The following is a 53,856-nucleotide window of genomic DNA, read 5'->3' on the forward strand; positions in this document are numbered from 1 at the left end:
ACCCGGTCACAGCCCGGTCACGGCCGCCTCCGGATACTCCAGGTCGGAGGCCGCGGCCAGGTATCCGGCCAGCAGCGCGTCCGCGACCTGGCCGACCGCGGCGTCCTCGGGCAGGAACGTTTCGCCGTGCAGGCTGGGAGCGCCCGCGGTCTCGCCGAGGCCGACGAAAAGCATCAGGCCGCGGACGCCGTTGCCGCAGTAATGCGCGAAATCGTCCGCGCCGAAGGACCGGAAATCGACGTCGACATCGGCACCGCCGCGTTCGAGCCAGATTCGCGCGGCGGCGGCCAGCGCCGGGTCGTTGACCAGGACGGGTTCGCAGGGGCTGATCCGGAGGTCGGCGGTGCAGCCGTAGGCGCGGGCGGTGCCGTGCACGATCTCGTCGAGAACCTCCAGCGCGCGTTCGCGGTCGCTCGCGCGCATCAGCCGCAACGAACCGAACGCCGACGCCGAGTTCGGCACGACGTTCGCCGCCGTGCCCGCGCTGAGCCGGCCGATCGAGCAGACCGCGCCGTGCATCGGGTCGATCCGGCGGCTCGCGACCTGCTGCAGGCTCACCACCAATTGGCTGAGCGCCAGCACTGGGTCGCGCAGGAGGTGCGGGTATCCGGCGTGGCCGCCGAGCCCGTGCAGCACGACCTCGAACTCGTCGGTGGACGCGTTCACCGGGCCGGGCGCGGCCGAGACGACGCCGTACGGAAGCCTCGGCTGGACGTGCGCGCCGATTACCGTGTCGATGCCGCGATCTTCCAGAACGCCCGATTCGACCAGGTCGAGCGCTCCGGACGGCGACGTTTCCTCTCGCGGCTGCAGGATCGCGTACAGCGGGCGCGGGAGCTCGATGCGCCGTGCCGCCCGGCAGACCGCGGTCAAGGCGGCGAGGTGGACGTCGTGGCCGCAGGCGTGCATCAGACCGGTCTTCGCGGCCCATTCGACGCCGGTGCGCTCGACTACCGGAAGGGCGTCCAGTTCGGCGCGCAGGGCTACGGCCGGACCAGGGTGCGGTGCGGAGATTTCGATGAGCCGCCCGGTTTTCGCGACCCGTTCGCCCTCCCCTAGCGCGGCCGCCACGATGCGGGCAGTGTCCTCCTCGTCGCCGGACGCGCGCGGATCGGCGTGAATCCGGCGGCGCAGTTCCATCGCGGCGGGCAGTTCCTCGGCCAACGCGGCACGCCAGGCCTCGACCAGGTCGTTCATTTCCGCTCCAGCCGGTAGATCCGGGCCGCGTTCTCGTGTCCGGCCAACCGGGCCAGCCGGATGGCGTCCACTTCGGACAGTGCGTCGGCGGCGAGAGCGCTGCGGAGGAAATCGGACAGCCCTTGCCGGAACAGCGCGGTGCCCAGGTGATACAGCTCGGCCAGGCCGAACGCGTCCGTCGAGAAGAGCAGTTTTCCGAACGGGACCAGTTCCAGCGTCTCGGCCAGGATCGCGGGCGCGCGGAAGCCCGCGTTGTGCGTGATGAGGCCGACGTCGGCGAAGACGTGCTCGAAGACCTGCGCGAGGTAGGCGGCGTTGCGGTGGAACGGATAGTTGTGCAGCAGCAGGATCGGGACGCCGGTGTCGCGGGTCGCGCGCAGCAAACCGGTGAGCCGCAAGGGATCACAGCGGTGGAGGTCGACGTCGGAATCGCCGTAGCCGACGTGGAACTGCACCGGCAGCCGCCGGTCGATCCCGGCCCAGATCAGATGGCGGTGCAGCACCTCGTCAGCGAGCCGGACCGGTTCGCCCCCTTCGATCCGGGCCAGCCATCGCCCAGCGGCGGCCTCGACCTCGGCTCCGGCCGGACGTTCCCCGGAAAGCTCCAGCCCGACCCGGTAGGCCGCGATGGACTTCACGCCCACCGCGTTGACGGTGCGGCGGTCGAGTTCGTGGGCGAAGTCCTCGGCGAAACTGGCGGCGCTGGCGCCTTTGATGACGTCTTCAGCGACCTGTTCCAGCCGGACGATGTCGTGCGCGCGGGAGTCGGCCAGGTGGGCGAATTCTTCGGTGGTGGTGAGGGATTCGGGCAGGAAACCGCCGTCCAGCAAGTAATCCGTGGTGCCGGTGCCGCGAAGGAATCGCCGGTTGACCTCCTTTGCGCCCAGTTCGGCACGACGCGCGAGATAGTCCTCGGCCGGAGCGTGCTTCGGCAGGTCGAGAACCGGCGCGCAACGTTCGCGCACGGCCAGGCCGATCAGCGAATCGAACAACGACGTCCCCAACGGCGACACGGTGTCCGCCTCGGTGAGCATCCGCTCGAACCCCCCGCGGTCGACGTCGCCGGTGCGCACGCCGTGGCAGTGATGGTCGACCAACGGCAGGTCCGAGACGAAATCGAGCAGTCCGGTCATGCCTCTCCTTCAGCGAGCCTCTCCCCCACCCTACGGGCGAACCCGCGCGCCGAGACCACACTGGCAGCGGGCTAGCTGTCCCGGGCCGCCGCGACCATGTCGGTGTAAGACTGCTCCACCGCGTCGCCCTCGGTGACTCCGATGCCGTCGAGCACGACGCGCAACGCGCCCAGCGCCTCAGCGAGGTCGTCCTGCTCGGCGATCGTTTCCAGCTCGATGAACGTCTGCCCGGCCAGCTCCGGGATCGTGACGATCGTGGCGAGCATTTCCCGCCCATTGGCGGTGAAACCGTAGTTTTCGCAGTGCTTTTCGAGCGAGATCAGCTCGACCAGCCCAAGAGCGGTGAAGATCGTCGCCATGACCGCCGGGGCATCGACAGCCGTTTCGTGCTCGGGCTTGGATCGCGAGGCGGCGTCGACCGGCGGCTCCTTGTACGTCACGACGGTCTGCCGCTGGCCGTCAGTCGTGATGGTGCGCACGCGCAGCTCGTAGCCGTCGCGGTCCATCGAGTGATCCGGCCGGTCGTAGTACGTGTCCGCGTACACCGACCGCTCCGGCTCTGCCCGCTCGGCAAGCGCGGCCCGCACCCGGCCAGGGTCCCGGACGACGGCGGTCAGCTCGGCTTCCACAGGCACGCGGCACCTCCCTAGACGACGCGGCGTGCGGTCCGCCGCAGCTCGTCCATGAACCTACGGAACCCCCGGTGCAGCGCGCCATGCGGCGACCCGGTGATCTTGTACATCGGCGACGTATGGCCTTCGTGGCTGTTGCCGAACGCCGACACGAAAAGGGTCGAGTCCAAGCCGATCACCCGCCACGTCGGCAGCACGTCGTAGGTATACGCCTCGACTTCCGCTCCCTCGTCGGCAAGGTCGTGCAGCAGCTCGATCGACAGCCTGATCCCGGCGGAGAAGCTGCCCGGTTTTTCGTCGATCTCAGCGGCGCGGCGCTCGGCTGCTTCCCCGTCGGGGTCGAGCAGCAGCACCCGCACCGACGCCGCGCGCCGCCGGACATGAGTGCGCAACAACGAGTCGTTCATGCCGAGGAGGCCAAGCCCGCGCACGGCCAGCACGTCGATTTCGGTCGCTTCGCCAGCTCGTTGCTCGATCTCCGGACGGGCCCTGGACTGCGACGGGAACACGGCGAGGATCTCAGCCCGCCCGCTCGCGCCGAGGTGGTCAAGCCCGGCCGGGTGGACGGGTGCCAGGCCGAGCAGCATCCGCGCATCGTCAGGCATCTCGAGCCCGTCGGCGATCCGCTCGAACAGCTCCAGGGCGGTCACGGTCCGGCTGCCGCGAACGATCTCCGACACGCGCCCTTGCAACAGTCCGACGGCGACGGCGATCCGGCTTTGGCTCGCGCCGGTGTACCGCTGCACGGCTTGCAGCAATCCGCCAATGTCGCGCCCTTCAAGGGCGTCCCGCACATCGGTGCGTCGCCACGCCCAGTCCGGCAGCGCCAGCGGTCCGCCCCTGGGTTTCGGCTCGGCCATCTCACCATGGTACTTCTCAAGGTGAGATACCCGCTGGGGGATGGGTTCGGCACTTTCCGTAGTCGAACGTAAGGATCCATGACGGAGCCGACGTGGTACGAGCAAGCGGAAGGATCGCGGGCTCATGCGGCGCGCACCTCAGATCTGGCGTTGCGAGTGCACTCCGACCCGACTGCTTTGCTCCGGCGGACAGTTCATCGCTATGGGAAACGAGAGCTGGCAAACCCGTCTGCACAGTGGCTGATTCCCTGGTGCTCGGTCGACGATGACTACCCGGAGCGCCATGATCGCGACGAAGTCGCCGCAACCGGGTTCGCCGACGCCGGCTGGTGCGGCGGCTGCACCGGGCTGGACGTGCGATGACCAGGACGGCACCCCGACTCCGAAGCCGCGGTTACCAGCGCCGTCACTACTCCGATGACGAAACCGGCATCAACCCCTTGCACCTGTTCACCAGCTGGTTACGCCAAGAACCGGGCTTCGCTCGCCCAGCTCCTCCTCGGCCGTCGAAGCGAGTACGGCTGGCCTGCAAAGTCTGCCGCGCTACCGCATCGCCGACAGACAGCAAGTGCCGCGAGTGCGGCGAACGCTTCTAGCACACGGACAACGTTTGAGAAGGTGATCACCTGGTGCATCGAATACGGAGCCGCGACTGCGAAGTCCAAAGAGGACGCTTTTAACACATTGGCACTCACCAAAGAACCGCATCTGCTTCATGCCTCTCCTTCAGCGAGCCTCTCCCCCACCCTACGGGCGAACCCGCGCGCCGAGACCACCACGACGACGGCCAGCACGAGCACCCCGCCCGCCACGACTGGGAACCAGCTCGCGGGGCCTTCGGTCGGATACGGCACGACGTTGACGTAGACCGTGTAGCCGAGCAGGACCAGTGCGGCGAGCGGGAACGCCAGATGCCACCACGGCACCCGCATCCGCCGCCGTACGAACAGCAGCAGGATCGCGCCGAGCGTGGTGACCAGGTAGATCACCAAGAGGATCAGGGTGCCGATGGAACCGGCCCAGGCGAAGGTGTCGTCTGCGGTGGCGCCGAAGAACACCGCGCATACCAAGATGATCAGCGCTGCCGCGAGCGCGACCGCGGTTACGGCGACGGCTGGGGTGCCTTTGGCGGAGACCCGGCCGATGCCGCGTCCGTCGAAGGCGTCGCGGCCGAGGGCGAACAGCAGCCGTGAGCCGCCGACGACGCAGGCTAGGCAGCAGCCGAACGCGCTGATCGCGGCGCCGGCGCTGATGACGTCGCCGGCCCACGGGCCGACGAAGCGGCCGCCGAGGTCGCCCAGCAGCGACGGGGAATTGTGGAACGCGGTGGCGTCGCCGCCGAAGGCCGTCATCTCGACGGCAGTCACGAGGACGAAGTAGGCCCCGCCGAAGATGGCCGTGCCCAGGATCGCGCGCGGGATGTTGCGGCGCGGGTCGCGGGTTTCCTCGCCGAGCGTCGCGGCGGCCTCGAAACCCGCGAACGACAAGAATCCGAACACCGCGCCGAGGAAGATGCCGGAGACCCCGGTGTCCGGCACGAAAACCTGCAGCGTGAACCGGCCGCTGGGGGCGCCGCCCGCGACGAGCCGGACCAGGATGACCACGGTGACCAGCAAGATGAGGGCAATGGTCGCGCCCTCGACCGCGAGCAGCGTGCTGGTGCCGCGCCGGGCCGGGGCGACCGCGAGCAGCCAGCTGCCGATCAGCGCGACGGCGGTCAGCACGAACGGACCCCACGACGGCGGATGCGGCCAGATCCCGACCTGCGTCAGGAACGCCGTGCCCAGCACGCCCGCGGCGGAACTGGTGACCACGGCGCAGAAGGTGTACGTGCCGAGAAGGCCGATCCCGGACACCACGCCCGCTCGCGGCCCGAGGGTCGCGCCGACGAACGCGTAGACCGATCCGGCGTGCTGGTAGTGCCGGCAGAGCTGGACGAAGCCGTACGCGACCAGCAGCACGCCCGCCGCCGAGAGCAGGAACGCCAGCGGCACCGCCCGCCCGGCCGCCGCGGCTGTTTGCTGTGGGTTGATGTTCGCGGCCATGCTGGGTGCCATGAGCGCGACGGACAGCCCGACGGCCTGCCAGACTGACAGGGTGCGCCGTAATTCGGGACGATCTCCGGACACGGATGCCCTCCTTTCCCCGCGGAGTACACAGTGAACATCCGAGGCGGCGCGGACAGACAGCGCCGACCGGCTGAACCTCCCGTTCCCAGCGCGTAAGGAGCAAACCGTGTCCTCTCCCGTCGGACTCGACCGCGACCGGCTCGCGGAACTCGGCGCTGCCGCCGCCGGACGGATGGAGCAGGCGGGCGTCGAGCTCGTCGCGCTGAGTTTCGTCGACAACTCCGGGATTTCGCGGGTCAAGGCGGTGCCGGTGGCGAAGCTGGCGACGGTCGCGGCGTGGGGCGTCGGCGCGTCCAACTCGTTCGACTTCTTCCTCGGCACCGACAGCATCGCGAACGGCGAGTATTCCCTCGGCCCGGTCGGCGACCTGCGGCTGCACCCCGACCTCGACGCACTCACTGTCCTCGCCGCGCAACCCGGCTGGGCATGGGCCCCGGCGTGGCGCTACGACCAGGACGGACAGCCGCATCCACAAGACACGCGCGCTCTCGCCGCGACCGCCGCGGCCCAGCTCGCCGACCGCGGGCTGACCGCGCGGATGGCGTTCGAACTGGAGTGGATCGCGACCGACGCGGACGGGGTCCCGCTGCCCGGCCCGGCCTACGGATACGCCCGATTGAGCGCGAACCACGAGTATCTCCGCGCGATTGTGTCCGCTTTGGACAGTCAGGGCGTCGACGTGGAGCAGATCCACCCGGAATACGCGGCGGGTCAGTTCGAACTGTCGATCGCCGCGACGGATTCGGTACGCGCGGCCGATTTGGCAGTACTGACAAGGGAAACCGTGCGGACGGTGACCGCCGCGTATGGGCTGCGCGCGTCGTTCACGCCGAAGTTCGAACCCGGCGGCGTCGGCAATGGCGGGCACGTGCACCTGAGCCTTTGGGACGGCCAGCGGAACCTGTGCGCGGGCGGGACCGGAGCGTTCGGGCTGACCTCGACCGCGGAATCCTTCGGTGCGGGCATTTTCCGCCGGTTGCCGGCGTTGCTGGCCGTGGGCGCGCCTTCGGTGGTCAGTTATCTGCGGCTCGAACCGCACCACTGGGCAGGCGCGTTTACCGCGTGGGGACTGGAAAACCGCGAAGCACCGCTGCGCCTGATCCGCGGCGCGGCCGGACAGCGTGACACGGCCGCGAATCTGGAGGTGAAGTGCTTCGACCTCACCGCGAATCCGTATCTGGTAGTGGCTGGACTGCTTTTCGCCGGACAAGCGGGCATCGACGACGAAGCGCGTCTGCCGGAACCGGTCAGTGTGGACCCGGGCTCGCTCTCCCCTGCTGACGCCGCGGCGGCTGGCGTAACGCGCTTGCCGGAGTCGTTGTCGGCTGCTGTCGACGCGTTCGAGGCTGACGAGGCGCTGCGGGATGCGTTCGGACCCCAGCTGGCCACCACCCTGGCGGACGTGCGCCGCGCTGAGGTGGCCGAGCTGGGATCGCTGGAGCCGGCGGAGTTGTGCCGGGCACTGCGTTTCCTGCACTGAACCCGCTCAACGAAGCAAGGCCGCCACCCGGGACTGCAACTCCGGCAGCATCGCGTACAGCTTGTCGCCCGGGCAGTCCGTGTTGTAGAAGTCGCGGTGTCCCTTGATTTCCTTCACCGGGATGCCGTACTGGCGGCACACGTACGCCACGAACACCACCAGCGAATCGAACTGCGCCTTCGGCGGGGCGACCTGCATGTAGGTGCCCTCGTTCTCGATGCCGATCGCGTTGTCGTTCTGGCCGGGGCAATGCGCGGCGCGGACGATCTTCGTGCCGCTGCGCAACGCGTCCAGGCTGCCGTGGCGGCCCTCGAGCCGGTAGCCGCCGCGGGAGACCGTGAAGTGCTGGCCGGTATCGGACCAGCCGTTGTTGTCGATGTGGTCAGCCTGGTCGTCGCGCGCGACCTGGAACGCGTGCTCGAGCGAGTAATCGGTGCTGTTGGGGCAGTCGATGTGGTGGATGAGCACGCGGTTGGCCGGATGGTCGAGCGTGGTGAGCGGGTCCGCGGGCGGACGCGCACCCCATTCCGCGCAGCTGTAGATCCGCGGCGCGGCCGCGGCGTTCGCGAGGCCGGGCAGCACGAGCCCCGCTGCCGCGGCAGCGCTCACGCCGGCCGCCCCGCGCAGGAACGTCCTCCGGGGAACTTGTCCGATGTCGAAAGCCATGCGCCGCACTGTGCGCGGACGGCATACACGATACGTACAACTGGCCGGCTCACGCGCGCAGATCAAGCTCCGCGGGGAACGGTTCGGCCAGCTCGAGCACTCCGCCCTCGCTCTTCGCGTGCGGCAGGTAGTCGCCGTCGGAAAGCGCGTACACGGTGGCGGCTTCCTGCTCCGGGTCGACGAGCAGGTAGTACGGGATGAGGGCTTCGGCGTAGAGGGCTTTCTTGAAGATCCGGTCCTGCACCCTGGTGGAAGGGGATTCGATTTCCGCTACCAGCAGCACTTGCTTCTCGGTGAGGCTGACCCCTTCGAGGCCGGGTGCCGTACTGACGACAAGATCGGGGATCAGCAGCCGGTCGTTCCGGTTGCCCAGGACGAGATTGGCTCCGGGAAGCACTTCATAGCGGGGGGCGGCTCCAGGGCTCAGCTGTCCCCACAACCGGCCGACCAGCCTCTGGTGCTCGAGCCTCGCCAGTGGGCTCACGTGCAACACCCCGTCGACAAGCTCGACGACGTTGCGCGCCCGTTCCTCGTCAGGCAGCTCGAGAACGCTCTCCACCGTCCAGCCGCCGGGCGGAGCGGTGACTCGGAACTCAAGGCCCGTCGGTGTTGCCAACACGGGTCACCTCCGCCTGCGCTCGGTCTTTCGTGCCGGGTCCAGTCTGCCATGATCTTCGTTCTCCCTCTCGGTTCTTATGCATACCGAGAGAGTACGAACGACCACCGACAGTTTCCGGCGCTCGATCCGAGATCAGGCCGGAGCGACCGCCTCGCGCACGCCCCGCGCCAGCTCCGAAGCCAGCTTCGCCACGCCGTCCGGACCGTCGGCCGCAGCCGTGACCAGCGCGGATCCGACGATCACCGCGTCCGCGAACCCGGCCACCTGCGCGGCCTGTTCCCGCGAACGAACCCCGAGCCCCACGCCGATCGGCAGCTCCGTGTGCTCCCGGGTCCGGCGCACCAGGTCCTCCGCGTGCACGCCCACCGCGTCGCGGGCTCCGGTCACGCCCATCACCGCGGTCGCGTACACGAAGCCCGACGAGGCCGCCGTGGTCTTCGCCAGGCGCTCGTCCGACGACGACGGCGCGACCAGGAAGATCCGGTCCAAGCCGTGTTCCGAAGACGCGGCCATCCATTCGTCGGCCTCGTCCGGGATCAGGTCCGGGGTGATCAGCCCCAGGCCGCCGGCCGACGCCAGATCGCGCGCGAACGCGTCGACCCCGTACCGGTGCACCGGGTTCCAGTACGTCATCACCACCGCGCGACCGCCGCGTGCGGAGACCGATTCCACGACCTCGAACAGCTGCTTCAGCCGGAACCCGCTCGCGAGCGCCGCCTCGGCGGCGGCCTGGATGGTGGGGCCGTCCATGACCGGGTCGGAGTACGGGACGCCGACCTCGACCAGGTCCGCGCCGCCGTCGAGCGTCGCGGCCAGCAGGTCTTTCGAACCGTCCACGGACGGGAATCCGGCGGGCAGGTAGCCGACCAGCGCGGCCCGGTGTTCCGCCCGCGTCGCCGCGAACAGCTCGTCGAGGCCGCTCACTTGTCCTCCCCGTCCACGAGCCCGAACCACCGGGCCGCGGTGTCCATGTCCTTGTCGCCCCGGCCGGACAGGTTGACCACGATCAGCCCGTCCGGGCCCAGCTCGCGGCCCAGTTCCAGGGCCCCGGCGAGCGCGTGCGCCGATTCGATCGCCGGGATGATGCCCTCGGTGCGCGACAGCAGCCGGAAGGCGTCCATCGCGGCCGCGTCGGTGACCGGGCGGTACTCGGCGCGGCCGGAGTCCTTGAGCCACGCGTGTTCCGGGCCGACGCCCGGATAGTCGAGCCCGGCGGAGATCGAATGCGATTCGACCGTCTGGCCGTCCTCGTCCTGCAGCAGGTACGACATCGCGCCGTGCAGGTTGCCCGGGCTGCCCTTGGTGAGCGTCGCGCCGTGCCGGTTGCCCTCGATGCCCTCGCCGCCCGGCTCCAGGCCGACCAGCCGCACCGACGGGTCGTCGTAGAAACCGGAGAAGATGCCGATCGCGTTGGACCCGCCGCCGACGCACGCCGCGACGACGTCCGGCAGCCGGCCCGCCTTCTCCAGGATCTGGGCCCGCGCCTCCTCGCCGATGACGTGGTGGAAATTGCGCACCATCATCGGGAACGGCGACGGACCGGCGGCGGTGCCGAAGAGGTAGTGCGTGGTGTCGGCGTTGGTGACCCAGTCGCGCAGCGCCTCGTTGATCGCGTCCTTCAGCGTCCGCGATCCGGTTTTCACCGGCACGACCTCGGCGCCGAGCAGCTTCATCCGCGCGACGTTCAGCGACTGCCGCTCGGTGTCGACCTCGCCCATGTACACGACGCAGTCGAGGCCGAGCAGCGCGCACGCGGTGGCCGTGGCGACGCCGTGCTGGCCCGCGCCGGTCTCCGCGATGACGCGCTTCTTGCCCATCCGGACGGTGAGCAGCGCCTGACCCAGCACGTTGTTGATCTTGTGCGAACCGGTGTGGTTGAGGTCCTCGCGCTTGAGGAACACCCGCGCGCCGCCGGCGTGCTCGCCGAACCGCTTGGCCTCCGTCAGCAGCGACGGACGGCCCGCGTACTCGATGAGCAGCCGGTTCAGCTCGCCGGTGAACACCGGGTCGTGGCGGGCCTTCTCGTACTCCGCCGCGACCTCGTCGACCACGCCGATCAGGGCTTCCGGCATGAACCGGCCGCCGTACGGGCCGTAGTAGCCGCGTTCGTCCGGGTCGTGCTTGCCGCGTTCGGTCACCGCGAAGGCCTCGGGCAGGCGGGGTGGGAACCGGCGGTGACGAGCTTGACGACCGCGCCCTTCGGGTCGCCGGAGGCCACCAGGCCCTCGCCGACGAGCACCGCGTCCGCGCCGTGCCCGGCGTAGGACATCAGGTCGCCGGGGCCGCGGACGCCGGACTCGGCGACCTTGAACACGTCCATCGGCAGGCCGGGCGCGAGGCGGGAGAACACGTCGCGGTCCACTTCGAGCGTGTGCAGGTTGCGCGCGTTGACGCCGATCACCTTGGCACCGGCTTCGAGCGCGCGGTCGGCCTCCTCGGCGTTGTGGATCTCCACGAGCGCGGTCATGCCGAGCGATTCGACGCGGTCGAGCAGCGCGGCGAGCGCGTTCTGCTCCAGCGCGGCGACGATCAGCAGCACCATGTCCGCGCCGTGCAGCCGGGCCTCGTGCACCTGGTACGGGCTGACGATGAAGTCCTTGCGCAGCACGGGAATGTCGACGGCGGCGCGCACCGCGTCGAGGTCGGCGAGCGAGCCGCCGAAGCGGCGCTGCTCGGTGAGCACGCTGATCACGCGCGCGCCGGCGTCCTCGTAGTCGCGGGCCAGCGCGGCCGGGTCGGGAATCGCGGCCAGGTCGCCCTTCGACGGACTGCGCCGCTTCACCTCGGCGATGACGCCGATGCCGGATTCGCGCAGCGCCGCCATCACGTCACGCGGCGGGGCGGCCTTGGCCGCCCGGGCCTTCAGCTCGTCGAACGGCAGCGCGGATTCCCGCTGCGCGAGATCCTCGCGCACGCCGGCGACGATGTCTTCGAGCACGCTCATCGGACGCCCCTACCCGCTGCCGCACTCCTGGGTCCACTCGCAAGCTCGCTCACAAAAACCTTCCCCTTCCCGCCGAAATGATGCTAACCCCCGCTCGTTCGCCGACCGGTTCCGGGTTGCTCAGCGGCGCGGATCCCCGCCGTCGGTCGGGTCGTCCCCCTCGGACAGCGCCTCCCACAGCTCGGTGTCCGGATCCTTCCGCGCGGCCTTGGCTCCCGGAGCGGCGTAACGCGCCCCGAGCTTGCGCGCGGCTCCCGCCCACTTGATCGCTGCCAACCCGCCGAGCGCGACGAGAATTCCGCCGAGCGCCGCGATCAGGTGGCCGAGCACGATTTCCGTGCCGGGCAGCCCGGGCGCGAATCCGCCGAACTTGATCCCGTCCACCCCGCTCCAGACGCCCGCCGCACCGGCGAGCACCAGCACGATCCCGAGCACGCGGCGCAGCCAGCCGCCGGTCGCGACGGCCCCGGCGACGCCCGCGAGCGCGAGGAGCGCGAGCGGCACGAGCGCGGTGGCGCGCTGTTCGCCGGGTTCGGTGTACAGCACGGTGCCGCGCACGCCCTCGTCGCGGAATTCGGCGAACCACACCATCCTGGAGGATCCCCAAAGGGCCAGCGCGCCGAGCAGGAGGGCGAGGATGATCGTCCACAGTGGACGTTTCGCTTTCCCGCTTCCGGCGGGCTGGGCTTCGGCAGCCCCGGCCCCGCCCCGCGGTTCCGCCTCCTCGGGCCGCTCAGACACCGGCCGCGTCCTCAGCCGGGTCCAGCTCCCCCGCGGGGACCATCGTGCCCGCCGCGGCGATCGCGGACAGCACCGTGCGGGCCTTGTTGAGCGATTCGGTGTCCTCGTAGTCCGGAACTGAATCCGCGACCACGCCGCCGCCCGCCTGCACGTACGCGGTGCCGTCGCGCATCAGCGCCGTGCGGATGGCGATCGCCGTGTCCGCGTCGCCGGCGAAGTCCAGGTACCCGACCACGCCGCCGTACAGCGCGCGGCGCACCGGTTCCAGCTCCTCGATCAGCTGCATCGCCCGCACTTTGGGCGCGCCGGAAAGGGTGCCCGCCGGGAAGCAGGCCGCGACCGCGTCGAACGCCGTGGCGTCGTCCTTCAGCTCGCCGGTCACCGTGGACACGATGTGCATGACGTGGCTGTAGCGCTCGATCTGGAAGAAGTCGACCACGTGCACCGTGCCCGGTTTGCAGACCTTGCCGAGGTCGTTGCGGCCGAGGTCGACGAGCATCAGGTGCTCGGCGCGTTCCTTCTCGTCCGCGAGCAGGTCCTTGGCCAGCTGCGCGTCCTCCTCCGGGTCCGCGCCGCGCCAGCGGGTGCCCGCGATCGGATGCGTGGTGGCGCGGCCGTCCCGGACGGTCACCAGCGATTCCGGGCTGGACCCGACGATGTCGAAGCCCTCCAGCCGCAGCAGGTACATGTACGGGCTCGGGTTGGAGGTGCGGAGCACGCGGTACACGTCGAGCGCGTCGGCCCCGGTCTCGATCTCGAATCGTTGCGACGGCACGACCTGGAACGCTTCGCCGGCCTTGATCGCCTCGACCGCCTTGTCGACGGCCGCGTGGAAGTCTTCCTTGCTGCGGTGGCGGCGGAATTCCGGCGCGGGCCGGTCGAACGTCGCGACCGTCGGCGGCGCGGGCACCCGCAGCTGCTCGGTCATCGCGGACAGCCGGGCCAGCGCGTCGTCGTACGCGGCGTCCACGCGTTCGGCCGAGTCGTCCCAGTTGACCGCGTTGGCGATCAGCGTGACAGTGCCCTCGTGGTGGTCGAACGCGGCGAGATCGGTGGCGAGCAGCATGGTCAGCTCCGGGATGTCGAGATCCCGTTCGGCCAGCTCGGGCAGCTTTTCCAGCCAGCGCACCGAGTCGTAGCCGAGGTAGCCGACCATGCCGCCGGTCAGCGGGGGCAGGCCGGGCAGCGGTTCGGTGTGCAGCGCCTCGACGGTCGCGCGCAGCACCTGCAGCGGGTCGCCCTCGACGGGCAGGTTGTCCGGCGGGGTGCCGGTCCAGACCGCCTTGCCGTCGCGGACGGTCAGCGCGGCCGGGCTGCGCACGCCGACGAACGACCAGCGCGACCACGATTTCCCGTTCTCGGCCGATTCGAAGAGGAACGTGCCGGGCCGGTCGGCGGCGAGCTTCCGGTAAATCCCCAGCGGGGTCTCGCCGTCGGCGAGCACCCGGCGCACCACGGGGATCACGCGGCGGCTCTCGGCCAGCGCGCGGAAGTCGTCGCGGGACGGGCTGACCGGGCCGGGCCCGGCCGTGGACGTGGCTGCTGAGCTGACCATGCGCCTCATTGTGCCGCTACGGCCGCGTCCGCCGGTCAGCGGGCTCTCAATTCAATGACTGTTGAATTCGAGGCGGCGACCGGTCAAGATGGTCCGGTGAGCACCGAAGACACTACCGCGCGCCGCCGCGGCCGCCGCCCTGCTGGTCAGGACACCCGCGCGGTGCTGATCGACGCCGCCCGCGCGGTGTTCGCCGAGAACGGCTACGAACGCGCGACGGTCCGTTCGATCGCCGCACGCGCCGGGGTCGACGCGGCCATGGTCAACCACTGGTTCGGCGGCAAGGAGGGCCTGTTCGCGCAAGCGGTGCTGAAGCTGCCGTTCGAGCCGGACGAACTGGTCACGATCCTGCGCGACGGCCCGGTCGAGGAGCTGGGCGCCCGGATCGCGCACACCTTCCTGACCCGCTGGGACGGCGTCGGCGGCGACACGTTCCAGGCGCTGATCCGCAGCATCGCCGGGCACGAGGCGGCCAGCAACGTGCTCCGCGACTTCTTCTCGCAGTTTTTCACCGGACTGCTGAGCGACCTCGGCGGAGACCGGCGGGAACTGCGGGTCGCGTTGTGCGCTTCGCAGGTGGTGGGGATGGGGTTGATCCGGTACGTGGCGCGGTTCCCGCCGATGGCGTCGGCGGAGGTGGACACGCTGGTCGCGGCGGTGGCGCCGACGTTGCAGCGCTACCTCACCGGCGACATCGACTAGCGCGCTCGTGAGTGGCTATCCCGGTTAGAACCGGGATAGCCACTCACGAGCCACTAGCGCGACAGCAGCAGGAAGAGCAGCGCGAGCGCGCCGGGCAGCACCTGGACGAGCAGGATCCGCTTCGACGAGGTCGCCGCGCCGTAGAGACCGGCCACGATCACGCACGCCAGGCCGTACAGCTTCAGCTGGAAGCCCGCCGGGTCCGCGGCGATGAGGCCCCAGATCAGCGCGGCGGCGAGAAAACCGTTATACAGCCCCTGATTCGCGGCAAGCGTCTTGCTCTCGCGGGCGAATTCCTCGGTGGTGCCGAACGCCGCGCGCGCCCGCGGAGTCGTCCACAAAGCCATTTCCAGCACCACGATGTACAGGTGGATCAGGGCGACGAGCGCGATCAGCACGTTCGCGACGACCGTCATCGTGCGCCTTCCTCGGCGAGCAGCAGCCGTTCGTCGGTGTCGAAGCAGGTGCGCGTGCCCGTGTGGCAAGCCGGACCGGTCTGGTCCACTCGGAGCAACACCGTGTCGCCGTCGCAGTCGATGCGGACTTCGCGCACGTGCTGGACGTGGCCCGAGGTCTCGCCCTTCACCCACAATTCCTGCCTGCTGCGCGACCAATAAGTGCCGCGGCGCGTGGTGAGCGTGGCTTCGAGCGCGTCGTCGTTCATCCAGGCCATCATCAGCACGTCGGACGTCGCGTGGTCCACCACGACGGCCGCGATCAACCCGTCCGCGTTGCGCTTGAGCCGTGCGGAAAGTTCCGGCGAAAGGCTCATCGCACGACCACCCCGCCGGTGCGCAGCGCGCCCTTCACTTCCCCGATCGTCAACTGTCCGAAGTGGAATACGCTCGCCGCGAGCACCGCGTCCGCACCGGCTTCCACGGCGGGAAGGAAGTGCTCGGTCGCGCCCGCGCCGCCGCTGGCGATCACCGGGACCCGGACCGCCTTCCGGACCAGGCCGATCAGTTCGAGGTCGAAGCCGGTTTTGGTGCCGTCCGCGTCCATCGAGTTGAGCAGCACCTCGCCCACGCCGAGTTCCTCGCCGCGCGCGGCCCATTCCACCGCGTCGATGCCGGTGCCGCGCCGGCCGCCGTGCGTGGTGACCTCGAAGCCGGACGCCGTCGGTTCGCTGCCTTCGGGCACGCGCCGCGCGTCCACGGACAGCACGACGCACTGCGCCCCGAACCGGCGCGACGCCTCGCGCAGCAGCTCCGGGCGGGCGATCGCGGCCGTGTTGATGCTCACTTTGTCCGCGCCGGTGCGCAGCAGCCGGTTGACGTCGTCGGTCGAGCGCACGCCGCCGCCGACGGTGAGCGGGATGAAGACCTGTTCGGCGGTGCGGCGGACCACGTCGAAGGTGGTTTCGCGGTCGCCGGAGGACGCGGTGACGTCGAGGAAGGTCAGCTCGTCCGCGCCCTCGGCGTCGTACCGCCGCGCGAGCTCCACCGGGTCGCCCGCGTCGCGCAGGTCGGCGAAGTTGACGCCCTTCACGACCCGGCCCGCGTCGACGTCGAGACAGGGAATCACCCGAACCGCCACAGCCATGCCGCCCAGCCTAGTCGGCCGCTCACTCAAGCCCGCCGCCACGGCTTCGTCACTATTTCGCGGAACCGAAGCATCAAAACCGGGGGCTCGCGCGTCTGATGATCGTGACCACCGGTTTCGACGAGTTCGTGGCGGAACGCCTCGACGGGCTCCTGCGCTACGCGACCGTCCTCGCCGACGACCCGCATCTGGCGCAGGACATCGTGCAGGACGTGCTGCTGCGCGCGCAGCAACGCTGGGCGAAGATCGATTCGCCGCCCACCTACGTCCGCCGGATGATCACCAACGAGTACCTGTCGTGGCGCCGCCGCGCCGCCCGCCGCGTGGTGCCGTCGAACCATTCGGTGCTCGATTCGCTCGGGCCGCCGACCGCCGATCCCAGCACCGCCTACGACGAACGCGACGAAATGCTCGCCTTGCTGGCCACTCTGCCGCGGAAACAGCGCGCCGCGGTCGTCCTGCGCTACTACGAGAACTACACCGACGCCGAAATCGCCGATTTCCTCCGCTGCGGCGTCTCGACCGTGCGCAGCCAGATCTCGCGCGCGCTGGCCACATTGCGCGCCGGAATGCCCTCGTTGCCGTCCGCCCTCACCACCGGAGCAGGAGAATGACCCCCTCGAACGAGACCGAGACGCTGGTGCGCGACAGCCTCGAACGGCTCGCCGAGCGGGCGCCGGACGGCAACGACGTGCTCAATGCGCTCGCCCGCGCCCGGCAACGCCGACGCCGTCCCCGTCTCGCGCTCGTCGCCGCGGCCGCCGCGGTGATCGCGGTCGCCGCCGGGGTGCCGCTGGTGGTCAACACGGTCACCGAAGCGCCCTCGCAGGTCACGCCCGCCGCCGGACGGCCGGTGCTCGCGTACACGCCGGGCTGGCTGCCGGACGGCTTCACCGAGCAGTACCGCTCCGGCGGGCCTGGGAACACCGCGCAGGTGCGGCAGTGGCAGGCCGGCGCGAGCAGGCTGGAACTCGCCGCGCATTCCACGGCGGATCCGGAATGGGCGCAGACCGCGCTGCGCATCTCGGCGTTGAAGGACCAGGTCGTGGTGCACGGGCGGGTCGCCATGGTGACCGGGCCGACCGACACGATCGCCACGCTGACCTGGATGCCGGACGACCACCACGTGCTGACCGCCAAGGTGGAAGGCGTCCCGGACGCACGCGCGGCGGCCGAGCGAGTGGCCGATTCCGTGACCATTGAGCCAGTCCAGGTCCGCGGCGAGGCTCGGTTCGGTCCATTGCCCGCCGGTCTTCGCGAAGAAGCCACGACGGTGCGCGGCAGCAGTTCCGACAACGCGACGACCGTGCTCGACGCCAGCGGCCCGAGCGGCAAGGTGCGCGTGACGATCGGCGGCGGTTCCCCGGCACTCGGCGGATCCGGGCCGGTGCGGGTGCGCGGTCTCCCCGGGGCTTACGTGCCCGCCTCCGGACCGGCCGACGCGCTGGTCGCCGTGCGGCTGTCGTCCGGACGCTGGCTGACCGTTTCCGGCCGGTTGCCGCGCGAACAACTCGTCGCGGTGGCGGACGGGATCGTGCTCGATTCGGCACCGGATTACGCCTGGCTGGGCTCCCGCTGACCACTACCGTGAAGCGATGTCCGAACTGGAGCGTCTCGGAGCACGCTTTCGCGGGTGGCGCACGCCGTCGGGATCTCGTGCCGTTCCTCCTCGCCGGGGCCGGGATTTCCGCGCTCCTCGGGCGGCTCACGGCGCGAAAGGCGGCTCGGCGTTTGCGCGGCACTCGGCCCGCCGACCGCTGCCATGGACTGTGCCGCCGTCTACCGTAGGGCTATGTCCGAACTTGAGCGTCTCGGCGCCGAGAAGTACGTCGTGCTGACCACTTTCCGCCGCGACGGCCGCGCGGTCCCGACCCCGGTGTGGGCTTCCCGCGACGGCGACGAACTGGTGCTGTTCTCGGAACGCAACGCGGGCAAGGTCAAGCGGATCCGCAACAACGGCGAAGTCCGCCTGCAAGCGTGCGACGTCCGCGGCCGCCGGGTGCACGGCGCCGAGGCGAGCGGGACCGCCCGGCTGCTCGCCGCCGCCGAGACCGAGCGCGTTCGCGGGGTGATCGCGCGGGATTACGGCATCGTCGGGCGGGTGACGATGTTCTTCAGCCGGCTCCGCGGCGGGCCGGAGCGGACGATCGGAATCGCGGTCAAGATCGCGGAGTGAGTCACCCGGCCGCGCGGAGCCGGGCGCCCAGCGCGGCCGAATCGTGGTCCGGCCCGCAGCCCTCGGCCAGGATCACGTCGCCCACCAGATGGTCGGTGCGCAGGTGCAGGATCTTGCGGTACTCCGCCGAGTCGTACCACGCCTCGGCGGCGGCGAAGTCGGGGAATTCGATCACGACCGTCGCGCCCGGCCAGGTGCCTTCCAGCACGCGGGTCTGTCCGCCGTGGACCAGGAACCGGCCCCCGAACGGGTCGAGCGTGGCCTGGATGAGCTCGAGGTAGTCGTAGACCTCGGGGTGCACGATTCCGGGCTGGCGCAGGTGGGCGATGGCGTAAGCGGGCATGTCCGGCTCCTCGGGTCGATTTCGTTGCCTGCCCAGCAATCTTGTCCGCTCGGATGCATGCCGTCGATTACCTCGCGGGTAATCGCTCAGCTCCCGTACCGGCCCGTCAGTTCCCTCCCGATACGGGCGAGTTCGGCGCGGACCGGCTCCGGTTCCACCACTTCGACCAGGTCGCCCCACCCCGCCAGCTGTTCCGCGATCGAGCGCACCCAGTGCGCCGCCACCTTGACCGTGACCCGGCCGTCCCGCTCCCCGAGCACCTCGCAGTGCCGCCCGAAACGCGACCGCAGCACGGGCAGATACCGCGCGTCGACCAGCACAGTCGCCGACACGAGCGAACGCCGTTGCTCCATCTCCTCCACGACCCGCGCCCACTGTTCGCGGAGATCGAAGTCGTCCGGCCGTTCGGAAGGCAGGTCCGTGATCTCCGCCGCCGACATCCGGTCGACGCGGAAAGTTCGTTGTCCCGCAGGGGTTCCGGCGAGGAAATACCAGACGCCGTCCTTGTCCGCGAGACCGTACGGATCGACCAACCGGCCTTTGCCGCTGTAGTCGAACCGCACCTTGCGCCGGTGCACCACCGCCTGCTGGAGGGATTGGACGAGTGCGGGCGGCTCGCGATCCCGCTCGCCCCACCTCGCCGGATCGGACACGACGGCTCGCGCGGCGGCTTCGGCGTCGGCTCGGAAGGTCGCGGGCAGCGCACGGACGAGCTTGCGCAACGCGGACGACAGTTCCGGACCGCCGGACGCCGCCGGGCCCAGCATCAAGAACAACGCCTGGGATTCGGCCGCGGTCAGCCCGCTGAGGTCGGTGCGCGCCCCGCCGACGAGCGACCATCCCCCGCCGCGCCCGGGCTGCGGATAAACCGGGATCCCGGCGGACGACAACGCCTCCAGGTCGCGGCGGGCCGTGGCCACGGAGATCTCCAGGTCCTTTGCCAGTTCGGCAGCAGTCACCCGGCCGCGGGCCTGAAGCAGCAGGACGGCGGCGACAAGACGGTCAGCTCGCATGTTTTCGATTCTCCCGCGCAAAGTGCTCAGAAGATGAGCACTTTGACGGAGAAGCTAGTCCTGCCACCGAGCAGACAAGGAATCAGAAATGCTTAAGGGACTCAGCACCGTCACCTTCTACTCCCCCGACTTCGAGGCGGCGAAGCGCTGGTACACCGACCTTCTCGGCGTCGCGCCGTACCTGGACACCCCGGCGTATATGGAGTGGCGCATCGGCGACTACCAGCACGAATTCGGCATCGTGCACAGCTCGTATGCCACCAGCGAGCTCTCCCGGACCGCCGACCTGGCCACCGTGGGGCAGCCCGCGGGCGCGGTCGTGTTCTGGCACGTCGAGGACGTCCCCGCGACGCTGGAGCGCGTTGTCGCGATGGGCGCGAAGGTCCACGACGCCCCGCGCGACCGCGGGACCGGATTCATCACCGCGTCGGTGATCGACCCGTGGGGCAACATCCTCGGCCTGATGTACAACCCGCACTACGTGTCGGTCCGGGAAACGCTGGTGCAGGCATGATGATCTTCGCCGACACCGCGTCGTGGCGGGACTGGCTGGCCGAGCACCACGACTCCGCCACCGAGATCTGGGTAGTGCTGGCGAAGACAGGCGCGCCCGGCCTCACCTACGAGCACGCATTGCAAGAAGCGCTCTGCTACGGCTGGATCGACGGTCTGACCCGCCGTCGCGACAGCTCGACCTACATCCAGCGGTACACGCCAAGACGGCCGAAAAGCCCTTGGTCACCGCGAAATCTCGCCCGGGCCGAACTGCTCCGGCAACAAGGACGGATGCACCCGGCCGGGCAGCTCGCGCTCGACCGGGCCGCGGTTCCGGCGTGAATTCCGTTTCCCGCCAACGATTCCCGCGATCAGCGGACCGCGGCGAGGGCCTCCGGCAGCGTGAAAGCGCCCGCGTACAGCGCCTTCCCCACGATCGAACCCTCGACACCGTCCGACGCCAGCGCGGCCAGCGCGCGCAGGTCGTCCACACTGGACACTCCGCCGGAGGCGATCACCGGCGCGTCGGTGCGGGCGGTGACCTCGCGCAGCAGGTCCAGGTTCGGGCCGCGCAGCGTGCCGTCCTTGCTCACGTCCGTGACGACGTACCGGCTGGCCCCGTCGCGGTCGAGCCGCTCCAGGACCTCCCACAGGTCGCCGCCGTCGGACGTCCAGCCGCGAGCGGACAGCCGGTGCCCGGCCTCGGTGATCCGCACGTCGAGGCCGATCGCGACGCGGTCGCCGTACTCCGAGACGACCTTCGCCGTCCAGTCCGGGTCCTCGAGCGCCGCGGTGCCGAGGTTGACCCGGCGCGCGCCGGTGGCGAGCGCCGCCTCGAGCGACGCGTCGTCGCGGATGCCGCCGGACAGCTCCACCTGCACGTCGAGCCGCTTGACGACGTCGGCGAGCAGCTCGCGGTTGCTGCCCTTGCCGAACGCGGCGTCGAGGTCCACGAGATGGATCCACTCGGCGCCGTCGCGCTGCCACTGCAGCGCCGCCTCGAGCGGACTGCCGTAGGAGGTCTCGGTGCCCGCCTCGCCCTGGACGAGTCGGACCGCCTGGCCGTCGGCAACATCAACTGCGGGAAGGAGCGTGAAAGTCACGCGCACAGACTAAGCGGCCGCCTCGCGCCCCCTGTCCGGGGGATATGCGCTCGGTCCGACGGCAGCGGCGACTCAGGCGGCCGGTCCGTGGCGACGACGTGAGCAGCAGCACATCCGCCAGGCCGATCCGGGCGGAACTCCCGCTACGCCAGCGTGCCGAGCCAGTTGCGCAGCAGCTGCGCCCCGGCGTCGCCGGACTTCTCCGGGTGGAACTGGGTCGCCCACAGCGGCCCGTTCTCGACCGCGGCGACGAAGTCCTCGCCGTGGTTCGCCCAGGTCACCTTGGGCTGCTGACCGGCGAGGCCGGAGTCCAGTTCCCACTTCCGCGCCGCGTACGAGTGCACGAAATAGAACCGTTCCTCCGGGTCGATCCCGGCGAACAGCCGCGAATCGGCGGGCGCGCGGACGGTGTTCCAGCCCATGTGCGGGAGCACGTCGGCGTGCAGGCGCTCGACGGTGCCCGGCCATTCCCCGGTGCCCTCGGTCTCCTCGCCGTGCTCGACGCCGCGCGAGAACAGGATCTGCATGCCGACGCAGATGCCCAGCACCGGACGTCCGCCGGCCAGCCGTTTGCCGATGATCCGGTGCCCGTGCACGCCCAGCAGCCCGCTCATGCACGCCGAGAACGCGCCGACGCCGGGCACCACGAGGCCGTCGGCTTCGAGCGCGGCATGCGGGTCGGCGGTGACCTCCACCTCGGCGCCCGCGCGCGCGACGGCGCGCTCGGCGGAGCGGAGGTTTCCGGAGCCGTAATCGAGGATCACCACACGAGACACACCCCGAGCCTAGTCCCCCGGAGAATTTCGTCCCGAGCCCGTTTCGTTCTCGCCCCGAACGGGTACCCACAGCGCTATGTGCGGGCGCAGTCGGCGCCCCCGGACCCGGAAAGAGGACGAAATGTCCGAGTCCGATCTGCTGTGCCGGATGTTCCAAGCGTGGCGGGAAGACATCGACAGCGTGCCGTTCCCGGAGTTCAGGGAGCTCACCATCCCGCTGCAGAAGACCCGGGCGGAGATCGACCTCGCCCGCCGGTCGACCGCGCGCACGGCGAACCCCGTGCGGCGCGCCGACAGCGGCTGGTGAGCCCGGGCGGTTGCCCGCTGCCGGGATTCCCCCTTATCCGGTGAAGAATTCCTTGAGCGACAACGCGATCGAACCCGCGTCGAGCCCGTGCACGAGATCGTGGTCGGCGCGCGTGCCGTAGATCCGCACCTCGGCGTCCCGGCGGGTGCCGAGGTTCAGCAGCCGGTGCGGCCGGTCCGCGAGGGCGTCGGCGACGCAATGCGCGGAAGTTCCCCTGAGATACGGCTCCACCAGCGCCACATCAGCCACGTCCCACACCGCGGCCCGCAGTCCCTCGGCGTCGAACGGGCGCACCGTCGAGGTGTAGAGCACCGTCACGTCCATGCCCTCGGTCGCCTGCAGCACCCGGTCCAGCATCGGCCCGACCGCGATCACCACGCCGCGCGTGCCCTGCCGGATCGTCTGGAGCCCGACGCCCAAATGCGGGACGGAATTCGCCTGTGCGGACAGGCGCAGATACGTCCGGCTGTCCCCGGGCACCGAATCGAGCAGCAGCCGCCGCGCCTCCTCGGGATGGCCGGGAACGTGCACGTACCAGCCCGGCAGGGAATCGATCAGCGCGACGTCCCCGGGAGCCTGATGCGTGCGGCCCTCCATCGGCATGTCGTAGGAAGCGCCGTACGACACGAGCACCGCCCCGAGTTCCTGGTGGCTGAGGTCCAGCTTGATCTGTTCGAACGCGCGCTCCACGAGGAACGCGTTGAAGGTGTGCACGATCGGCCGCAGCCCGGCGAGCGCGAGCCCGGCGCCGGTGCTCACGAGCAGCTGCTCGCGGATCCCGACGTTGATCACCCGGTCCGGATGCCGTCGCGCGGCCTCCGCGAGCGACGCGGCCGAGATGTCGGCGAGGACGATCGCCACGTCCGGGTCGGTGTTGACGATTTCTTCGGCGGTGGCCAGGAACGTTTCCCGCATGTTCGGCATCAGTGCGCGCCTTTCGGTTCCACGACGGTGACTACCGCGAGCGGCCGTCCGGGGTGAGGGGTGGTGAACGCGTCGTACAGCGCTTCGTGGTCGCGGCCGGAGACCGTGCGCACGGCCCAGCCTTCGGTTTCGAAGCGGCGCGCGATGCCGCCGGGCCAGCCGTGCGTCGAGGACTGGTTGTCCACGACCACCGTGGTCAGCTTGTCGAGCCCGAGCCGCGCGGCGACGACGATCGCCTCGTGGTTGGAGCCCTCGTCGAGTTCGGCGTCGCCGACCAGCGTGACGATGCGCGAACTGAACCGGCGGGCGCGCAGGCCGAGCGCGGTGCCGACGGCGATCGGCAAGCCGTGCCCGAGCGAACCGCTGGAGATTTCGACGCCGGGCGCGCGGACGCGGTCCGGATGGTGGCCGAGCCGCGAACGCGCCGAACTCCAGTCGGCGAGTTCGTCCTCGTCCAGCCAGCCCTTCGCGACGAGCACCGCGTAGTACGCCATCGGCCCGTGCCCCTTGGACAGCAGGAACCGGTCGCGCCCAGGGCGACGGGCGGTTTCCGGGCCGAGGTCGAGGACGCGGTCGAACAGCACCCACAGGACGTCCACTGTGGACTCCGCGGCCGCGTGGTGTTTGTCGTCGCCGGTCATCAAGGAGATCAGCCGGGGCAAATCCGCGTAGCCCGGCTCTGAGGTCGTCGTGGTCATGATCCGACCATGCAACCTCGACCAAACTGAAGGTCAAGCGCTAACCTGAAGCAATGACGAGGTTGGCGGACAAGCTGAGCATCGGCCAGGTCGCGGAACGCAGCGGAGTTCCGCACACGGCATTGCGGTTCTACGAGGAGCGCGGCCTGATCACGTCCGAGCGCTCGGCGGGCAACCAGCGCCGCTACGCGCGTTCGGTGCTGCGGCGGATCGCGTTCATCCGCGCCGCGCAACGGGTCGGGCTGTCGCTGGAAGACATCAGCGCGGCGCTGGAGACGCTCCCCGCCGACCACGCGCCGACGAAGGCGGACTGGGCCCGGCTGTCGCGCGAATGGCAGACCGAACTCGACGCCCGGATCGACGCGCTGCAGCGGCTGCGGGACCGGCTGACGGGCTGTGTCGGCTGCGGATGCCTTTCGCTGCGCAGCTGCGGCCTGTACAACGCGGACGACGAACTCGCCCGGTTCGGCCCCGGGGCCAGCAAGCTCCGCCCGGTTCTGGAGGGCGGGATCTGAATTCCGTTGCGCGCCAGTGCTTCGGCGTGGGTTACTACGGGCAGCGATGAACGAGAACGAGCGAACCCGAGTATCCAAACGGCTCTCCCGGCATCTGCGTCACGACCCGGGCGGACTCGGCCTGACCCTCTCCCCCGGCGGCTGGGTCCCGGTCGCTGAACTGCTCGCGGCACTGGCCCGGAACAGGTTTCCGGTGAGCCGGGCGGAACTGGACGAGGTCGTCGCGAATTGCGCCAAACAGCGGTTCGCCTTCGACGAAACGGGGACGCTGATCCGCGCCGGCCAGGGGCACAGCGTCCGCGTGGACCTGGAACTGTCGGACGCGGCACCGCCGGAAACCCTCTTCCACGGCACGGCGACGCGGTTCCTGCCGTCGATCTGGGCGGAGGGATTGCGGCCGATGAAACGGCACGCGGTGCATTTGTCGGCGACCCGCGAAACGGCGTGGAAAGTCGGTGCACGGCATGGGAGACCGGTGGTGCTGACGGTGGCTTCCGGAGAAATGGCTTCGCGTGGGCACGTGTTTCAGGTGAGCGACAACGGGGTGTGGCTTACTTCGGCGGTTCCGGCGGATTTTCTGACGGTGCCCGAGTAGCGCATACTGAATCAGTCACGCCGAAGGAGATGGTCATGTCCGATTACACAATCGTCCAGTGCAGCGAAGGCCACTATTTCTCCACGATCTGGCTCCCGTTTGTGTCGTTCAAGGCGATCCGGCTCGGCGACCGCCGGCTGCAGCGATGTCCGGTGTGCCGCCGTTTCCGCAGTGTCGTCCGGGTTTCCGCGGACCAGCTCACCGCCGAGGAACGGCGCGCGGCCGAAGCGCGGAAGGACTCCCGGCTGCCGTGATCAGCCGCGGCGGAAGGATATTTCCGTCGTTTTCAGCCTGCTTCGGCGACGCGGCACAGGATTTCTCCGTGCGGAATCGCGAACCAGCCGTCCGGATCGGCGGCCCACGCGCGCCACGCGTCGGAGATCTCCTGCAGGTCTTCGGCGGACGCGTGCCCGCCCGCCACGGCCTGCTCGGCGATTGTGGAATTCAGGATCCGATCCGCCCACATGCCGCCCCACCACGCGCGTTCCTCCGGCGTGGAATGACACCAGATGGAGGCGCTCGGCGTGACGTCGCGAGCACCGGCGGCGTGCGCCCAGGCCAGCAACCGCCGTCCGGCGTCCGGCTCGGAACCGTTGGCGTGCGCGACCGCGCGGTACACCTCCAGCCAGCGGTCCAGTCGCGAGTCCGCCGGCCACCAGAACGCCGCGGCGTAGTCGGTGTCGCGGGCGGCGACAACGCCACCGGGCTTGGCCAGCGTCAGCATGTGCCGCAGCGCTTCGACCGGTTCGGTCAGGTGCAGCAGCACCTGGTGCGCGTGCACGACGTCGAATCGGCCCACCGGCGGCGCCGCGGTGATGTCGGCGCGCTCGAACCGGACGTTGGCCACCCCTTCGCTCCGCGCGTGCGCCCGCGCCTGCTCCAGAACGGCTTCCGACACGTCGATGCCGACGACCTCGCCCGGGGCCACCCGGCGGGCGAGGTCCACCGTGATCGTCCCGGGCCCGCAGCCGACGTCGAGCACACTGCGCCCGGGAAGCAGTTCCGGCGCGAGATACGCGGCCGAATTGTCGACGGTGCGCCAAACCTGAGACCGCACAACGCTTTCCGCGTGCCCCTGCCCGTAAGCGCTTTCCGAAGACATAGTTCGAGACTAAGAGACCGTTCCCAGATACTGCAACGGGATTCTCAGTAAGTGAGAACTGGCGGCGGTCAGCAGACCCGGCGGCGCGGCCTGCCGAGCAGCCGCCTGCCCACCCCGATCAGCTCCTGGCGCAGGGTTTCGTCGTCCACCTCGGCCAGATCGGGCGACCCGCCCGCCATCGCGATGCCGGTGAACGCCACGATCGCCGCGACACGGCCGGTCACGTCCGGCTCCGGCCCGGCCACGATCGTGATCAGCGCCTGTTTGAACCCTTCGACGCCGTGCCTCGATTTCGCGAGCGCGGCGTCGATGCCCGGGTCGCTGGAGAACAGCGCGACCAGCACACGGTGCCGCACCACGAGATCGACGAAACCGTCCAGCAGATGGTCCACGCGCGCACCGTGCCGCCGGTGCTTCGCGGCCTCGACGACCAGTTCGTCCAGTTCCCGGATGCCCGGCTCCGCGACCGCCTCGGTGATCTCCGCCTTCGTCTTGAAGTGGTAGTACACCGCGGCCTTGGTGACGCCCAGCTCGTCGGCGATCATCTGCAGCGACGTGCCCTCCACGCCGTGCTCCGCGAACAGCCGCAGCGCAGTGGCGAGCAGCCTGGTCCGCGTGTCCGCGACCGGTTCGACGGTCGTCATCGCGCCCTCCTCGTCAAGCGGAGTGCGCTGCTCCGCAGCACGTCATGGTACTAGCCGCATAACTAGCCCGACACTTGCCGTGCGGCTAGTCACATCCTAGCCGATCGGCTTGGAAGATCCTTGCCGAACGGCTAGCTTCGAAAGGGCGATTCCAGTGCGGAGAGCCCGCTTCGGGCGCGAAACGGAGACGACTCGTGGCACCCTTTCTGTACCGGCTCGGCAGGCTGTCGTTCCGCCGCCGGGCCCTCGTGGCGGCGGTCTGGGCGCTTGTCCTCGCGGCATTGGGCGCGGGCGCGCTCACGCTGTCGGGCAAGCTGTCCGATTCGGTGACCATTCCCGGCACCGAATCCCAGCAGGCGATCGACCGGCTGGCCGAGCACTTCCCGCAGGCCGCGGCGGGCGGCGGCACCGCGCGCGTGGCGATCGCCGCGCCGGACGGGCAGAAGGTCACCGATCCGGCGGGCCGGGCGGCCGTCGAGTCCGTGGTGGGCAAGCTGAAGTCCGCGCCGAAGGTGGCCGCGGTCGTCGACCCGTTCCAGGCGAAATCGGTCTCCCCCGACGGCGGGGTCGCGCTCGCGCAGGTGAGCTACCAGGTCAAGGGCTTCGAGCTGTCCGATTCCGACCGCGCGGCGCTGCTCGCCACCGGCGACCACGCGAAGCAGCTGGGCTATCAGGTCGAGTACGGCGGCGACGCGGTGCAGGGCATTCCGGCGACCGGGGCCACCGAAGGGCTCGGCGTCGCGGTCGCGGCGGTCGTGCTCATCATTACTTTCGGCTCGCTGCTGGCGGCCGGCATCCCGTTGCTCACCGCGTTGATCGGGGTCGGCGTCGGGATGGCGGGCATCATGCTGGCGTCGGGTTCGCTGGAGCTGAACTCCAACACCCCGGTGCTGGCGTTGATGATCGGGCTCGCGGTGGGCATCGACTACGCGCTCTTCATCGTCTCCCGTTACCGGCACGAACTAGCCGAGGGCCGCGAGCCGGAGGAAGCCGCCGGTCGGGCGGTGGGCACGGCAGGCTCCGCCGTGGTGTTCGCCGGACTGACCGTGATCATCGCGCTCGCCGGACTGACTGTGGTCGGCATTCCGTTCCTCGGCCAGATGGGCATCGCCGCCGCGGCGACGGTCGTGATCGCCGTGCTGATCGCGCTGACGTTGCTGCCCGCGGTGCTCGGCTTCGCCGGCGCCCGCGTCGCCAGCACCAAGATCCGGGTGCGCCGCCGCACCGAAGGCCCGTCGCACGGTGAACGCTGGGCGCGTTTCGTTGCGCGGCACCGGGTTCCGGTCTTGCTGACCGCGCTCGTCGGACTGGCCGTGGTCGCGATTCCGGCGCTGAGCATGCAGCTCGGCCTGCCCAACGACTCGACTGCCGCGCCGGACACCACCCAGCGCAAGGCGTACGACCTGGTCAGCAAGGGCTTCGGCGAGGGCGCGAACGGACCGCTGCTGGTCGTCGTCGACACCGGCCCGAACCACAACCCGGCCGCCTTGAAGCAGGCCGCCGCCGACATCGGCAAGCTGCCGGACGTCGCCGCGGTGACGCCGCCGAAGGTCAACCCGGCCGGGGACACCGCGCTGCTCACGGTGATCCCGAAGAGCGGCCCGAGCAGCACGCAGACCGAGGACCTCGTGTCCGCGATCCGCGCGCAATCCGCGCCGCTGGCCGAAAACACCGGCGGCAGCCTCGCGGTGACCGGCCAGACCGCGGCCAACATCGACGTGTCCCAGAAGCTGTCCGATGCGATGCTGCCCTATCTTGCGCTGATCGTCGGGCTGGCGTTCTTGTTGCTGATGCTGGTGTTCCGGTCGGTCGTGGTGCCGCTGAAGGCGACACTGGGCTTCCTCGGCTCGGTGGTCGCGACGTTCGGCGCGGTGGTCGCGGTGTTCCAGTGGGGCTGGCTCACCGATCTGCTCGGCGTCGCCTCGACCGGCCCGATCATGAGCATGCTGCCGATCCTGCTGATCGGCGTCCTGTTCGGGCTCGCGATGGACTACCAGGTGTTCCTGGTGACCCGGATGCGCGAGGAGCACGTGCACGGAGCCGAACCGCAGGAGGCGATGGTGACCGGGTTCCGGCACGGGTCGCGGGTCGTCGTGGCGGCCGCGCTGATCATGATCTCGGTGTTCGCCGGGTTCGTGCTGGCCGAATCGACGCTGATCCAGTCGATCGGGTTCGCGCTGGCCTTCGGTGTGCTGGTGGACGCGTTCGTGATCCGGATGACCATCGTGCCCGCGGTGATGTCGCTGCTCGGCCGCGGCGCGTGGTGGCTGCCGAAGTGGCTCGACCGGATCCTGCCGAACGTGGACGTCGAGGGCGAGGGCCTCGTCCGCGAACTCGGCGCCCCCGGCGACGACGAACGCGAACTGACGCGGGTCTGACTTCTGCCGGTTTTTGTCGGTGGTGGTTCGTATCGTGGTCTCATCAGCGAACCGAGGGGGCTTGATGATCGAGGACACGGTACGGACCTGGGTAGCGGGATGGGCGTTGTCGCGGCAGACGCCGCCGCCGTTCGAGAAGCCATGGGGCCTTTTCGTCGAGGTGCCGGGCAAACCCGCGGAAGCGGGCAGGCACGTCCTTCCGGAGGCTGAGGAATCGCTGGTCCGCGCCGCCGCCGGTGCGGTCAGCGAACCTCGGACGTGGCTCAAGGCGCCCGCCGAACCGGAGACTGTCGAGCCGTGGATTCCGGACGGCTGGGTGGTCGCCCGGGACCACACCGGACATCTGATGGCGACGGATCTGCTCGCGACGAACCCGGTCGCGCCCGACGGCTACACCGTGACGGTCGAGGTCAGCGGAGCCGTCACGTTCCTCCGGGTCCTGGACGCGGCGGGCTCGCCGGCGGCGAAGGGCCAGATGGCGCAGGTCGGCGACGCGGTGATCGTGGACCAGGTGATGACCGAGGAAGCCCACCGGCGACGCGGACTGGGCGGGTTCGTGATGCGCTCGCTCGCCGACCGCGCGGTCGAGAACGGTGCGGTGCTCGGTGTTCTCGGAGCTACAGATGCTGGGCGGGCGCTGTACGAGACGTTGGGGTGGAAGAAGCACGCGACGCTGGCGGCGTGCATCTATCAGCCGCTGGAGGTTTAGCCGGGGGACGGCGCGCGTGGGGTGTGGGGGCCCGCGGCAGGTGTGTGGAGCTGCGCGGTGGTCGCGGGGAGGCTGCGTTAGCTGCGCGGAGCCGTGCGCTCATCGCCGGGAGGACGCGTTAGCTGCGCGGAGCCGTGCGCTCATCGCCGGGAGGACGCGTTAGCTGCGTGGAGCCGTTCAGCCACCGGGAGGGCGCGTTCGCTGCCTGGAACACGACTCAGCCACCGGGACGGCGCGTTAGCTGTGCGGAACCCTGTGTCAGCCATAGGGCTGCTGCGTCGGCGCGCGGAGCCGTGCGTCAATCGCCGGAAAGGCGCGCCAACTGCGCGGAACACGCGTCAGTCATCGGAAGGTCCGGACTCGGCGAGGGAAAGCGTGCGTCAAGTGCGAGGAGGCAGGCGATGGTCAGCTGACGAGCCAGGCGATGGCCCCGCCGATCGCCAGCACTGCCGCGATGCCCAGCACCACAGCGAAGAACTTCGCGGTCTTCCACAGCGAGTAGACCCCGCCGGCCAGGAAGCCGCCGAGGGCCAGCAGCAGGACCGCGATCAGTTCTTTGCTCACAGGGGTTAGCGTGCCACATGGCTTTCACCGTGACGGTACTGGGCAGTGCGACGCCGTACCCGCGCCCGGACGCGCCGTGCTCCGGGTACCTGGTGCGCCACGAGGACACCGCGATCTGGCTCGACGCCGGACCGGGAACCCTCGCTGCCCTGCAGGAACACGTCTCGCCCGCCGACCTGGACGCGATCTGGATCTCGCATCTGCACGCGGACCACGTCGCGGACCTGTTACCGACGGTGTACGCACTGTTGTTCGCGGACCTGCGACTGCGACGGCCGATCCCGCTGTACGGCCCACCCGGCACGGCGGCGCGGATCTCCGCGTTCCTCAGCAACACCGGCCGCGCGCCGATCGAGGAGGTGTTCGCTGTTCGAGAGCTGCACGACGGACACCGAACCCGAGTCGGCGAGCTGCGCCTGGAGACAGTGGCCGTGTCGCACGGGTTCCCGGCGTTCGGGGTGCGGATCACCGACGGGGCGCGGACTTTCGCGTACTCCGGGGACACCGGGCCCTGCTCGGCGCTGTCGGCCTTGGCGGAAGGAACGGACCTGTTCCTGTGCGAGGCCGACAGCATCGAGCCGTCCGCGGAACATCTGACTCCGGCCGAAGCGGGCCACGCCGCCGCCGGAGCGGCGAGGCTGGTGCTCACGCACGTCGGCCACACGATCACGGCCCGCGACGCGGTTCGCCTTGCTGCCGAACACTTCCCCGGCCCGGTGGCATATGCCGCGCCGCGCATCGTTTTTCGCGTATGAACCGGACTGCACCGGGCCGAAGCCCTCGAAGACCTGCTCGCCACCCGGTGGAGCTGCCGCGCCTGCCAGGACCGCCGGGTGCCGAAGATCTCCCGCGGCCAGGTTTCCTGCGGAACTCTTGCCGATCCGCGGGCGGTCTCGATTCGTGCTCTCCCAAAGCCTTCAGCAGGCCCCCGGGCCGGGTGTTCCCCTGCCACGGCGGCGAACAGCACTCGCACCGAGTATGCACCGCGGAAAAGGCGTCCCTTCAACGCATCCGGCAAGGGGCCAGCAGCGCCGGTATCGCGATGTCGAAGGCCCGCGAGGGAACCCCCAGGACTCTGATTCCCTCGCGGACTTCCGCCGCCAGCGGACCGAAAGACCCCACCGAGGGTGAGCTTTACAGCACGCCCTTCGTGGACGGAATCCCGCCCGCCCGCGGGTCCGGCTCCGTAGCCGCCCGCAGGGCCCGGGCCACGGCCTTGTACTGCGCTTCCGCGATGTGGTGCGGGTCGCGGCCGTGGATGACCCGGACGTGCAGCGCGATCTGCGCGTGGAACGCCAGCGAGTCGAAGACGTGCCGGGTCAGGACGAACGGGTAGTTGTTGCCGATCGTGAAAGTATCGAACTGCTCCGGCTCTCCCACGTGCACGCAGTACGGGCGGCCGGAGACGTCGATCGCCGCGTGGGCGAGCGTTTCGTCCATCGGGATCCACGCGTCGCCGAAGCGGCGGATTCCGCTCTTGTCCCCGAGGGCCTGACGCAGCGCCTGGCCGAGCACGATCGCGGTGTCCTCGACGGTGTGGTGGGCGTCGATGTGGACGTCGCCGGTCGCTTCGACCTTCAGGTCCAGCGAGCCGTGCACGCCGAACGCGGTGAGCATGTGGTCGTAGAACGGCACGCCGGTGGCGATCTCCACCTGCCCGGTCCCGTCGAGGTCCAGCTGGACCAGGATGGACGATTCCTTGGTGGTGCGCTCCACCTTGCCGACGCGGCTCATCGCTTGATTTCCTTACTCGCCTCGAGGAAGGCGTCGTTCTCCTCCGGGGTGCCGATGGTCACCCGCAGGTGCCCTTCGATGCCCACGTCCCGGATCAGCACGCCGTGGTCCAAATAGGACTGCCAGCTGGCCGGCGCGTCGCTGAACTGTCCGAAGAGGACGAAGTTGGCGTCGCTCGGCACCGGGGTGAATCCCAAGCCCAGCAAGGCTTCCACGACGCGGTCGCGTTCGGCGGAGAGCCGGTGCACCGACGCGAGGGTGGCGTCGGCGTGCCGGAGGGCGGCTCGGGCGGCCGCCTGGGTGACCTTGGAAAGGTGGTACGGCAGCCGGACGAGCTGCAGTGCGTCCACCATGGCCGGTGCGGCGGCGAGGTAGCCCAGCCGTCCGCCGGCGAAGGCGAACGCCTTGCTCATCGTGCGCGACACGATCAGTTTCGCCGGGTACTCCGCGATCAGCTCGATCGCGCTGGCCTGCGACGAGAACTCCGCGTACGCCTCGTCCACCACGACGATCCCCGGGGCCGCGTCGAGCACGCCGCGCAGCTGGTCCAGCGGGATCGACCCGCCGGTGGGGTTGTTCGGGCTGGTCACGAACACGATGTCCGGCTTCCGCTCGGCGACCGCTTCGGCCGCGCGCGCGGTGTCGAGCGAGAAGTCCGCGCGGCGCGGCACCGGCAGCCAGTCGGTGCGGGTGCCGGTCGCGATGATCGGGTGCATCGAGTACGACGGTTCGAAGCCCAGCGCGGTGCGGCCGGGACCGCCGAACGCCTGCAGGATCTGCTGCAGGATCTCGTTCGACCCGTTCGCCGCCCAGACGTTCGCCTCGGACAGCACGACCCGCGTGGACACGGTGAGGTAGTCCGCCAGGTCGGTGCGCAGCGCCACCGCGTCGCGGTCCGGGTACCGGTGCAGCGACGCGGCTTCGGCACGCACGGCCTCGGCGACGTCGTCGACCAGCTCGGGCGGCGGCGGGTACGGGTTTTCGTTGGTGTTGAGCCGGATCGGGACGTCCAGCTGCGGCGCGCCGTACGGGGTGCGGCCCCGCAGGTCGTCGCGCAGCGGGAGGTCGGCGAGGGTGACCTCGCCGCCGGGGGTGGCTTCGTTCATCGGCCGTCTCCTTCGAAACGCGCGGTGACGGCTTCGCCGTGCGCGGGCAGGTCTTCGGCGTCCGCGAGCGCGACGACGCGGGGGGCGACCTCGCGCAGGGCGTCCTCGGAGTAGTCCACGACGTGGATCCCCTTCAGGAAGCTCTGCACCGACAGCCCCGAGGAGTGCCGGGCGAACCCGCCGGTGGGCAGCACGTGGTTCGAGCCCGCGCAGTAGTCGCCTAGCGACACCGGGGCGTACGCGCCGACGAAAATCGCCCCGGCGTTGCGCACCCGGGCGGCCACCTCGCGGGCGTTCGCGGTCTGGATTTCGAGGTGCTCGGCGGCATACGCGTCCACCACGCGCAGTCCGTCATCCACAGTGGACACCAGGATGATGCCGGACTGCTTGCCGCCCAGCGCCTGGCCGACCCGCTCGGAGTGCTTCGTCGCGGGGACGCGGGCAGCCAGCTCGGCCTCGACCGCGTCGGCCAATTCCTCGGACGTGGTCACCAGGACGCTCGCGGCCAGCGGGTCGTGCTCGGCCTGGCTGATCAGGTCGGCGGCGACGTGCGCCGGGTCGGCCGTCTCGTCGGCGAGGATCGCGATCTCGGTCGGACCGGCCTCGGAGTCGATCCCGATCACGCCGCGGACCAGGCGCTTGGCCGCGGTGAGGAAGATGTTGCCCGGCCCGGTGACGATGTCCACCGGGGCCAGCTCGGCGCCGTCGGTGTCGACGCCGCCGTACGCGACCAGCGCGACCGCCTGCGCGCCGCCGACCGCCCAGACCTCGTCGACGCCGAGCAGCGCGGCTGCGGCCAGGATCGTCGGGTGCGGCCGGCCGCCGAACGCGGCCTGCGGCGGCGAGCACACGACCAGCGAGCGCACGCCGGCCAGCTGCGCCGGGACGACGTTCATCACCACGGTCGACGGGTACACCGCCAGCCCGCCCGGCGCGTACAGGCCGACGCGGTCGACCGGCACCCAGCGTTCGCTGACCGTGCCGCCGGGGACGACCTGCGTCGTGACGTCCTGGCGGCGCTGGTCGGCGTGCACCTTGCGGGCGCGCTTGATGGACTCCTCCAGCGCGGCGCGGACCTGCGGATCCAGCTCGGACAGCGCCTTGGCCAGCTCCTCGGCGGGCACCCGCACGGTCTCCGGGCGCACCTTGTCGAACCGCTCGGTGAACTCGAGGACCGCCTCGACCCCGCGGTCGCGCACCGCCTCGACGACCGGCCGGACCTGATGCAGCGCCGCGTCCACGTCGTACTCGGCGCGCGGAAGCGCGGCACGGAGCTCGGCAGCGGAGGGGACCTGCCCGCGCAGGTCGGTGCGGTTCAACATGGACACCAGGGTACGAGGTGGCCCGCGCGCTCCCGGCAGGGATACTCGATGCCGACCCGCTGTCCCCGGACCAGGGAGGCTCGTGTGCCCCGGATCGCGTTGTGCCAGCTCAACTCGGGCGACGACCCGGAAGAAAACCTGAAAACGGTTCGCTCCGGCGTGGAGGCCGCGGCGGCCGCCGGAGCGCGGGTGGTGGTCTTCCCGGAGGCGACGATGGCCCGGTTCGGCCGCCCGCTCGCCCCGGTGGCGCAGCAGCTGGACGGCCCGTGGGCGTCGGCGGCGGCCTCGATCGCCTCGGAGCACGACGTGCTGGTGATCGCCGGGATGTTCACGCCCGCCGACAACGGGCGCGTGCGCAACACGCTGCTGATCACCGGGCTGGGGCAGCATCGGGGCTACGACAAGATCCACCTGTACGACGCGTTCGGGTTCGCCGAGTCGGACACTGTCGCGCCGGGGTCGGAGGTCGTGACGTTCTCCGCGGAGGGGACGGTGTTCGGCGTCGCCACGTGCTACGACCTGCGGTTCCCGGAGCTGTTCCGGCGGCTGGCCGACGACGGCGCGGACGTGGTGGCGGTCCCGGCTTCGTGGGGCGCGGGGGCCGGGAAGCGGGAGCAGTGGGAAGTCCTGGTCCGGGCCCGCGCGCTGGACTCGGGATGCTGGGTGGCGGCGTGCGGACAGGCCGATCCGGCGGCGACCGGGGTGGAGGTCAACCCGAAGGCGCCCACGGGAATCGGGTATTCCCTGGTGGCGGACGGTTTCGGCCGCGTGGAGGCGCAGGCCGGGGCCGGACCGGAGATGCTGGTGGTGGACGTGGAGCCGGAGGTGGCCGCGAAGGCCCGGACGGCTACCGGGGCGCTGGCCAACCGCCGCCTGTAGCCCCCCCCCCGCTGACCGGGAACGCTGAGCGGCAGGAGAAGAAATGACCGGCCCCGGCATGATCACGGTCGCCAGCCCCTGGTCCGTCGAAGCGACCGCCGACCGGTTGGAGGCCGCGCTCACCGGCGCGGGCCTGCTCGTGTTCGCCCGGATCGACCACGCGGGCAACGCGGCTCGAGCCGGGATGGAACTCCGGCCGACCGAACTGCTGATCTTCGGCCATCCGAAGGGCGGCACCCCGCTCATGCGGGATCGCCAGACCAGCGGCCTCGATCTCCCGGTCAAGGCCCTCGCCTGGCAGGACGAAACGGGCCGAACCTGGCTGACCTGCAACGACGCGAGGTGGCTCGCCGACCGGCATGGACTCGGCGCCGGAAGCGAGCAGGCGCTCGAAGCCGTCGAGTCGGGGCTGTCCCGTCTCGTCGAGCAGGCAGTGGCTCCCTAGCGGTCGGAGCGAAACCTCAGCGCAGCAACCCTTCCCGGATCGCCACCCGGACGAACCCGGCCCGTCGGCGTTCCCCCGTCTTGTCCCGGATCCGGTCCAGGTACGACCGCACCGTCCGGACGCTGATGTCCAGGATCTCCGCGACGTCGACGTCCCGCTCCCCCGCCGCCACCAGGCGCAGGACCTGTTTCTCCCGCTCCGACAGCACGATCTTCGGCCCCGCGTGCCGTTCGTCGCTGTCCTGGATGATCATCCCGGCCAACGTCGGCGAGACGTACGCGTTGTCCTCCGCGATCGTCCGGATCGCGCGCAGCAGTTCGTCCCCGTCGACGTCCTTCGACAGGAAGCCCTTCGCCCCGGCTTGCATCGCGCCGAGGACCTCGGGCTGTTCCGCGTGCGCGGACACCACGAGCACCTTGTGCCCCATCTGCCCCACCTCGAGCACCGCGGCCGCGTCCTGGACGCCGCGCAGTTTCAGGTCGAGCACGACCACGCTGCCCTTCGGCTGGTCTTGCACCGCGAACCGGGCCACGGAATCGGCTACCGCGCCCAGTTCGATGTCCGGGGCCTCGTTCAGCACGCGCGCGACCGCGTCCCGGTACAGCGGGTGGTCTTCGATCACCCCGACCTGGATGGGTCCGCTCCGGCGCCGCCCCTCGTCGGCTTTCACGTCACTGTTTCCTTCCCCACCAGGCCGCGGCGGATCGCTTCCTTCACGAGGCCGGGGCGCCGCCGTTCGCCGGTCTTGTCGCGGATCCGGTCGAGGTAGCCGCGCACGGTGCGGACGCCGATGCCGAGGATCCGCGCGATGTCGACGTCCCGCTCCCCCGCCGCGACGAGCCGCAGCACCTGCGCTTCGCGTGGCGACAACTCCATTTCCGGCCGGGTGACCGGGCGGTCGGTGTTGTCCTTGATGATCATCCCGGCGACGACGGCCGACACGTACGCGCCGCCGCCCGCGACCGCGCGGATGGCGATCAGCAGCTCGTCGACGTCGACGTCCTTCGACAGGAATCCCTTGGCCCCGGCGGCGATCGCGGCGAGCACCGTCTCCGGTTCGGCTTGCGCGGACACGACCAGCACGTGATGCCCCAGCTCGGCGACCTCGAGCACCGCGGCCGCGCCGGCGACGCCGGGCAGGCCCAGGTCGAGGAGTACGACGCTTCCGGCCGGCTGGCGCGCGACGTGGAAGCGCGCGACCGAATCGACCACCGCGCCGAGTTCGACGTCCGGGGCTTCGAGGAGAACCCGTTCCACCGAGCGGCGGTACAGCGGGTGGTCTTCGATGACGGCGACCTGGATGCGGCCGGAAACCGGGGATTCGGTGCGGTCCGGAACGTCGCCGGGTCGCTGCGCTGTCTCGGTCACCGGTTCGCTCACCCCGTCCCCGCAGGCTGCCCGGCCGCGGCGGGATCCAGCGCGGGGCCGGTCGGCATCAGCGCGAGAAGCCCGCCCGCGACCGGATGCCCGGACCCAGAACCGTAGCCCAGCGACGTGAGCGCCGTCCCGTTCGCCACCGGATATTTTCGTCCTGTGTCCGTGACGAGATAAACCGTGCCGGACCCGGGATCGGTCGCGACCGCGCCGCGCGAAGGCGGAACGTAGACGACGTCCGCGACCCGGGCGTCGGTCCGGCTCTGCACCGGCAGCGCGCGGGCGCCGGGCGGCACCGGCAGGTCCGCCGAGACCGTCGCGCGGCCGTTCTGCGCGCACAGGGTCACCGCGCTGCCGGTGATCGGCGCCTTGCCGGGGATCCGGTCCGGGTACGCCGCCGGATCCGCGCCGCCGGAACGGGATTCGCTCACTTTCTTCACCGACGCGACGTCCGCCGCGCGCACCCGCGCCGGTTCCGGACGGCCCGGATACGCCGATTCGTTCGCCGGGGTCGTGACGAGCAGCGCGGCTTCGGTCTGGCCGACGGGTTCGAGACCGTCCGGGCGGACGAGGTAGTAGGTCGAGGCGTTGGCCGGCCCGGCCATCGGGTCGACGACCGTCAGCACCTGGCCGACGCGCGTCTCCTGCGTGCCGACGCGCGGGCCGCGGTTTCCGGCGCCGTCGACTGGTATCTCGCCGAGGTCCCGTCCGGCGGGCACGGTGTCGATCCAGCGCGCGGACACGGTGATCGTCGGATAGCTGTCGAACTGCAGGGCCGCCGCCGCTTCGTCGCTCAGCCGGTACCGGTGGCCGCCCGCGAGCAGGAACCGGCCGCCCTGCGGAACGCGGACGATCACGCCCGAATCGCGCGGCAGCTCGACCCCGGTCGCCGCCGCTTCCAGCAACACGGCGACGAGCGGTTCCGCCGAAGCGGGCGCGTCCTGGGTGGTGCGGCTGCAACTGGTCCACGGGGTGGTGATCAGGGTGCTGGGCAAGGAATCCGGCGCACCGACGATCCCGATCTGCGTGCCGCGCGGGGCCGTGCCGAGCTTTTCCGCGGGGACGGTGACGGTCTCGTGGCCGTTGCCGCCGGCCAGCAGCCGCGCGGACGCGTAGTTGAGCACCGGGTGCACCGCGCCGTCCGCGCCGAGCACGAAACGCGCCCCGCTGTCCTCCTCCACGATCACCTTGCCGCCGGCCAGCCAGTCCTTCCCGCCGGACGGGCTGACCAGGCCGATCACCCCGAAGACCGCGGTTACGAGCAGGGCCGCGCCGACGCCGAGCACCGTGCCGAGCACGAGACGGCGGCTGGGCGACACCGGATGGTTGGCGTCCGCGGCGACGAGCGCGGACACGAGGCGGCGGCGCAGGAACTGGTACGCCTGGATCTGGTCCCGCTGCGTCCACACGCCGTCCCCGCCCCCTGGAGATCACATCCGCTTCCCGCGCAGGCTAGACAGCTCGCAGAGGGGCGCACGAGGGTAATTTTTACGCCCACGCGCCCGCGCGGGGGCGCTAGCGTTCGCGGGGCCGGGTCGCCGCCCGGGGAAGAGGGGAATGCGTTGTCCGTGTCCGCGCCGCCTGCCCCGGCTCATGCCCGCGCCCCCGCGACCGCCGGGATTCCGGGCACCGCGCCGTGGCCGTGGCTGCTGCCGATCCGCCCGCTGCAGGCAGCCGGGTGGGAAATCGCCGCGCTGGCGCTGCTGCTCGCGTTCACCGTGCACGGCCTGGCCCAGCCGGTGCGAATCACCGTCGCCGCGCTGGCCGGACTGCTGCTGGTGACGACGTCGGTGCGGATCTCCGGACGGCATTTCGCTGGCTGGGCGTGGACGTGGCTGGCGCATCGCCTGCGTCGGCACGACAGCCGTCGCGACAGTCCGGACGCCCTGCTTCGCGTCGCCGGCCCGGTGAAGGTCCGCCAGCACGTCGACCGCGCGGGCAACCGATTCGGCGTCGCCGAGGTCGACGGCGACTGGAGCGCGATCGTCCGCCTCACGCCCGGCGCCGGGGAGCCGTCGACGGACGAACTGCTGGCCATCCTCCGCACGACATTCCAGGGCACGGACATCCCGCTGGCCGCCGTGCAGTTGCTGACGTGGGCGGTGCCAAGGGAGGCGCAGGTGTACCGCGTGCGCTGGCTCGCGGTGCGCTACCGGCCGGACGACGCGCCCATCGCCGCCCTCGCCCGCGGCGGCGGTGAACTGGGCGCTTTGCGGAGCACGGCGAGTGCGGCGTTGAGCTTGATGGTGGCGCTGGCGGAGGCGGGGTATCCGTCGACGGTCCTCGAGGCTGGCGAGCTGACCAACGAGCTTCGGGTGGCGCTGGGCGTTTCGACCGGCAACCCGGAGACCGACGGGGATTTCTGGCGCGCGTGGAAGTGGGGCGGGCTCACCCAGACGTGCTACTCGCCGCGGTCGTCGCGAGGCCTCGCCCGGACGTTGGGAACGGCGGTGCCGGGAGCGGCGTTCACCGCCACGTCCGCGACGCTGCGCCGGACACCGGGCGGCCGGGAGAAGCTCGAGCTGACCATCCGGGTGGGCGCGCGGGCGGAGGAAGTGCCGGTGCCGCAGGGGGTTTCGGTGGTCCCGCTGCACGGCGGTCACGGGGCTGCGGTGCGGAGGACTTTGCCGCTCGCGCTGACCTGATCCTGCCGACCGTGCGCCACCAACGGGCGAGCTTGCCCGTTCGCCGAAGGCTCCCGGCTGGCATCCGGTTGCGAAACTCGCAGCCGCCCAGTTTCGATGGTGCGAAATCCGGGAGCGCGGGCCATCTTTGCTCGCCGAATGCAGGCCCGGCCCGGTCACGCCCCGTCGCGCGGGCGAAGCAACCGTTCCAGCTCCGTCTCCGCTTCGCTGCTCCCCGCGTCCGAAAGTCGTTGCAACTCGCGCAGATCGCGCCTCTCCACCGCCCGGCGGGTCAGCAACCGCCCGGCGTGTTCGCTGCCCTCGTCCAGCAGGTCCGACAGCTCGGCCAGGTCGCCGCGGGCATCGGCGAGGTCGGCGAGGCGGTCCAGTGCGGTCTCGTTCCCCTCGTCGGCGAGCGCGCGCAGGGTCTCGTAATCGTGCATGCCGACAGCTTCCGTCCTTGCCCCTGGGACAAGGTCAAGCGCGATACTGGCGCATGCTCACCATCGGCCAGCTCGCCCGCCAAGCCGGGGTCTCGGCCAAGGCTGTCCGCGTCTACCACGCCAAAGGGCTCCTTCCCGAGCCCGCGCGCGACGCCTCCGGATACCGCCGTTACGACGCGCAGGCGGTCATCGACCTGGCCCGCATCGTCACGCTCGCCCAGGCGGGCGTCCCGCTGGCCCGTATCCCCCAGGTGCTGAACGCCGACGAGACCGCGGACCAGCTCGACCGGATCGACGCCGAGTTGCGCGAGCGGATCCGGCAGCTCGAACAACGCCGCACCCGGTTGCGGGACGTCGAGCACCCCGACCGGCTCTGTCTGCCGCCCGAAGCCATTGCCTTCGTGGAGCGGCTGAGGCCAGTCGGACTGTCCGAACGCCACGAGCGCGCGATCCGCGACGGCTGGATTCTCGCCTGCGCGCTGGCACCGGACGTCGCTCGCGCCATTCTCCGCAACCGCATCGCGTTGCTGGACGATCCGGAGTACATCGCCGTCCTGCGCGGCTACGACGAGGCCATCGAGTGGAGTCCCGACGATCCCCGGCTCGACACGATCGCCGACACGGCAGCCGCGCTCGCGCGGCGGATGACGTTGCCGTCTGATCTGCCGGACTTCCGGAAAGTGCCCCGGCAAGTCGTCGAGCTTCTCACCACGCATCTCGACAGCCCCGCTTGGCAGCGCCTTGACGAGCTCGTCGCTCAGCGGGTCAGCGAAGCGAAGAACGCGCGGTCGGAGCCAAGCGAAGCCGCTGCACCTGAGTCGTAGGCAACCGGGATTCGAACGACCGCAACGAAGCGAGGTCCGGGAAAACCCAGACTCCCACCCGGACGTTCTCCCCTTCCCGCACCGGCAGCGCGCGGAAGGTGTTCTCCGCCGGCTCGGTGACGAAGGAAGCGAAAGGTTCGGGGAAGGCAAGAGAAGCCGGGCCGACGAGCACCAAAACGCGAGACGCGGGCTCGACGGCATCGAGTGGCCGGGACAGCGGCGGGAAGCCGGATTCGGCGCGCAGCAGCAGGACGTTGTCGCTGTCGAGCATGGTGGCGTTGGCCGCGTCGCGGTGTTTCCGCCAGGCCTCGCCTTCGAGGTAGAACGCCGTCAGCGCGGCGTGCCGGGCCGCCAGGTCCGGGAAGGAGCGGAACCACACGAACCGGTCCGGGTCGTCCTCGTCGCGGAATTGGCCGACGACCGTGCAGCCCGCGGCTTCCTGCGGTTCCAGCAGTTCCCGGTCGAACAGGTCGATCAGGACGTCCCGTTGCCCGGGCCGGAGAGTGTACTGGCGGAGTTCCACGACGGTCACGGCACCGAATCTGCCACCGCGCCGAAGCACGAGCGAGTGGCAGGACTGACTCTTTTCGCATAATTCCTGCCGTATCCTCGAAGCCATGCGAACCGTCGCGGTCGCGCTGGTCGACGACATGCCGCTGTTCGAGCTGGCCATCGCCGCCGAGGTGTTCGGGCCGTCCCGGACCGACCTCGCCGATCCGTGGTACGAGCTGCGGTTCTGCGCGGCGAAACCGGAAACCCGCACCGAGTTCGGCTTCCGGCACCACGCCAGTGACAGTCTCGACGCGCTCGAGGACGCGGACACCGTGCTGGTTCCCGCCTTGCCGTACGCGTGTGTCCAAACTGGACATCCGGTCCCGCCGGAGCTGGTCAGCGCGGTCCGCGCGGCGGCCAAAACCGGCGCGCGGATCGTTTCCCTGTGCACCGGCGCGTTCGCGCTCGCCGCGGCGGGGCTGCTGGACGGCCGGCGAGCGGCGACGCACTGGATGTACGCCGCCACGCTCGCCCTGCTGTATCCGCAGGTCCAGGTGGACGCGTCGGTCCTCTACGTGGACGACGGGCAGGTGCTCACCAGCGCTGGGCGCAGCGCGGGAATCGACCTCTGCCTGCACGTCGTGCGCAGCGACCTCGGCGCACACGTCGCCAACGAGGTCGCGCGCCGGATGGTGCTGCCCGCGCATCGCGGCGGCGGGCAGGCGCAGTACGTCTCCGCGACGGTGCCGGACACCGACGACGCCGGGCTCGGTCCGGTGCTGCACTGGGCGACGCGCCACCTCGACCAGCCGTTGACCGTCGAACAGCTGGCCCGCCAAGCCGGAGTCAGCCCGCGCACGTTCGTCCGCCGCTTCCACGAGGCCACCGGGACCACGCCGTTGCAATGGCTGCTGGACCAGCGCGTCCTGCACGCCCGGAGCCTCTTGGAATCCACTGACCTGCCGATCGGCCTGATCGGCGAGCGCAGCGGCCTCGGCTCGGCGGCCAATCTCCGCCGCCATTTCACACTCCGGCTCGGGACGGCTCCGACGGACTACCGGCGCGCGTTCCGCGGATGAGCCCGATCGCGGTCAGCCCGGCCGCGAGGGTCAGGGCGACCGCGGTCCAGCACGCGATCGTCACGTCGGTGGCGAGGAAAGCCGTGGTCAGCACGGCGACTCCGATGGTTCCGCCGAGTTGCTGCACCGCGTTCAGCAGTCCGGCCGCGGAACCCGTCTCCGAGGGACGGACGAGCGCCAGCGCCGCGGTGAAGAACGGCACGGTGAACAGTCCGGTTCCCGTTCCGGCGACCGCCAGCGCGACCAGCACCGGCCAGCCCAGCGCGAGCCCGGCGATACCGACAGCGAGAAAAGCCACGCCGGCGAAGAGAATCCGGGTCCCGAAGCGCGGGACCAGCCAGCGTCCGGCCGCAAAGGAGGAAACCGCCAGTCCGCACGACCACGGCAGCAGCGAGAGTCCGGCGGTCCGCGCGTCGGCTTGCTGGGTCAGTTGCAGGAACAGGACGACGACCTGGGTCAGGCCGGTCATCACCGCGAAGAACAGCACTGACGTCGCCAACCCGGCGGGGAAGCCCAGGCCGCCGAAGAGGCTGCGCTCGATCAGGCCGCCGCGAAACCGTTGCTGGAGCGCGAAAACCACGAGCACCGCCACCCCGGCAGCGACGAGGTAACCGTTCCACTGCGTGAGCAATGGGCAGACCACGAGCCCGGCGCCGAGGACGACCAGGCCGGTCCCGAGCAGGTCGAGCCGCGGACGGGAGGCGGACCGGTCCTCCGCGAGCAGCCCGGACGCGGCGAGCACGGCGAGTCCGAGCGGGACGTTCACCAGGAACACCGACCGCCACGACCACGCGTCGGTCAGCAGCCCGCCGAGGACCGGTCCGGTCACCGCGGCCAGCCCCATCACCGGTCCGATCATGCCGAGCGCCCGCGCCCGGGCCGCGCCGTCGAACAGGACGCGGATCAGCCCGATCGTCTGCGGGATCACCAAAGCGGCCGAAGCCCCTTGCAGCGCCCGGAAAACGAGCAGGAACCCGGGAGTGGCCGCGGCCGCGCACAGACCCGAGGTCAGCACGAAACCGGCCACGCCGACCTGGAAGGTGCGGCGGCGGCCGATGATGTCGCCGAGACGTCCGCCGGTGATCAGCAGGAGCGCGAAGGGCAGCGTGTACCCGGCGGTGTAGAAGGAGATCGTGCTGGCCGCGCCGCCCAGTTCGGCGTGCACTGCGGGAGCGGCGACCTGGACGATCGTGGTGTCGAGGAGGTTCATCGCTTCCGCGACGAGCAGGACCGCGAGCGCGGCCCAGCGGCGTGAGTCGTTCATGCCGCCAGCCTGGGCAGCGACCAGACAAGATTCCAGCTGTCCGCGTGTATGAGCAGAAATCTTCCACCCCGGACGGTTTGGTGCAGAATCAAGCCATGCTCGACGACCTCGACCACGCCCTCGTCCACGCGCTCCAGATCGACGGCCGCGCCCCGTTCGCGCGGATCGGCACCGTTCTGGGCGTATCGACGCAGACGGTTGCGCGCCGCTACCGAAGGCTGCGCTCCGAAGCAGGATTACGCGTTGTCGGGCTGGCCGCGCCGCATCGCGCGGGACAGACGCAGTGGCTTGTGCGGCTCACCGTTGTCCCGGCAGTCGCGCAGCGCGTCGCCGACGCGCTCGTCCGGCGCACCGACACGACCTGGGTCAAACTCGCCGGCGGCGGTACCGAAATCTGCGTCATCGTCCACAGTGCCAACGACTCCGAGCACGGCCTGCTGCTGCACGATATCCCGCGCACCACCGGCATCACCGCCGTCTCCGCGCACCAGTTGCTGCACCTGTACCACGGGGGCCCCACCGCCTGGCTAGGCCGCGCCGAGGTCCTGACCGACGCTCAACGTCGCCAGCTGGAACCGGAAACCCGCACCACGCACACCGAGGCGACCCCTGCCGACGAGCCTTTGCTCACCGCGCTTCAGCGCGACGGCCGCCTCGGCCAGACCGAGCTGGCCGCCGTCACGGGCTGGTCCGCCGCGACCGTCGCCCGCCGGATCGCCGATCTGCGCGCGGCCGAAACCCTCTATTTCGACGTGGAAATCGATGCCCGGCTCTTCGGCGCGACCACCCAGGCGCTGCTGTGGATGGCGGCAGCCCCAGCCGATCTCGACGCCGTCGCCACCGAACTCGCCACCCACCGCGAGCTGGCCGTCGTCGCCGCGACCACCGGGCCGACGAACCTCCTCGCGCACGCGCTCTGCGCCGATCCGCCTGCCCTGCACCGCTATCTCACCCACCGGCTCGGCGCGCTGTCCGGCATCCGGTCCTGCGAAACCGCGCCGGTCCTGCGGACACTGAAGGCCGCCAGCCCGCTCAGCCGCTGACCGCCTCGTACACCCCGGCGATCAACGCCACGAACGGCACCAGCGACAACAGCACCAGGAATTCCGAAATATCCAGCAGCCGCGACCAGTACGGTGACCGCACCCCGCGCGCGACCCGCGTCGCGTAGAACAGCGACACCACCGCGGCGAGCACCAGCGCCAGCCCGGCCGCGAGAAGTGCGATCCGCTGATCGGCCGCGATCAGCCAGAAACCCGCGGTCAGCAAAGCGACGAGGCCGAAGGCGACCAGGACCAGCCGTTGCGTGCGACCCGCGTACGCGCGGGAACGCTGAATCCACGCCGTCCCGAGGAGCGCGGCCAGCCCCGCTTCCCACGGTCCGCCAGTGGCGAGCACGATCGACGAGCCGACCACCACCAGCCCGAGCGCGACCAGCAGACTGGTGAGCAACGCCTGTGCATACGTCGTGCGGCCAGCCATTTCCGCGCCGAGCGACGGCTGTTCGTTGGCGCGGAAGGATTCCATGTCGTCCGGCACGCGCGGAAGGGGCATCCGGCCCAGCCGCAATGCGAGCATCGGCGCGACGGCTGCCAACGCGGTCGCGAGCACTCCCGCGACGGCCGCGGCGGCAACCGGTTTCGCCCCAGTCAGCAGCACGATGCCGGTCGCGATCGCGCCGATCCCCGCCGAACCGACGGCCGCGACGAAGAACGGCAGCCGATCGGCCACCGAAACCGCGGCCAGCACGCCGTAAACGGTCACCGCGGCGAGCCCCGCGGCAAGCGGTCCGGTCGAGAGCGAGAAGGCCGAATGCGGTGGCAGCAAAGACATTCCGGCCAGGAACGCCACGCCGACCCCGGCCAGCGCACCAGCCGCACCCGCGCCCGAATCGCCGTACGCCCGGCTCAGCGCACCGCCGCCGAGCAGCAACACGATCGCCAGCAGCCCGGTGCCGATCGGCGCGAGCACGCTGCCCGCCAGCGAAGCCTGGATCAGCAGCCCGCCCGCGAACAGCAGCAGCGCGGCCGTCGTGATCCCGGCCCGTCGCGCGATCTTCGGCCCCCACGCGGTCGACGCGGATTCGCCGACGCTCGCGATCGAGTCGACCACATCGTCGAACAGCAGCGGTCCGCGCGGACGTTCGCGCGGGGTCAGGTGCAGCACCTCGCCGTCGCGCACCTGCGCGGCGGCCACGGTGAGCCCGAGCGCGAGCGGAGCGCCGCCGAGCCGCGACAACACCCAGCCCGGATGCTCGGCCGACGCCTGTCCGGCCGCCCCGGCCAGCCGGACCAGCTGCGGCACCAGTTCGGCGAACGTGCTCTGCTGCGGCAGCGCGACGTCCACCCTGGCGCGCGGGGTGACGATCGTGACGCGCCGGGTCGACCCGGCGACGGCCGGCGCGCTCACTGCGGGGACCTGGACGCCTCGATCACCGGGGCGAACTTCGCGCTGCTCGCCTCGGCAAGCTTCTGCAGACCCGCGTTCACCGCTTCGAGAACGATCTCCGACAGCGTGCGCGCGTCGAACTCGCGGATCGCGCGCTGGTCGATGTCGACCGAGGTGAACCGGCCGTCGCCGCGCAGCGTCACGGTCACCTCGTTCTGTCGCGAGGCGGCCGTGACCTCCATCGCCTCGACCGTGCGCTGGATCCGCTGCACCTCTTCGGTCTGCTTGCGGACCTGCGCGAGCAGCTCGTCCATGTCCGGCACGGCATACGGTTCAGTCACCGTCGTTCTCCTTCTCCTGCGGGGTTTCCCGGCGGACGTGCACGCTGGCGACGAACTTCCGGAAGTCGGGGACGAGCGTGCGCGCGTCCTGCGGACCGGCCGTGCAGACCAGCTCCAGCACGACGCGCCCGGCCGGACCGGGCACGGTCAGGAACACCTGGACCTGCAGCAGATCCTGGCCTTCGCCGGTGCGCAGCCGCAATGTCTGGGTGCAGCCGGGGGCGGCGGGGCTGCCGACTTCCTGCCGGTCGAGGACCTCCAGCAACGCCATCGTCCGGCCGAGCCGTTCGACCGCCTCTTCGGCGATTTCCTTTATCGGCAAGGCATCCTCGCGCTGCTGGATGCCGAGCGTGATGTTCGGCGTGAAGTCCGCCTCCGGATTCGGGTGCACTGCCACGAAAACAACGCCGGACACGACAGGCGGCACCGGCGTCCAGCCCTCCGGGACGTCGAAGCCCAGCGGCAGTGTCACCAGATCCGCCATGGCGCTCACCACGAACCCACATACTGCACGGCGTCGTCCCAAGCCCCGCCCAGCGCGTTCGCCGCCTCGCCCGCGGCGTCGCCGACCGCGTCGATCGCCGCGCCGCCGTATTCGCTGACTGCCGCGCCGACCTTCGGCAGATCGATGTCGATCTTCGCGCCCAGTCCGGCACCGAGCCCTAATGCGGCACCGGCCTTGAAGTTCACCTTCACGTGCCCGTTGTCATACACGAACTGGCCGTCGAGCTGCGCGCCGATTCCATATTGGACACTTCCGCTCGCGCCTACGCCGACGCCCGCGACATCCGCCGCGACCTGGCCCTCCAGCTTGCCGCCGGCGAACGCGTTGGCGTGCACGCCGAGCCCGTGCACCCCCAGCTGCCCGGAAGCGCTGACCTCGCCGCCCGCGAAAGCGGAACCGCGAGCGCTGCCGTGCGCGGCACCGTAGCTTCCGCTCGTCCCGACGTCCTCCCGGAACCCCAGCTCAGCGTGTCCGGACGCCTTCGCGTCCCAGCCCTGCGAGGAGACTTTCCCGTCGTACTCCGGAATGAAGCCGTCTTGCTCGTGTGCCGTCTTGTAGTAGGTGATCTCGGTGGCGCGGGCGATCGCGCTCTTCGGCTTCGGCTGCCCGAACGGCGTGTCGGCCTTCTTCGGCGCGCGCGTGCCTTCCAAGCCGTTCCAGGTCAGCTTCTTCCAGCCGGAATTGCCGAACCACGACGGCACCGAACGCGGCCGCTTCCGCCCGTCGAGCGTGTCTCCGTTGACCCACGACAACGGGCCATAGCCGCGTTTGCCCAGCTTGCCCGGCTTGCTCATCGGCCCGGCCCACGGCGCGGGGAACAACTCCGCCAACGCGTCCGACAGCTCGTCGGCGACCTGCCCGGCCGCCGCGACCGCCTGCTCACCCAAATCCCTTGCGGCCGCGATAAAAGCACCGACCGCGTTCGGATCCGCTGCGCGCGCTTGATTGACGAGCTGCGCCCCGTACTGATCGAACTGCGAGAGGACTGAATCGACCCCAGAACGCGCCCACCGTAATAACTGTCCGGCCATCGACAGCCGCTCGCCTTGCTCGGCCAGCTTCGTGCCGTCTTCCGTCAACACGTGCGCAACGTTGGTCGCAGCTGTCGCGTACGCGGTGTACGCGGCACCGTCCCAGTCAGCATGCAATGCCGTGGCAGCGTCCGCGATTTCGGTGGCTTTGCCGGTAATCGTGGACGCGTTGGTGCCACAGCGGTTCGCCGCCGCTTCGAGCGCCGCCGGGTCGCCGGTGACCCGACGCTGGTATTCGACCAGCACCTGCCGGTAGTTCGACAGCACCGAGCTGACGACTCCGGACGCGTCCACGGCCACCGGCTACGCGCCCTTCGCGTCGATGTCGACGTGCTGCTGGAAGTGTTTGCCCTGATAGGTCACGTCGACATCGATGTCCACGTCCTGTCCGGCCGGGGCCTCGACGGTCGACTGCCCGGTGTTCAGATCGGTGTGGATCACGACCTCGTGCGCACCGGTCGACTGTCCGGGCACCGAAGGCGCGGGAGCGGGAGCCGGATCCACGGGGATCCAGCTGTTCGCCGGGTTCGCCCCGGTACCGGCACCGCCGCCGGAAGGCCAAGCTCCAGTTCCGCTGCCGGACGGCCAGCCGCCGTGGGACAGTGCGGGCGGCGTGTAGTTCGTGAACGACGGGACTCCGCCGCCGCTGCCGCCGATCGCCGCCTGCCCGGACGCGCTCGCGACCGGCGCGGGCAGCTGCGGCGCGCTGACCGGAGTACCGGAGATCGCCGCGTTGCCCGCCGCGCCATTGGCATCGGAAGAACCGTGGTGGAACAGCTTTTCAATGTCCCCGATGATCGTCGCGACCTGCGTGATCTGGTTCGCCAGGTCGCCCGCGCCGAGCGCCTTCAGCAGACCGCCGACCGCGGTGATGAATCCGCGCAGCGTTGCGCTGGTGGCGGTGGAAAGCGCGACCGCAGCCCCGTAGGTCCACCAGTTCGACATCAGCGACGCCACGGTCGGGTTCACCGCCGCGACCACCGCCCGGTACGCCTCCTGCGCGGTTTTCACCAGCGTGCCCGAGACGCCGAGCAGTTCGGCGCCCTTCTCGATCACGTTGATGATCTTGGTGAGCTGATCGAGCGAGTGGGAGATCTTCCGCAGCGCCGATTCCGACGCCTCGCCGGACCACACCTTGCCGAGCTGGTCGGCGGCCTTGCTCAGCTCGGTGTAGAGCGAGGTCAGCTCGGCGGCCTTGTGCAGCAGGTCGAGGACGTGCTTCGCGATCTGCTCCGGCTGGCCGGTGACGATCTGCGGCAGCACGGTGATCGGGCCTCCGCCGGAAGCGGTGGCGTCCATCGCGCTGGAGTTCGGGAAGAGCATCGGACCTCACTTGGTCGGTGGTCGGGGTCAGACGGAGGCGGGCCGGTACACGCTGACCTTGGCCAGTCCGCCGAGGCCCGGATCGAGCAGGCCGTGGTTGTAGAGGGCGCCGCCGTCCCCGGCGACGCCGATCACCGGAGGGCGGCCGGCGAACTGCAGCGGCTCCACCACGACGACGTCGCCGCTGTGCACGCCCCCAGGCACGTCGCCGAAGGTGCGCGCGGTGCCCGAATAGACCTCGATCAGGCCGACGCGCGCCTGGTTGTCGGCGTCGCCGGCGAGCCAGTCGTTGAAGTCCGCGACGCCGTGGAACCGGGCGTCGGTCAGCGGATGCTCGGCGAGCCTCCCGAGGTCCGCGTCGCCGAGGTAGCGCAGCACGTTGCCGACCGAGGACGGTTCGCCGTGCGCGCCGGCGCTGTCGGTGATCGCCGCCGCGGCCAGGTGCGCCGCGTGCGGGGTTCCCCAGATCGACGTCAGCGGCGGCGCCGAAGGTCCCCCGCCCCCGCCGTAGCTCTCGGAGACTGCTTCGTCGGCGCTTTGGTAAGCGTCCGCGCTGTGCTTGACCAGGTCGTTGATCTCCTGCAGCAACTGCAGCAGCGACCGCACCGCGGTCACCTGCTGCGAGTGCAGCGCTTCGTTCGCGGCCGCGACGACGCTGCCGAAACTGGCGAACGTTGTCGGCTGCAGGACGAGTTTTTCCAGGTCTGCGACGGCGTTGATGCCGTGGGCGATCACGGCGCCCACGTTGCCGACGGTGGAGCGCATGGCCTCCGGCTCGGCCCGGTACTCGCCGGTCGTGCCCATGGCGCTCCCTCCCGGTCTCCTGCGATCGACGCACCGGTGCGGGGCGTCTGCGCAGAGCGTAAGTTCGCGCCGCCGGGCGAGCGGACGGCAAAAGTACCCACCGCGAGCGGGCGACCGGCGGCCAAAATACGGGGCATGAGTGCGCCCCGCGACCGCCTCGGCCTGCTCGGCGAGCAGCCGGGGGAGATCATCCTGCAGTCCCCGCCGATGCTGCCCAAAAGCGGCTCCGGCGGCGTGCTGCAGCTCATGATGTTCCTGCCGATGATGCTCGGCATGGGCGCGATGTCGTTCGTCTACATCGGACGCGACGGCGGGGTGATGACCTGGATCTTCGGCGCGCTGTTCGTCACCGCGATGGGCGGCATGATCGTGATGTCGCTCGGCCGGGGCGGCATGGCGAAAAAGGCGCAGATCAACGAGGAGCGCCGCGACTACCAGCGGTATCTCGCCGGTCTGCGCACGCGCGTCCGCGCGGTCGCCGACTCGCAGCGCGCCACGCTGATCGCGCAGCAGCCGGATCCGGCGGACCTGTGGGCGTATGTCGAAACCGACCAGCACTGGGACCGCCGCCGCGGCGACCGCTCCTTCGCGATGGTGCGCGCGGCGACCGGTCCGCAGCCGCTCGCGACGCCGTTGCGCGCACCGCAGATCGCCCCGCTGGAAGAGCTGGACCCGGTTTCCTCCACCAACCTCAAGCACTTCATCCAGACCTTCTCGACCGTCGAAGGCCTGCCGGTTTCGGTGTCGCTGCGCTCGTACGCGGCCGCGACGCTGTCCGGCCGCAGGTTCGACGTGCTCGGGATGACGCGCGCGGTGCTGGCGCAGCTGGTCACTTTCCACTCCCCGACCGACCTGCGCGTGGCGTTCTGCGTCGCCCCGGATCGTTCGCACGACTGGGAATGGGCGAAATGGCTGCCGCACGCCACCGCGCCGGTCCTCGCCGACGCGACCGGCCCGCGACGCTTGTTCGCCGACAACGCCACGGAACTCGCGAAGCTGCTCGGTCCTGACCTTGGCGACCGCCCGGCGTTCTCGCGGCGCGGGGCGTCGGCGGACCTGCCCCACATCGTGGTCGTCGTCGACGGCGGCGACTCGCAGGGCGAACCGGGGCTGCTGGCCGAAGAGGGCCGGCTGGGCGTGACGGTGCTGGAGATCGGCGGCGACCAGCCACGCACGACGTCGACCGAGCGGCTGCTGAGCCTGCACGTTTCACCGGACCAGCTCGGCATGGTGGTCCTGGACGGCACCGAAGCGCGGCTCGGCTTTCTCGGCACGCCGGATCGGCTCGACCACGGCGCGGCCGAAGCGCTGGCGAGAATGCTGACGCCGCTGCACCAAGGCGGCGCGGTGGTCAGCGAACAGCCGATGTCCTCGACGTTCGGGCTCGCCGGACTGCTCGGCATCGGCGACCCGCGCGACACCGACCCGACCGTCACCTGGGCCCCGCGCCCGGCGCGCGACCGGCTGCGGATCCCGTTGGGCGTGAACCCCGAAGGCCGTCCGGTCGAGCTGGACCTCAAGGAATCCGCCGAGGGCGGCATGGGCCCGCACGGGCTGGTGATCGGCGCGACCGGGTCCGGGAAGAGCGAACTGCTGCGCACCCTGGTCACCGCGCTGGCTGTCACGCATTCGTCGGAGACGCTGAACCTCGCACTGATCGACTTCAAGGGCGGCGCGACCTTCGCGGGCATGACGAACCTGCCGCACACCTGCGCGGTGATCACGAACCTGTCCGACGACCTCGCGCTCGTCGACCGCATGGCGGACGCGCTGAACGGCGAACTGCTGCGGCGTCAGGAACTCCTGCACTCAGCCGGAAATTACGCGTCAGTGCGCGATTACGAAAAGGCGCGCGCGGACGGCACGCCGCTGCAGCCCTTGCCGTCGCTGCTTGTGATCATCGACGAATTCTCCGAACTGCTTTCGTCGCGGCCGGAATTCATCGACCTGTTCGTCGCGATCGGACGGCTCGGCCGCTCGCTGGGGATCCACCTGCTGCTCGCGTCGCAACGGCTGGAGGAAGGCCGGTTGCGCGGGCTCGACTCGCACCTGTCGTATCGAATCGGCCTGCGGACGTTCTCCGCCGCGGAAAGCCGCGCGGTGCTGGGTGTCGCGGACGCCTACCAACTGCCGCCGGTGCCCGGTTCGGCTTACCTGAAGTCCGACAACGACACTCTCATCCGGCTCAAGGCCGCGTACGTCTCCGGCGAATTGCCGCCGCGCAGCCGCATCGTGCGCACCGACGGACAACAACTCGGCGTGCTGCCGTTCACCCTGGGACCGGTTGAAGTACCAGTCGCCGAACAACCCGCCGCCGAGACTCCCGCGCAGGGCACCGGCGAGACGATCATCGGCGCGATGCTGTCCCGTTTGGAGGGACGCGGCCCGGCAGCGCACCAGATCTGGCTGCCGCCGCTGGCCGAACCGCCCACATTGGACCAGCTGCTGCCTCCGATCAGCGAAGACCCCCGCCGCGGTCTGTGTCCTCTCGGCTGGGGCGGCAACGGCAAGCTGACCATTCCCGTCGCGTTGGTGGACAAGCCTTTCGAGCAGCGCCGCGACATGCTGTGGGCGGATTTCTCCGGTGCCGCGGGCAACGCGGTGATCGTCGGCGCACCGCAAAGCGGCAAGTCGACATTGATGAAGGACATCGCGGCGATGCTCGCCCTCACCCACACCCCCGCCGAGGTGCAGTTCTTCATCCTGGACCTGGGCGGCGGCGCGCTGGCCCCGATCGCCGGCCTCCCGCACGTTTCGGGCTACGCCACCCGCCGCGACCCGCAACGCTGCCGCCGGGTCGTCGCGGAACTCGTGACTTTGCTGGAACAGCGGGAAGAATTCTTCGCCGCCCACGGCATCGAATCGATGGCCGCCTTCCGCGGCCGCCGCGGCGAGTTCACCGAAAGCAGCGACGACCGCGAGTTCGGCGACGTGTTCCTGTTCGTGGACAACTGGACCACCATCCGGTCCGAGTACGAACGCCTCGAAGAACAAATCACCGCGCTGGCCCAACGGGGTCTGGGCTTCGGCATCCACGTCCTGGTCTCGCTGAACCAGTGGATCGGCGCCCGCGCGCAACTCCGCGACGCCATCAGCACCCGCTTCGAACTGCGCCTCGGCGACCCGGCGGACTCGTCCATCGACCGGAAAGCCGCGCAAAACGTCCCCGCCGACCGCCCCGGACGCGGTCTCACTGCGGACAAACTGCACTTCCTCGCTGCTCTCCCGCGCATCGACTCCGACCAACGCCCAGAAACCGTCGGAGCCGGCGGCCTAGACCTGATCCGCCGGGTCTCCGCGGCCTGGACCGGTCCGCGCGCTCCCCAAGTCCGCCTT

General features: G+C 70.5%; 61 protein-coding genes (1 of these 61 running past the window's edge). 22 read left to right on the forward strand and 39 right to left on the reverse strand.

What is annotated here, in order from left to right:
- Positions 1-6: 6 nt before the first annotated feature.
- From ATK30_RS07355 to ATK30_RS07370, 4 genes are all read right to left on the reverse strand, one after another.
- On the reverse strand, positions 7-1,197 hold the full coding sequence (locus ATK30_RS07355; protein WP_101434917.1) for a M20 metallopeptidase family protein: 1,191 nt from the start codon (positions 1,195-1,197) through the stop codon (positions 7-9).
- On the reverse strand, positions 1,194-2,330 hold the full coding sequence (locus tag ATK30_RS07360; RefSeq protein WP_101434918.1) for an amidohydrolase family protein: 1,137 nt from the start codon (positions 2,328-2,330) through the stop codon (positions 1,194-1,196). The genes ATK30_RS07355 and ATK30_RS07360 overlap by 4 nt, the downstream gene beginning before the upstream one ends.
- 71 nt (positions 2,331-2,401) lie before the next feature.
- Positions 2,402-2,965, reverse strand: a complete 564-nt coding sequence (locus ATK30_RS07365) for a class IV adenylate cyclase (protein ID WP_101434919.1) — start codon at positions 2,963-2,965, stop codon at positions 2,402-2,404.
- 11 nt (positions 2,966-2,976) lie between these two features.
- Complete coding sequence (locus tag ATK30_RS07370; RefSeq protein WP_101434920.1) at positions 2,977-3,822, reverse strand: hypothetical protein; 846 nt, start codon at positions 3,820-3,822, stop codon at positions 2,977-2,979.
- 78 nt (positions 3,823-3,900) lie between these two features.
- Here ATK30_RS07370 and ATK30_RS44635 point away from each other — a divergent pair, with 78 nt between their 5' ends.
- On the forward strand, positions 3,901-4,185 hold the full coding sequence (locus ATK30_RS44635; protein WP_143271357.1) for a hypothetical protein: 285 nt from the start codon (positions 3,901-3,903) through the stop codon (positions 4,183-4,185).
- Positions 4,186-4,535: 350 nt separating this feature from the next.
- Here ATK30_RS44635 and ATK30_RS07380 read toward each other — a convergent pair whose 3' ends face one another.
- Complete coding sequence (locus ATK30_RS07380) at positions 4,536-5,951, reverse strand: APC family permease (protein ID WP_101434922.1); 1,416 nt, start codon at positions 5,949-5,951, stop codon at positions 4,536-4,538.
- Positions 5,952-6,123: 172 nt separating this feature from the next.
- Between ATK30_RS07380 and ATK30_RS07385 the strand changes: the two genes are divergently transcribed.
- Positions 6,124-7,431, forward strand: coding sequence for a type I glutamate--ammonia ligase (locus ATK30_RS07385; protein WP_101440683.1), 1,308 nt, complete (start codon positions 6,124-6,126; stop codon positions 7,429-7,431).
- Positions 7,432-7,437: 6 nt separating this feature from the next.
- On the opposite strand, the gene ATK30_RS07390 is transcribed toward ATK30_RS07385, so the two are convergent.
- From ATK30_RS07390 to ATK30_RS07420, 7 genes are all read right to left on the reverse strand, one after another.
- Positions 7,438-8,097 carry a peptidoglycan recognition protein family protein gene (locus ATK30_RS07390; protein WP_101434923.1) on the reverse strand — a complete coding sequence of 220 codons (660 nt, stop codon included), beginning with the start codon at positions 8,095-8,097 and terminating at the stop codon, positions 7,438-7,440.
- Between the two features lie 49 nt (positions 8,098-8,146).
- Entirely contained in the window at positions 8,147-8,713 is a 567-nt protein-coding gene (locus tag ATK30_RS07395) for a Uma2 family endonuclease (RefSeq protein WP_101440684.1), read from the reverse strand.
- 135 nt (positions 8,714-8,848) lie between these two features.
- On the reverse strand, positions 8,849-9,640 hold the full coding sequence (gene trpA / locus ATK30_RS07400) for a tryptophan synthase subunit alpha (protein WP_101434924.1): 792 nt from the start codon (positions 9,638-9,640) through the stop codon (positions 8,849-8,851).
- Positions 9,637-10,872, reverse strand: coding sequence for a tryptophan synthase subunit beta (gene trpB / locus ATK30_RS07405; protein WP_101434925.1), 1,236 nt, complete (start codon positions 10,870-10,872; stop codon positions 9,637-9,639). The genes trpA and trpB overlap by 4 nt, the downstream gene beginning before the upstream one ends.
- Positions 10,851-11,660, reverse strand: coding sequence for an indole-3-glycerol phosphate synthase TrpC (gene trpC, locus ATK30_RS07410; RefSeq protein ID WP_101434926.1), 810 nt, complete (start codon positions 11,658-11,660; stop codon positions 10,851-10,853). The genes trpB and trpC overlap by 22 nt, the downstream gene beginning before the upstream one ends.
- Positions 11,661-11,780: 120 nt before the next feature.
- On the reverse strand, positions 11,781-12,299 hold the full coding sequence (locus tag ATK30_RS07415) for a Trp biosynthesis-associated membrane protein (RefSeq protein ID WP_101440685.1): 519 nt from the start codon (positions 12,297-12,299) through the stop codon (positions 11,781-11,783).
- 94 nt (positions 12,300-12,393) lie between these two features.
- Positions 12,394-13,956, reverse strand: coding sequence for an anthranilate synthase component I (locus tag ATK30_RS07420; protein ID WP_101434927.1), 1,563 nt, complete (start codon positions 13,954-13,956; stop codon positions 12,394-12,396).
- A gap of 96 nt (positions 13,957-14,052) precedes the next feature.
- Between ATK30_RS07420 and ATK30_RS07425 the strand changes: the two genes are divergently transcribed.
- A complete protein-coding gene (locus tag ATK30_RS07425) occupies positions 14,053-14,658 on the forward strand; it encodes a TetR/AcrR family transcriptional regulator (protein ID WP_101434928.1) in 606 nt (201 codons plus the stop codon).
- Between the two features lie 53 nt (positions 14,659-14,711).
- On the opposite strand, the gene ATK30_RS07430 is transcribed toward ATK30_RS07425, so the two are convergent.
- Genes ATK30_RS07430 through hisF form a run of 3 tightly spaced genes read right to left on the reverse strand, consistent with a single transcriptional unit; the run spans position 14,712 to position 16,200 of the window.
- Positions 14,712-15,074, reverse strand: coding sequence for a DUF1304 domain-containing protein (locus tag ATK30_RS07430; protein WP_101434929.1), 363 nt, complete (start codon positions 15,072-15,074; stop codon positions 14,712-14,714).
- Positions 15,071-15,430: a phosphoribosyl-AMP cyclohydrolase gene (gene hisI, locus ATK30_RS07435; RefSeq protein WP_101434930.1), complete on the reverse strand. Its 360-nt coding sequence runs from the start codon at positions 15,428-15,430 to the stop codon at positions 15,071-15,073. The genes ATK30_RS07430 and hisI overlap by 4 nt, the downstream gene beginning before the upstream one ends.
- Positions 15,427-16,200: an imidazole glycerol phosphate synthase subunit HisF gene (gene hisF, locus ATK30_RS07440; RefSeq protein WP_101434931.1), complete on the reverse strand. Its 774-nt coding sequence runs from the start codon at positions 16,198-16,200 to the stop codon at positions 15,427-15,429. Before hisF ends, hisI begins: the two co-directional genes overlap by 4 nt.
- 98 nt (positions 16,201-16,298) lie before the next feature.
- Here hisF and ATK30_RS07445 point away from each other — a divergent pair, with 98 nt between their 5' ends.
- The 3 genes from ATK30_RS07445 (at position 16,299) to ATK30_RS07455 (ending at position 18,376) form a co-directional block, all read left to right on the forward strand.
- Positions 16,299-16,814, forward strand: coding sequence for a SigE family RNA polymerase sigma factor (locus tag ATK30_RS07445; protein WP_101434932.1), 516 nt, complete (start codon positions 16,299-16,301; stop codon positions 16,812-16,814).
- On the forward strand, positions 16,811-17,779 hold the full coding sequence (locus ATK30_RS07450) for a hypothetical protein (RefSeq protein WP_101434933.1): 969 nt from the start codon (positions 16,811-16,813) through the stop codon (positions 17,777-17,779). The genes ATK30_RS07445 and ATK30_RS07450 overlap by 4 nt, the downstream gene beginning before the upstream one ends.
- Positions 17,780-17,992: 213 nt before the next feature.
- Positions 17,993-18,376 (forward strand): PPOX class F420-dependent oxidoreductase, encoded by a 384-nt coding sequence (locus ATK30_RS07455; protein WP_101434934.1) that lies wholly within the window; start codon positions 17,993-17,995, stop codon positions 18,374-18,376.
- 1 nt (position 18,377) lies between these two features.
- Here the strand turns inward: ATK30_RS07455 and ATK30_RS07460 are convergent, their stop codons facing one another.
- Both ATK30_RS07460 and ATK30_RS07465 read right to left on the reverse strand, forming a co-directional pair.
- Complete coding sequence (locus ATK30_RS07460) at positions 18,378-18,719, reverse strand: DUF1330 domain-containing protein (protein ID WP_101434935.1); 342 nt, start codon at positions 18,717-18,719, stop codon at positions 18,378-18,380.
- An 86-nt stretch (positions 18,720-18,805) separates the two neighbouring features.
- Entirely contained in the window at positions 18,806-19,732 is a 927-nt protein-coding gene (locus ATK30_RS07465) for a helix-turn-helix transcriptional regulator (RefSeq protein ID WP_101434936.1), read from the reverse strand.
- 88 nt (positions 19,733-19,820) lie between these two features.
- Here ATK30_RS07465 and ATK30_RS07470 point away from each other — a divergent pair, with 88 nt between their 5' ends.
- On the forward strand, positions 19,821-20,246 hold the full coding sequence (locus tag ATK30_RS07470; RefSeq protein WP_101434937.1) for a VOC family protein: 426 nt from the start codon (positions 19,821-19,823) through the stop codon (positions 20,244-20,246).
- A complete protein-coding gene (locus ATK30_RS07475) occupies positions 20,243-20,569 on the forward strand; it encodes a YdeI/OmpD-associated family protein (protein WP_101434938.1) in 327 nt (108 codons plus the stop codon). The genes ATK30_RS07470 and ATK30_RS07475 overlap by 4 nt, the downstream gene beginning before the upstream one ends.
- A 29-nt stretch (positions 20,570-20,598) precedes the next feature.
- On the opposite strand, the gene priA is transcribed toward ATK30_RS07475, so the two are convergent.
- Positions 20,599-21,330 carry a bifunctional 1-(5-phosphoribosyl)-5-((5-phosphoribosylamino)methylideneamino)imidazole-4-carboxamide isomerase/phosphoribosylanthranilate isomerase PriA gene (gene priA / locus ATK30_RS07480; protein WP_009074946.1) on the reverse strand — a complete coding sequence of 244 codons (732 nt, stop codon included), beginning with the start codon at positions 21,328-21,330 and terminating at the stop codon, positions 20,599-20,601.
- Positions 21,331-21,473: 143 nt separating this feature from the next.
- Complete coding sequence (gene hisH / locus ATK30_RS07485) at positions 21,474-22,097, reverse strand: imidazole glycerol phosphate synthase subunit HisH (protein WP_101434939.1); 624 nt, start codon at positions 22,095-22,097, stop codon at positions 21,474-21,476.
- Between the two features lie 130 nt (positions 22,098-22,227).
- On the opposite strand from hisH, the gene ATK30_RS07490 reads away from it, so the two are divergent.
- The gene (locus ATK30_RS07490; protein ID WP_101434940.1) at positions 22,228-22,413 is read left to right on the forward strand and encodes a hypothetical protein; all 186 of its coding nucleotides are present in this window, start codon (positions 22,228-22,230) and stop codon (positions 22,411-22,413) included.
- A 33-nt stretch (positions 22,414-22,446) separates the two neighbouring features.
- On the opposite strand, the gene ATK30_RS07495 is transcribed toward ATK30_RS07490, so the two are convergent.
- Together ATK30_RS07495 and ATK30_RS07500 are read right to left on the reverse strand one after the other, a co-directional pair.
- Positions 22,447-23,337 (reverse strand): transketolase family protein, encoded by an 891-nt coding sequence (locus tag ATK30_RS07495; RefSeq protein ID WP_101434941.1) that lies wholly within the window; start codon positions 23,335-23,337, stop codon positions 22,447-22,449.
- Positions 23,337-24,035 carry a thiamine pyrophosphate-dependent enzyme gene (locus ATK30_RS07500; protein ID WP_101434942.1) on the reverse strand — a complete coding sequence of 233 codons (699 nt, stop codon included), beginning with the start codon at positions 24,033-24,035 and terminating at the stop codon, positions 23,337-23,339. Before ATK30_RS07500 ends, ATK30_RS07495 begins: the two co-directional genes overlap by 1 nt.
- 53 nt (positions 24,036-24,088) lie before the next feature.
- On the opposite strand from ATK30_RS07500, the gene soxR reads away from it, so the two are divergent.
- From soxR to ATK30_RS07515, 3 genes are read left to right on the forward strand one after another with little or no spacing between them, the layout of a single operon-like run.
- The gene (gene soxR, locus ATK30_RS07505; protein ID WP_037713059.1) at positions 24,089-24,550 is read left to right on the forward strand and encodes a redox-sensitive transcriptional activator SoxR; all 462 of its coding nucleotides are present in this window, start codon (positions 24,089-24,091) and stop codon (positions 24,548-24,550) included.
- A gap of 46 nt (positions 24,551-24,596) precedes the next feature.
- Complete coding sequence (locus ATK30_RS07510) at positions 24,597-25,145, forward strand: RNA 2'-phosphotransferase (RefSeq protein ID WP_101434943.1); 549 nt, start codon at positions 24,597-24,599, stop codon at positions 25,143-25,145.
- 35 nt (positions 25,146-25,180) lie between these two features.
- The gene (locus ATK30_RS07515; protein WP_101434944.1) at positions 25,181-25,399 is read left to right on the forward strand and encodes a hypothetical protein; all 219 of its coding nucleotides are present in this window, start codon (positions 25,181-25,183) and stop codon (positions 25,397-25,399) included.
- 32 nt (positions 25,400-25,431) lie between these two features.
- On the opposite strand, the gene ATK30_RS07520 is transcribed toward ATK30_RS07515, so the two are convergent.
- Both ATK30_RS07520 and ATK30_RS07525 read right to left on the reverse strand, forming a co-directional pair.
- Positions 25,432-26,247, reverse strand: a complete 816-nt coding sequence (locus ATK30_RS07520) for a class I SAM-dependent methyltransferase (RefSeq protein ID WP_101434945.1) — start codon at positions 26,245-26,247, stop codon at positions 25,432-25,434.
- 68 nt (positions 26,248-26,315) lie between these two features.
- Positions 26,316-26,891: a TetR/AcrR family transcriptional regulator gene (locus tag ATK30_RS07525; RefSeq protein ID WP_101434946.1), complete on the reverse strand. Its 576-nt coding sequence runs from the start codon at positions 26,889-26,891 to the stop codon at positions 26,316-26,318.
- A gap of 194 nt (positions 26,892-27,085) precedes the next feature.
- Here ATK30_RS07525 and ATK30_RS07530 point away from each other — a divergent pair, with 194 nt between their 5' ends.
- Complete coding sequence (locus ATK30_RS07530; protein ID WP_101434947.1) at positions 27,086-29,269, forward strand: MMPL family transporter; 2,184 nt, start codon at positions 27,086-27,088, stop codon at positions 29,267-29,269.
- Between the two features lie 64 nt (positions 29,270-29,333).
- Positions 29,334-29,978 carry a GNAT family N-acetyltransferase gene (locus ATK30_RS07535; protein ID WP_101434948.1) on the forward strand — a complete coding sequence of 215 codons (645 nt, stop codon included), beginning with the start codon at positions 29,334-29,336 and terminating at the stop codon, positions 29,976-29,978.
- Positions 29,979-30,383: 405 nt separating this feature from the next.
- Here ATK30_RS07535 and ATK30_RS45305 read toward each other — a convergent pair whose 3' ends face one another.
- Positions 30,384-30,542 (reverse strand): hypothetical protein, encoded by a 159-nt coding sequence (locus ATK30_RS45305; protein WP_162836028.1) that lies wholly within the window; start codon positions 30,540-30,542, stop codon positions 30,384-30,386.
- 17 nt (positions 30,543-30,559) lie between these two features.
- Here ATK30_RS45305 and ATK30_RS07540 point away from each other — a divergent pair, with 17 nt between their 5' ends.
- Positions 30,560-31,297 carry an MBL fold metallo-hydrolase gene (locus tag ATK30_RS07540; RefSeq protein ID WP_101434949.1) on the forward strand — a complete coding sequence of 246 codons (738 nt, stop codon included), beginning with the start codon at positions 30,560-30,562 and terminating at the stop codon, positions 31,295-31,297.
- 379 nt (positions 31,298-31,676) lie between these two features.
- Here the strand turns inward: ATK30_RS07540 and hisB are convergent, their stop codons facing one another.
- The 3 genes from hisB to hisD are packed head-to-tail and all read right to left on the reverse strand — an operon-like array spanning position 31,677 to position 34,704.
- A complete protein-coding gene (gene hisB, locus ATK30_RS07545) occupies positions 31,677-32,276 on the reverse strand; it encodes an imidazoleglycerol-phosphate dehydratase HisB (protein WP_101434950.1) in 600 nt (199 codons plus the stop codon).
- Positions 32,273-33,382 carry a histidinol-phosphate transaminase gene (locus ATK30_RS07550; protein WP_101434951.1) on the reverse strand — a complete coding sequence of 370 codons (1,110 nt, stop codon included), beginning with the start codon at positions 33,380-33,382 and terminating at the stop codon, positions 32,273-32,275. Before ATK30_RS07550 ends, hisB begins: the two co-directional genes overlap by 4 nt.
- Positions 33,379-34,704 carry a histidinol dehydrogenase gene (gene hisD / locus ATK30_RS07555; RefSeq protein ID WP_101434952.1) on the reverse strand — a complete coding sequence of 442 codons (1,326 nt, stop codon included), beginning with the start codon at positions 34,702-34,704 and terminating at the stop codon, positions 33,379-33,381. Before hisD ends, ATK30_RS07550 begins: the two co-directional genes overlap by 4 nt.
- Before the next feature lie 84 nt (positions 34,705-34,788).
- On the opposite strand from hisD, the gene ATK30_RS07560 reads away from it, so the two are divergent.
- Both ATK30_RS07560 and ATK30_RS07565 read left to right on the forward strand, forming a co-directional pair.
- A complete protein-coding gene (locus tag ATK30_RS07560) occupies positions 34,789-35,583 on the forward strand; it encodes a carbon-nitrogen hydrolase family protein (protein WP_101434953.1) in 795 nt (264 codons plus the stop codon).
- Between the two features lie 43 nt (positions 35,584-35,626).
- Positions 35,627-36,028, forward strand: a complete 402-nt coding sequence (locus ATK30_RS07565; RefSeq protein ID WP_101434954.1) for a DUF302 domain-containing protein — start codon at positions 35,627-35,629, stop codon at positions 36,026-36,028.
- Between the two features lie 16 nt (positions 36,029-36,044).
- Here the strand turns inward: ATK30_RS07565 and ATK30_RS07570 are convergent, their stop codons facing one another.
- The 3 genes from ATK30_RS07570 to eccB form a co-directional block, all read right to left on the reverse strand.
- A complete protein-coding gene (locus tag ATK30_RS07570; RefSeq protein ID WP_009074915.1) occupies positions 36,045-36,698 on the reverse strand; it encodes a response regulator in 654 nt (217 codons plus the stop codon).
- A complete protein-coding gene (locus tag ATK30_RS07575) occupies positions 36,695-37,330 on the reverse strand; it encodes a response regulator transcription factor (protein WP_167442129.1) in 636 nt (211 codons plus the stop codon). The genes ATK30_RS07570 and ATK30_RS07575 overlap by 4 nt, the downstream gene beginning before the upstream one ends.
- A 74-nt stretch (positions 37,331-37,404) precedes the next feature.
- Positions 37,405-38,811 carry a type VII secretion protein EccB gene (gene eccB, locus ATK30_RS07580; protein ID WP_101434955.1) on the reverse strand — a complete coding sequence of 469 codons (1,407 nt, stop codon included), beginning with the start codon at positions 38,809-38,811 and terminating at the stop codon, positions 37,405-37,407.
- 153 nt (positions 38,812-38,964) lie between these two features.
- On the opposite strand from eccB, the gene ATK30_RS07585 reads away from it, so the two are divergent.
- Entirely contained in the window at positions 38,965-40,047 is a 1,083-nt protein-coding gene (locus ATK30_RS07585; protein WP_101434956.1) for a type VII secretion protein EccE, read from the forward strand.
- Positions 40,048-40,202: 155 nt separating this feature from the next.
- Here the strand turns inward: ATK30_RS07585 and ATK30_RS07590 are convergent, their stop codons facing one another.
- Positions 40,203-40,469, reverse strand: coding sequence for a hypothetical protein (locus tag ATK30_RS07590; protein ID WP_101434957.1), 267 nt, complete (start codon positions 40,467-40,469; stop codon positions 40,203-40,205).
- A gap of 53 nt (positions 40,470-40,522) precedes the next feature.
- On the opposite strand from ATK30_RS07590, the gene ATK30_RS07595 reads away from it, so the two are divergent.
- Positions 40,523-41,293, forward strand: coding sequence for a MerR family transcriptional regulator (locus ATK30_RS07595; protein WP_101434958.1), 771 nt, complete (start codon positions 40,523-40,525; stop codon positions 41,291-41,293).
- Here the strand turns inward: ATK30_RS07595 and ATK30_RS07600 are convergent.
- Positions 41,235-41,825 carry an NIPSNAP family protein gene (locus ATK30_RS07600; protein ID WP_244194548.1) on the reverse strand — a complete coding sequence of 197 codons (591 nt, stop codon included), beginning with the start codon at positions 41,823-41,825 and terminating at the stop codon, positions 41,235-41,237. The two genes, ATK30_RS07595 and ATK30_RS07600, sit on opposite strands and share 59 nt — an antisense overlap.
- 85 nt (positions 41,826-41,910) lie before the next feature.
- On the opposite strand from ATK30_RS07600, the gene ATK30_RS07605 reads away from it, so the two are divergent.
- On the forward strand, positions 41,911-42,864 hold the full coding sequence (locus tag ATK30_RS07605) for a helix-turn-helix domain-containing protein (protein ID WP_101434960.1): 954 nt from the start codon (positions 41,911-41,913) through the stop codon (positions 42,862-42,864).
- Here ATK30_RS07605 and ATK30_RS07610 read toward each other — a convergent pair.
- The gene (locus ATK30_RS07610) at positions 42,809-44,128 is read right to left on the reverse strand and encodes an MFS transporter (protein ID WP_101434961.1); all 1,320 of its coding nucleotides are present in this window, start codon (positions 44,126-44,128) and stop codon (positions 42,809-42,811) included. The genes ATK30_RS07605 and ATK30_RS07610 overlap by 56 nt on opposite strands.
- 95 nt (positions 44,129-44,223) lie before the next feature.
- Here ATK30_RS07610 and ATK30_RS07615 point away from each other — a divergent pair, with 95 nt between their 5' ends.
- The gene (locus tag ATK30_RS07615; RefSeq protein WP_101434962.1) at positions 44,224-45,171 is read left to right on the forward strand and encodes an Lrp/AsnC family transcriptional regulator; all 948 of its coding nucleotides are present in this window, start codon (positions 44,224-44,226) and stop codon (positions 45,169-45,171) included.
- On the opposite strand, the gene eccD is transcribed toward ATK30_RS07615, so the two are convergent.
- The 6 genes from eccD to ATK30_RS07645 are packed head-to-tail and all read right to left on the reverse strand — an operon-like array spanning position 45,161 to position 50,520.
- Complete coding sequence (gene eccD / locus ATK30_RS07620) at positions 45,161-46,537, reverse strand: type VII secretion integral membrane protein EccD (protein WP_101434963.1); 1,377 nt, start codon at positions 46,535-46,537, stop codon at positions 45,161-45,163. The two genes, ATK30_RS07615 and eccD, sit on opposite strands and share 11 nt — an antisense overlap.
- The gene (locus ATK30_RS07625) at positions 46,534-46,857 is read right to left on the reverse strand and encodes a YbaB/EbfC family nucleoid-associated protein (protein ID WP_101434964.1); all 324 of its coding nucleotides are present in this window, start codon (positions 46,855-46,857) and stop codon (positions 46,534-46,536) included. Before ATK30_RS07625 ends, eccD begins: the two co-directional genes overlap by 4 nt.
- Positions 46,850-47,341, reverse strand: a complete 492-nt coding sequence (locus ATK30_RS07630; RefSeq protein WP_101434965.1) for a hypothetical protein — start codon at positions 47,339-47,341, stop codon at positions 46,850-46,852. The genes ATK30_RS07625 and ATK30_RS07630 overlap by 8 nt, the downstream gene beginning before the upstream one ends.
- Before the next feature lie 5 nt (positions 47,342-47,346).
- Positions 47,347-48,693 (reverse strand): WXG100 family type VII secretion target, encoded by a 1,347-nt coding sequence (locus tag ATK30_RS07635; protein ID WP_101434966.1) that lies wholly within the window; start codon positions 48,691-48,693, stop codon positions 47,347-47,349.
- Positions 48,694-48,696: 3 nt separating this feature from the next.
- Positions 48,697-49,716, reverse strand: coding sequence for a WXG100 family type VII secretion target (locus tag ATK30_RS07640; RefSeq protein WP_101434967.1), 1,020 nt, complete (start codon positions 49,714-49,716; stop codon positions 48,697-48,699).
- Positions 49,717-49,743: 27 nt separating this feature from the next.
- A complete protein-coding gene (locus ATK30_RS07645) occupies positions 49,744-50,520 on the reverse strand; it encodes a WXG100 family type VII secretion target (RefSeq protein ID WP_101434968.1) in 777 nt (258 codons plus the stop codon).
- 135 nt (positions 50,521-50,655) lie between these two features.
- Between ATK30_RS07645 and eccCa the strand changes: the two genes are divergently transcribed.
- On the forward strand, positions 50,656-53,856 hold the 5' portion of the coding sequence (eccCa, locus tag ATK30_RS07650) for a type VII secretion protein EccCa (protein ID WP_101434969.1). It continues 744 nt past the right edge of the window; only the first 3,201 of its 3,945 coding nucleotides appear in the window; its start codon is at positions 50,656-50,658; its stop codon lies beyond the right edge, outside the window.

The sequence above is a fragment of the Amycolatopsis echigonensis genome (assembly GCF_002846615.1).
GTDB lineage: Bacteria > Actinomycetota > Actinomycetes > Mycobacteriales > Pseudonocardiaceae > Amycolatopsis > Amycolatopsis echigonensis.

Coding starts and splice junctions, on each gene's coding strand:
- ATK30_RS07455 (WP_101434934.1), top strand. CDS start 17,993: ATGTCCGAACTTGAGCGTCTCGGCGCCGAGAAGTACGTCGTGCTGACC.
- ATK30_RS07615 (WP_101434962.1), top strand. CDS start 44,224: ATGCTCGACGACCTCGACCACGCCCTCGTCCACGCGCTCCAGATCGAC.
- ATK30_RS07515 (WP_101434944.1), top strand. CDS start 25,181: ATGTCCGATTACACAATCGTCCAGTGCAGCGAAGGCCACTATTTCTCC.
- ATK30_RS07450 (WP_101434933.1), top strand. CDS start 16,811: ATGACCCCCTCGAACGAGACCGAGACGCTGGTGCGCGACAGCCTCGAA.
- ATK30_RS07645 (WP_101434968.1), bottom strand. CDS start 50,520: ATGGGCACGACCGGCGAGTACCGGGCCGAGCCGGAGGCCATGCGCTCC.
- ATK30_RS07595 (WP_101434958.1), top strand. CDS start 40,523: ATGCTCACCATCGGCCAGCTCGCCCGCCAAGCCGGGGTCTCGGCCAAG.
- ATK30_RS07640 (WP_101434967.1), bottom strand. CDS start 49,716: ATGCTCTTCCCGAACTCCAGCGCGATGGACGCCACCGCTTCCGGCGGA.
- hisB (WP_101434950.1), bottom strand. CDS start 32,276: ATGAGCCGCGTCGGCAAGGTGGAGCGCACCACCAAGGAATCGTCCATC.
- ATK30_RS07605 (WP_101434960.1), top strand. CDS start 41,911: ATGCGAACCGTCGCGGTCGCGCTGGTCGACGACATGCCGCTGTTCGAG.
- ATK30_RS07390 (WP_101434923.1), bottom strand. CDS start 8,097: ATGGCTTTCGACATCGGACAAGTTCCCCGGAGGACGTTCCTGCGCGGG.
- ATK30_RS07610 (WP_101434961.1), bottom strand. CDS start 44,128: ATGAACGACTCACGCCGCTGGGCCGCGCTCGCGGTCCTGCTCGTCGCG.
- ATK30_RS07630 (WP_101434965.1), bottom strand. CDS start 47,341: ATGGCGGATCTGGTGACACTGCCGCTGGGCTTCGACGTCCCGGAGGGC.
- ATK30_RS07420 (WP_101434927.1), bottom strand. CDS start 13,956: ATGGTCAGCTCAGCAGCCACGTCCACGGCCGGGCCCGGCCCGGTCAGC.
- ATK30_RS07510 (WP_101434943.1), top strand. CDS start 24,597: ATGAACGAGAACGAGCGAACCCGAGTATCCAAACGGCTCTCCCGGCAT.
- soxR (WP_037713059.1), top strand. CDS start 24,089: ATGACGAGGTTGGCGGACAAGCTGAGCATCGGCCAGGTCGCGGAACGC.
- hisD (WP_101434952.1), bottom strand. CDS start 34,704: ATGTTGAACCGCACCGACCTGCGCGGGCAGGTCCCCTCCGCTGCCGAG.
- ATK30_RS07495 (WP_101434941.1), bottom strand. CDS start 23,337: ATGCCGAACATGCGGGAAACGTTCCTGGCCACCGCCGAAGAAATCGTC.
- ATK30_RS07500 (WP_101434942.1), bottom strand. CDS start 24,035: ATGACCACGACGACCTCAGAGCCGGGCTACGCGGATTTGCCCCGGCTG.
- ATK30_RS07370 (WP_101434920.1), bottom strand. CDS start 3,822: ATGGCCGAGCCGAAACCCAGGGGCGGACCGCTGGCGCTGCCGGACTGG.
- ATK30_RS07490 (WP_101434940.1), top strand. CDS start 22,228: ATGTCCGAGTCCGATCTGCTGTGCCGGATGTTCCAAGCGTGGCGGGAA.
- ATK30_RS07590 (WP_101434957.1), bottom strand. CDS start 40,469: ATGCACGATTACGAGACCCTGCGCGCGCTCGCCGACGAGGGGAACGAG.
- ATK30_RS07385 (WP_101440683.1), top strand. CDS start 6,124: ATGGAGCAGGCGGGCGTCGAGCTCGTCGCGCTGAGTTTCGTCGACAAC.
- ATK30_RS07470 (WP_101434937.1), top strand. CDS start 19,821: ATGCTTAAGGGACTCAGCACCGTCACCTTCTACTCCCCCGACTTCGAG.
- ATK30_RS07360 (WP_101434918.1), bottom strand. CDS start 2,330: ATGACCGGACTGCTCGATTTCGTCTCGGACCTGCCGTTGGTCGACCAT.
- ATK30_RS07540 (WP_101434949.1), top strand. CDS start 30,560: ATGGCTTTCACCGTGACGGTACTGGGCAGTGCGACGCCGTACCCGCGC.
- ATK30_RS07465 (WP_101434936.1), bottom strand. CDS start 19,732: ATGCGAGCTGACCGTCTTGTCGCCGCCGTCCTGCTGCTTCAGGCCCGC.
- ATK30_RS07550 (WP_101434951.1), bottom strand. CDS start 33,382: ATGAACGAAGCCACCCCCGGCGGCGAGGTCACCCTCGCCGACCTCCCG.
- ATK30_RS44635 (WP_143271357.1), top strand. CDS start 3,901: ATGACGGAGCCGACGTGGTACGAGCAAGCGGAAGGATCGCGGGCTCAT.
- ATK30_RS07460 (WP_101434935.1), bottom strand. CDS start 18,719: ATGCCCGCTTACGCCATCGCCCACCTGCGCCAGCCCGGAATCGTGCAC.
- ATK30_RS07430 (WP_101434929.1), bottom strand. CDS start 15,074: ATGACGGTCGTCGCGAACGTGCTGATCGCGCTCGTCGCCCTGATCCAC.
- ATK30_RS07535 (WP_101434948.1), top strand. CDS start 29,334: ATGATCGAGGACACGGTACGGACCTGGGTAGCGGGATGGGCGTTGTCG.
- ATK30_RS07355 (WP_101434917.1), bottom strand. CDS start 1,197: ATGAACGACCTGGTCGAGGCCTGGCGTGCCGCGTTGGCCGAGGAACTG.
- ATK30_RS07445 (WP_101434932.1), top strand. CDS start 16,299: ATGATCGTGACCACCGGTTTCGACGAGTTCGTGGCGGAACGCCTCGAC.
- hisF (WP_101434931.1), bottom strand. CDS start 16,200: ATGGCTGTGGCGGTTCGGGTGATTCCCTGTCTCGACGTCGACGCGGGC.
- ATK30_RS07565 (WP_101434954.1), top strand. CDS start 35,627: ATGACCGGCCCCGGCATGATCACGGTCGCCAGCCCCTGGTCCGTCGAA.
- trpC (WP_101434926.1), bottom strand. CDS start 11,660: ATGAGCGTGCTCGAAGACATCGTCGCCGGCGTGCGCGAGGATCTCGCG.
- hisI (WP_101434930.1), bottom strand. CDS start 15,430: ATGAGCCTTTCGCCGGAACTTTCCGCACGGCTCAAGCGCAACGCGGAC.
- ATK30_RS07520 (WP_101434945.1), bottom strand. CDS start 26,247: ATGTCTTCGGAAAGCGCTTACGGGCAGGGGCACGCGGAAAGCGTTGTG.
- ATK30_RS07475 (WP_101434938.1), top strand. CDS start 20,243: ATGATGATCTTCGCCGACACCGCGTCGTGGCGGGACTGGCTGGCCGAG.
- ATK30_RS07525 (WP_101434946.1), bottom strand. CDS start 26,891: ATGACGACCGTCGAACCGGTCGCGGACACGCGGACCAGGCTGCTCGCC.